The sequence below is a fragment of the Escherichia sp. XD33 genome (genome assembly GCF_019375075.1).
Lineage (GTDB): Bacteria > Pseudomonadota > Gammaproteobacteria > Enterobacterales > Enterobacteriaceae > Enterobacter > Enterobacter flexneri_A.
The window spans coordinates 1-57671 of sequence record NZ_JAENDM010000025.1 but is presented as its reverse complement, the minus strand read 5'-3'; the positions used below and the strand labels follow the sequence as shown (position 1 = coordinate 57671).

Here is a 57671-nt window from a genome sequence, read left to right as displayed (position 1 = left end):
CAAAGTATTTTAGAGAAAAACAGAGAGAACTACTCCATAAGTGAGACCGATAATCCACTATCTAAAGATCTGTATGCTGCTTTTCAGGTTATGTGCCATTTATACAATGGTTTTGATAACAGACTCGTCAGCCTGAAAACCTGGGGAGATATGAACAGGGAACCAACAGCAAAATTTGTCGGCCAAAATAGTGGTGGCTGGAAAACACCTGAGATGGAAGAATTCGTCAGAAACGATTTGTTCAATATTCTGACAGATTGTAAAGCTCATTGCTCACCACTTCCCGCTCTGGTTCGACAAGGATATTGCCATCAGGATCTTTCTGTTGCGCACTCATGTACTAAAGAATTACTGGAACAACTGAACCGATACCATCAAATTGATGAATCAGCGATACTTGCCAGAACCCTTGGTTTGGCTATTAACAACTGCTATCACTCAGAAACAGAGATTCCTGAATGGCTTTCTCCTTTTGAAAATGAATACAAAAGTCCCTGGAATTGTGAGAAACCAGATACTAACGATGTGAGTAAACTTAGAAAACAATTGCTAACAATCGGGCGTACAGAATTCGTGGACAAAATGTTTTCGCTAGCCAACAAAAATGCAACAAAGATAATATATGATGGATACGTTAAACTTTATGCTCTGGAAATATATGAATGGTTAAATAAATTAGTGCAATATTTTAAAGGAAATGATTTTATTCGTTACACCTGGAAGTTCACAACAATTATTTCCGATGAAAGTGACACGATTGAAAACACCACCGCATGGGAAAAAGACTATTGTCAAATCACTATACAGCGTGATGAACTTCTGAAACTGATTTATACCAATACCCTGCAGGATGCAGCAATGAATCTTGCTGATTGCCTGCAACAGGCATACACAGAACCGTTAAAAATGGAAATAAATTATCCAGGAATAAACATTGATGCAAAAGAGCGTAAAATTAGAAAATCTATTGAATTCAGGAGCGAACTGAATAACTTCACAAACATCATGAAACAACTGGAAATATTTGAAAAATGGTATAACGCCAATAAAATTCTGTTGGTAAGTAACAAAAAGATACGTACAGAAAAGATTGACGTGAATATTCGTCTTGCAGGACTAAAAGGCTATGATCTGAATGAAGGTATACCTGATGGTCAGGGACGCAGAATTAAAGATGGTGTGAATGAACTTGTCAAGGCAGATGGCAGTCTACAACTTCCACAAGATATCAGTGACACTTCGCTTAACCGTTACCGTCAAGCAGTTCAACACATTATTAAGGATGAGATCGACACGTTGCTGATAGCACAGAGGGAAAAAAATAAAATAAATCCATATAGCGAAGATAGATACTCGATACGACCTTTATGGGGAAAATGTCTGGTCGAACAGTAACTCACTGAGAAAGGGGATAGCAGTTCGCTATCCCCAAAGGAGACTTTCCAGCAAGATCTCAAAAAATGAGACACTCAGCAAATTATGCGGCTTTACCATTAACAGATTCAGCCACAAGAACGACAGCGTGTCTGTTTCGCTCAGGATGTTCACTCCAGATTTCTGATTCCGGGATGCTTTTCCCGTCATAACTGATCCGTTCGCCATCAAACGGGTAATACCGTGCGGAATCAGTATCTAAAATAAACACCTTCAGATTCGTTGAACGACGCGCAATATGCTGCCAGAGAGCTTTACCTCCTTCATATTGCTCGTTATCACTTAATAGTACAACGCCCGCTTTTGTGACTATCGTTTCATAAACAAACGTTGCAAGACCAACATCACGTACAGCGCCATCGACAACAATCCCTTCAATCTGAGCAACATCCTGTTCTTCCCAGAATTTCTGGACAAACACGCCTTCAAGCCGGGGACGACGCTGAAGCTCCAGAGTGGCAACAACCTTATGGCGAACATCACCATCAATAACAGAAGGTGCAGCTTCGATTACCGCAGCAAACGGAGTCTTTGGATCCCAGATGATCTGGTAAAGCACGCCCTGAATAGTTACTCCATCCAGTATCGAAAAACGACGAGCTACAGTAGCAGGGGAGTAAGACATTGGAATTACAGCCATTTTTGAATCCCCTCTGAGTAATACCGGCACGAAAATTTACCTCAATAATTATAGTAAACAATACAAGAACCAAGTGCATCAACAATACCCATCAATTGTACACAATTCGTACAGCAACCAGGAACTCCCTCACCTTCTGCCAAACAGATTGACAACATTATTGCCTGTTTGCTGTTGATAGTTATTAACCCGGTCCTCCCAGATCTCAAGTGCTCTGCGTTTTTCTGGCAAATAATCGTATCGATCATAATGTTTTGAACTGACATCGTTCAACGCATGATTTTGAATACGATCGCGGATTTCCTTACTGATCCCAGCTTCTCCCATTAACGTTTTACAGGTCCGACGTAAGTCACGTGCTGTAAAAATTTTAAAGTCAGGATTAAAAGCCCGGAAATACATGATAGCGCGAGCCAGACTGTCCGTACGAACCGGACGCTTACCATTAGTCGAAAGTGGAAAAATGTAAGGGCTGGATTTTTCTTTTGTTAACTCCTGCACACAGGATAATTCCTGTAATGCTGATTCAGTCAACGGTATCAAATGCTCTCGTTTATTTTTAGAGACATCAGCAGTCACCAGCAGCGTTTTTTGTTGAAAATCAACATCACACCACTGACTGGCGATCATTTCGAAAGGACGTTGCCCTCCGGTATAGATACAGAATCGGATCAAATGTTGCATCAATAATCCAACGTTGGTTGCTTCAGCAAAATGTTCCATTAGAAAACGCAACTCTTCAAGTGTCAGCCAGGTATCACCGACTTTTTCAGCAGATGACTGTTTCGGTATCACTGACACCGGATTTGCCTCCAGCCCAAAAGTAATCCCTACACTTGTGTTCATCGGATCGTTATCTGCTTTCAGTCCATAGTTAAATGCAGCCATCAGGTAAGAACGGATCCGGTTAGAGTGAACCACAGCACCGCGCTGAATGATCCCGGCCAGGATATGTTTAATCTGTCCGGAAGTCACATCTTTAGCTTTAGTTTCACGGGGGATCACTGTATAGCATTCATTTTCAAGGCGTTTCAGAACATCCTGCCATGTCCTCTTATTATCAATTTTCATTTTGTTAACATAACCATGAATCAATGCTTCAAATGAGCCCTGTGATTGATGGAGTTGTATCCGCTGCTGTTCTGCAAACTGTTGTCGTTCCAGTTCTGCCTGGGGATCCTTTCCTTCAATGAGCCAGGCACCATACTTTTTTGCCAGTTCATTCGCTGTGGCCAGTTTCATCTCAGGCCATATACCCAATTGAATGAATCTTTCTTTTTTCCCTTTTTCCACGTAATAGCGGAAATAGAAAATCTTGCTGCCAGAAGGCTGAACTTTGACACCAAGTCGTCCAGTGCCACGTTGAGAGCTGTTGCTCCAGACATAGAACGATGTCTTTTTTGCTTTCAATGCTCGGATGGCTGTTTCAGTAAGATTGACGGCCATAGAACCTCTTTTCTAAACCAGTAACAATCAGAATAACTCGTGATTTTGGGTCAGGTAATGGGTCAGGTAACGATCGTACAATGAAGAAAAAACGGAACCAAGCGGAGACAGGGAAAATCACATAATCTATTGATTACAAACAACTAATAAAGCAATCACGAACAAACAAAAACAATATAGAACGAACTTGCCTCATGACTCATAATCGCTTGGTCGCTGGTTCAAGTCCAGCAGGGGCCACCAGATATAGCAAAGGCTGACGAGAAATCGTCAGCCTTTTTCTTTTTATATATCAGTTACTTTGCGTGCCAGTAAGCCGCTGCACGTACCCGCTGTGGGTCATACTGTTCCGCTTCAAAGCGGCGGCTTAAATTCTTAACGACTTTACCTTCGCCGGTTATCCAGATGAAGTAATCATCGGCAGGGATTTGCATCTGCGCCAGACGCGCATCTACCGCCTGCTCATCATGTGCCAGCCATTCGATATTAAAACCATCAAGGTGCGCGAGATAATCCTGACAGGCGTTATCCCGCACGCTAACCAGCGCACTAACTTGCGGTTTAACGGCAAGTTTGCTCAACGTTTCCAGGCGGCGGCGCAATGCGGGCATTCCGGATTCATCGCAGACATACAGCTGATACGCGTAATCTTCCGGCACCACCAGCGAACCGCGCGGACCTGCCACCGTAAGTTTATCGCCCGGTTGCGCCTGCATCGCCCAGCCGCTGGCGACCCCACCGTCGTGAATAAAGAAATCAATCGCCAGTTCATGGCGTAGTTCGTCATACAGCGGCGTATAGTCACGCGACGGTGGGCGTGGTCCTTCCGGCCAGACGATGCCCTCTTCCGTTACCGTTGGCGGCACAAAGTGAGCGTCAGGTTGAGGAAAGAAGAGTTTGCTGTGATCGTCAAAGCCACGCGATGTAAAACCGTCCAGCGCCTCGCCGCCGAGGACAATGCGCTGAAAACCGGCGCTGATGCGCTCAACGCGTAACACAGTCAGTTCACGGAAGCGCAGATCATTGCGAACGCGCTGCGGGTAGCGGGGGGTGTTATTCATTGTTATCGCCTTCGTGATGATAATCAGATATATCTAAATAAAACTCGCAAATGATAATGATTGTTAATCATGATAAATGCAAGCGATTTGTAGAACTGATATGTCTATAGTCTGATAAGACGAACCGCCTCTTCTCAGGCATCATTACTCAACGCCGGATGCGGCGTGAACGCCTTATCCGGCCTACGTGTGAGATGAGTCCACGTTTAAAAATCATTTTTACACTTGCAAGAACGCTCATATCAGATATAAATTAGATATATCTAATTAAGCAAAAGGAGGCTGATATGAGCCATCATCACGAAGGGTGTTGTAAACATGAAGGCCAGCCACGCCATGAGGGCTGCTGCAAAGGTGAGAAGTCAGAACACGAGCACTGCGGACACGGTCACCAGCATGAACACGGTCAATGCTGCGGTGGTCGCCACGGTCGCGGCGGCGGTCGTCGGCAACGTTTCTTTGGTCACGGTGAATTACGTCTGGTGATTCTGGATATTCTCTCGCGCGATGACAGCCACGGTTACGAATTGATTAAAGCGATTGAGAATCTAACCCAGGGGAATTACACCCCAAGCCCGGGCGTCATCTACCCAACGCTGGATTTTCTGCAGGAGCAGTCGCTGATTACCATCCGCGAAGAGGAAGGAGGTAAGAAGCAGATTGCGCTGACCGAACAAGGAGCGCAGTGGCTGGAAGAAAACCGCGAACAGGTGGAGATGATTGAAGAACGCATCAAAGCGCGTTGCGTTGGCGCGGCGCTGCGCCAGAACCCGCAAATGAAGCGGGCGCTGGATAATTTTAAAGCGGTGCTGGATTTACGCGTCAACCAGAGCGATATCAGTGATGCACAAATAAAAAAGATCATTGCGGTGATCGACCGCGCCGCTTTTGATATTACGCAACTGGATTAATCGCCGCATCCGCCAGTGGCGCGGTGCAATTGCCGGATGCGACGCTTGACGCGCCTTATCCGGCCTACACCCGCTACACACCCCGCAGGCCTGATAAGATGCGCCAGCATCGCATCAGGCATTGTGCTCCAACCGCCGGATCCGGCATACCGATTAATGCAGCACCGTCACCGCGTCTTCCAGTCGGCTGGCGCGGTGTTTCACCATCGCCGACACCTGCGCACTCTCTTCCACCAGCTCGGCATTTTTCTGGGTGATCAGGTTAAGCTCATCCACTGCACGGGTCAGGCTGGAAAGCCCATCGGCCTGTTCCAGCGTTGAATGGCTAATCTGGGCGATCAACTGGGTGACGTTTTTCACCTGTGCCACAATATCTTCCATCGTCCGTCCGGCGGCGTGTACCTGCTGCGAACCGGATTGCACCTTATCAGCACTGGCATCAATCAGCTTGCGAATATCGTTGGCAGCATTAGCGCTGCGGCTGGCTAAATGACGCACTTCCCCTGCCACCACTGCAAAACCTTTGCCCTGTTCGCCGGCACGCGCCGCTTCCACCGCCGCATTCAGGGCCAGAATATTGGTCTGAAACGCAATATCGTTAATCAGCGAAGTAATGGTGCCAATGCTCTGGGTACTGTCGGCGATATCGTCCATTGTCTTGATCACCGTGGTCATCGCCTCCCCACCCTGCACTGCCGCATTACTGGCGGTGATAGAAAGTTTATCGGCAGCCGACGCCGTGGCAGAGTTCTGTTTCACCGACGCCGCCATTTGGTTCATGGTCGCCACCGTTTGCTGAACGTTATCAACTGTCTGCTGGGTATGTTCGTTCAGTTCATCGGTGCCTTTCGCCAGCGTCTCACTGCCATTTCTGACACTGGACACCTGGCTTGAGACATCGTTAATTAGCCAACGGCACATCAGGCCAAGCTGCCCTACCGCGCGTAATGTCAGCCCCAGCTCATCGCTGCGATTCAGGTGCTCAACACTATTACGCTCTCCGGTCGCCACCTTCAGTGCCTGACGGGCGACATTTTCTATCGGGCGCACAATCTGCCATTCAAAACAAGCGCTTGCCAACAATACCACTAACACACAGAGGAAATACGTCACCACCGGGGCAGCAACAAACCAAAGCATGGCCGCCAGCAAGATAAACATCAGGGTCATCACGCCACGCGCCCGCCAGCGAAGCGGTAATGAAGGCAGTTTACCCAGCCAGCCTTTACGCACCACCAGGCCTTTATGAATACGCTTACTGGTACGTCCGGAGTTCAACGCTTTGTACAGCGGCTCCACCGCCGCGATCTCTTCATCCGTCGCCCGGGTACGAATCGACATATAGCCACTGATTTTTCCCTCGCGCACCATCGGTACCGCATTGGCCCGCACCCAATAATGGTCGCCATTTTTGCGGCGATTTTTCACGATGCCGCTCCAGGGCTCCCCTTTTTTCAGGGTGAACCACATATCCGCAAACGCCGCTTTTGGCATATCCGGGTGACGCACCATGTTGTGCGGCTGCCCTTGTAACTCTTGCAAGGTAAAGCCGCTCACCTGCACAAAAGTGTCATTAGCATGAGTGATATAGCTTTGCAGATCGGTAGTGGACATCAGAGTGGTATCGTCTGCCAGCGGGGTATTTTGCTGGGTGACATACGGATGAGAAGACATGTTCGCGTCCTGTGCAGGTTATATGGTTGTTAACTTCTTGTCAGAGTTTATGTCGGCCCCGCTGCGGTTATCTTTAACCGATTAATTTGATTTAGATCGCAATTTGCGATTAAAGCACAAATCTAATTCGTTGATTTAAAATACTTTCACTCTGTTACTATACGAAAACGTTAATTATCTTGCCCAAAAATCAGGCAGTTAATGCCCTGAAAGCGTGCATTTGCGCAGCAATCATCAAATCCATACCCGACAAAAACCGTGCAAAATAACAACAAATGTTAACATATAGCATTAAATATTGCTCAAATGATAACCGCATTTGTGTTTATCCCGATTTTCGCGATCGCAGCCGGAGTGGCGCAATCCCTGCAATACTTAAATCGGTATCATGTGATACGCGAGCCTCCGGAGCATATTTTGAACAGGTTACCTTCGAGCGCATCGGCTTTAGCGTGCAGCGCCCACGCCCTGAATCTCATTGAAAAGCGAACGCTGGATCATGAGGAGATGAAAGCACTTAACCGAGAGGTGATTGAATACTTCAAAGAGCATGTCAATCCGGGGTTTTTAGAGTATCGCAAATCTGTTACCGCCGGCGGGGATTACGGAGCCGTAGAGTGGCAAGCGGGAGGTTTAAATACGCTTGTCGACACCCAGGGAGAGGAGTTTATCGACTGCCTGGGAGGTTTTGGAATTTTCAACGTGGGGCACCGTAATCCAGTTGTGGTTTCCGCCGTACAGAATCAACTTGCGAAACAACCGCTGCACAGCCAGGAGCTGCTCGATCCGTTACGGGCGATGCTGGCGAAAACCCTTGCTGCGCTAACGCCCGGTAAACTGAAATACAGCTTCTTCTGTAATAGCGGCACCGAGTCCGTTGAAGCGGCGCTGAAGCTGGCGAAGGCTTATCAGTCGCCGCGCGGCAAATTTACTTTTATTGCCACCAGCGGCGCGTTCCACGGTAAATCACTTGGCGCGCTGTCGGCAACGGCGAAATCGACCTTCCGCAAACCGTTTATGCCACTGCTGCCAGGGTTCCGTCATGTGCCGTTTGGCAATATCGAAGCCATGCGCACGGCTCTTAACGAGTGCAAAAAAACCGGTGATGATGTGGCTGCGGTGATCCTCGAACCGATTCAGGGTGAAGGTGGCGTAATTCTGCCGCCGCCGGGCTATCTCACCGCCGTACGTAAGCTATGCGATGAGTTCGGCGCACTGATGATCCTCGATGAAGTACAAACGGGCATGGGGCGCACGGGCAAGATGTTCGCCTGCGAGCATGAGAACGTACAGCCGGATATCCTCTGCCTTGCCAAAGCGCTCGGCGGCGGCGTGATGCCGATTGGCGCGACCATCGCCACTGAAGAGGTGTTTTCAGTTCTGTTCGACAACCCATTCCTGCATACCACCACCTTTGGCGGCAACCCGCTGGCCTGTGCGGCGGCGCTGGCGACCATCAATGTGTTGCTGGAGCAGAACTTACCGGCTCAGGCTGAGCAAAAAGGCGATATGTTGCTGGACGGTTTCCGTCAACTGGCGCGGGAATATCCCGATCTGGTACAGGAAGCGCGTGGTAAAGGGATGTTGATGGCGATTGAGTTTGTTGATAACGAAATCGGCTATAACTTTGCCAGCGAGATGTTCCGCCAGCGCGTACTGGTGGCCGGAACGCTCAATAACGCCAAAACGATCCGCATTGAACCGCCACTGACACTGACCATTGAACAGTGTGAACTGGTGATCAAAGCGGCGCGTAAGGCGCTGGCGGCCATGCGAGTAAGTGTCGAAGAAGCGTAATATCAAATCGGATGGCGATACGACGTCGCCATCCGATCTTTTTATACGACGCGTACGCCCGCAGGCATCATCCGCTCCGGCGTTAACAGCACGCTTTCACTGCCGTCATCGGTTTCCGCACACAACAGCATGCATTCCGACGTTTCACCACGCATTTTCGCTTTTTGCAGATTGCATAAGACCACCACCGTTTTCCCCATCAGCTCTTCTTCGCTGTAGTACGGCACCAGGCTGGTCACGGTTTGCAGCGTTTTTTGCCCCACATCAACCTGTACGATGTACAGCTTGTCGGCGTTTTCATGGCGTTTCACTTCCACAATCTTTCCGACGCGCATTTCCAGACGTGCAAAATCAGCGTAAGCCACGGTTTCCATTGCTTCCTCCCTTAGGGTAAAATTTTACTAAACTATAGCAAAAGTTTTTCTCAATCCTGTAGGCTAAAAATGGAGAATGCAGGCGTGATCACATTCGTGAGCCGCTGTGTTACCGTTACAGCGTCAAAGAAACGCGCTTTATTTACTGAAAACAGGTGACCCGATAAGCACTTCCTCTACAATGGGGGCGCACATCAGGGAAAGTAAAAAAGGTAAACATGGCAACACTAAAAGACATCGCAATCGAAGCTGGCGTATCCCTGGCGACAGTATCCAGGGTCTTAAATGACGATCCGACATTGAATGTGAAAGAAGAGACGAAACATCGCATTCTCGAGATCGCCGAAAAGCTGGAGTACAAGACCAGTAGTGCCCGTAAACTCCAGACAGGTGCAGTCAACCAACACCATATTCTGGCTATCTACAGCTACCAGCAGGAGCTGGAGATCAACGATCCTTACTATCTGGCGATCCGCCACGGCATTGAAACCCAGTGCGAAAAACTGGGCATCGAGCTCACCAACTGTTATGAACACAGCGGCTTACCAGACATTAAAAACGTCACCGGTATTTTAATTGTCGGCAAACCCACGGCCGCCCTGCGCGCCGCTGCCAGCGCGTTGACCGACAATATCTGTTTTATCGACTTTCACGAACCCGGCAGCGGTTACGATGCGGTGGATATCGATCTGGCACGCATCAGTAAAGAAATCATCGACTTCTATATCAACCAGGGCGTTAATCGTATTGGTTTTATTGGCGGTGAAGATGAGCCTGGCAAGGCGGATATTCGTGAGGTCGCCTTTGCGGAATATGGCCGACTGAAACAAGTGGTACGCGAAGAGGATATCTGGCGCGGCGGTTTTTCCAGTTCGTCGGGTTATGAACTGGCAAAACAAATGCTGGCGCGGGAAGACTATCCGAAGGCACTGTTTGTTGCTTCCGATTCCATTGCTATCGGCGTACTGCGGGCAATTCATGAACGAGGCCTGAACATCCCACAGGATATTTCGCTTATCAGCGTTAACGATATCCCCACCGCGCGATTTACCTTTCCGCCGCTCTCCACCGTGCGCATCCATTCCGAGATGATGGGAAGTCAGGGCGTTAACCTGGTGTATGAAAAAGCCCGCGATGGTCGCGCGCTGCCGCTGTTAGTCTTCGTTCCCAGCAAATTAAAACTGCGCGGCACGACCCGTTAAATCCCCTTACACACTGTCCGGCAATCGTTTTTGCCGGACAGTGCTGCCGTTTATTTTCGTGATCCAGTTAAAGTAAATGCATTTACCTGCTACTTTTTAGTAAAAATTTTACTAAACTCCCCAGCAATTACACAAACTACCATCACCATGAATGGTTCCGATTTCTCTCTACCGGGAGGCCCTATGAATCGCTGGGAAAACATTCAGCTCACCCACGAAAACCGACTTGCGCCGCGTGCGTACTTTTTTTCATATGATTCTGTTGCGCAAGCGCGTACCTTTGCCCGCGAAACCAGCAGCCTGTTTCTGCCCTTAAGCGGTCAGTGGAATTTCCACTTTTTTGACCATCCGCTGCAAGTACCAGAAGCCTTCACCTCTGAGTTAATGGCTGACTGGGGGCATATTACCGTCCCCGCCATGTGGCAAATGGAAGGTCACGGCAAACTGCAATATACCGACGAAGGTTTTCCGTTCCCCATCGATGTGCCGTTTGTCCCCAGCGATAACCCAACCGGTGCCTATCAACGTATTTTCACCCTCAGCGACGGCTGGCAGGGTAAACAGACGCTGATTAAATTTGACGGCGTCGAAACCTATTTTGAAGTCTATGTTAACGGTCAGTATGTGGGTTTCAGCAAGGGCAGTCGCCTGACCGCAGAGTTTGACATCAGCGCGATGGTTAAAACCGGCGACAACCTGTTGTGTGTGCGCGTGATGCAGTGGGCGGACTCTACCTACGTGGAAGACCAGGATATGTGGTGGTCAGCGGGGATCTTCCGCGATGTTTATCTGGTCGGAAAACACCTAACGCATATTAACGATTTCACTGTGCGTACCGACTTTGACGAAGCCTATTGCGATGCCACGCTTTCCTGCGAAGTGGTGCTGGAAAATCTCGCCGCCTCCCCTGTCGTCACGACGCTGGAATATACCCTGTTTGATGGCGAACGCGTGGTGCACAGCAGCGCCATTGATCATTTGGCAATTGAAAAACTGACCAGCGCCAGCTTTGCTTTTACTGTCGAACAGCCGCAGCAATGGTCAGCAGAATCCCCTTATCTTTACCATCTGGTCATGACGCTGAAAGACGCCAACGGCAACGTTCTGGAAGTGGTGCCACAACGCGTTGGCTTCCGTGATATCAAAGTGCGCGACGGTCTGTTCTGGATCAATAACCGTTATGTGATGCTGCACGGCGTCAACCGTCACGACAACGATCATCGCAAAGGCCGCGCCGTTGGAATGGATCGCGTCGAGAAAGATCTCCAGTTGATGAAGCAGCACAACATCAACTCCGTGCGTACCGCTCACTACCCGAACGATCCGCGTTTTTACGAACTGTGTGATATCTACGGCTTGTTTGTGATGGCGGAAACCGACGTCGAATCGCACGGCTTTGCTAATGTCGGCGATATCAGCCGTATTACCGACGATCCGCAGTGGGAAAAAGTCTACGTCGAGCGCATTGTTCGCCATATCCACGCGCAGAAAAACCATCCGTCGATCATCATCTGGTCGCTGGGCAATGAATCCGGCTATGGCTGTAACATCCGCGCGATGTACCATGCGGCGAAAGCGCTGGATGACACGCGACTGGTGCATTACGAAGAAGATCGCGATGCTGAAGTGGTCGATATTATTTCCACCATGTACACCCGCGTGCCGCTGATGAATGAGTTTGGTGAATACCCGCATCCGAAGCCGCGCATCATCTGTGAATATGCTCATGCGATGGGGAACGGACCGGGCGGGCTGACGGAGTACCAGAACGTCTTCTATAAGCACGATTGTATTCAGGGACATTATGTTTGGGAGTGGTGCGACCACGGAATCCAGGCGCAGGATGACAACGGCAATGTCTGGTATAAATTCGGCGGCGACTACGGCGACTATCCCAACAACTATAACTTCTGTCTTGATGGTTTGATCTATTCCGATCAGACGCCGGGACCAGGCCTGAAAGAGTACAAACAGGTTATCGCGCCGGTAAAAATCCACGCGCTGGATCTGACTCGCGGCGAGCTGAAAGTCGAAAATAAACTGTGGTTTACCACGCTTGATGACTACACCCTGCACGCAGAGGTGCGCGCCGAAGGTGAAACGCTCGCAACGCAGCAGATTAAACTGCGCGACGTTGCGCCGAACAGCGAAGCCCCCTTGCAGATCACGCTGCCGCAGCTGGACGCCCGCGAAGCGTTCCTCAACATTACGGTGACCAAAGATTCCCGCACCCGCTACAGCGAAGCCGGGCATTCTATCGCCACTTATCAGTTCCCGCTGAAGGAAAACACCGCGCAGCCAGTGCCTTTCGCACCAAATAATGCGCGTCCGCTGACGCTGGAAGACGATCGTTTGAGCTGCACCGTTCGCGGCTACAACTTCGCGATCACCTTCTCAAAAATGAGTGGCAAACCGACATCCTGGCAGGTAAATGGCGAGTCGCTGCTGACCCGCGAGCCAAAGATCAACTTCTTCAAGCCGATGATCGACAACCACAAGCAGGAGTACGAAGGGCTGTGGCAACCGAATCATTTGCAGATCATGCAGGAACATCTGCGCGACTTTGCCGTAGAACAGAGCGATGGTGAAGTGTTGATCATCAGCCGCACGGTTATAGCACCGCCGGTGTTTGACTTCGAGATGCGCTGCACCTACATCTGGCGCATCGCTGCAGATGGCCAGGTTAACGTGGCGCTTTCCGGCGAGCGTTACGGCGACTATCCGCACATCATTCCGTGCATCGGTTTCACCATGGGGATTAACGGCGAATACGATCAGGTGGCGTATTACGGTCGTGGACCGGGCGAAAACTACGCCGACAGCCAGCAGGCTAACATCATCGATATCTGGCGCAGCACCGTCGATGCCATGTTCGAGAACTATCCCTTCCCGCAGAACAACGGCAACCGTCAGCATGTCCGCTGGACGGCACTGACTAACCGCCACGGCAACGGTCTGCTGGTGGTTCCGCAGCGCCCAATTAACTTCAGCGCCTGGCACTATACCCAGGAAAACATCCACGCTTCCCAGCACTGTAACGAGCTGCAGCGCAGTGATGACATCACCCTGAATCTCGACCACCAGCTGCTTGGCCTCGGCTCCAACTCCTGGGGCAGCGAGGTGCTGGACTCCTGGCGCGTCTGGTTCCGTGACTTCAGCTACGGCTTTACGTTGCTGCCGGTTTCTGGCGGAGAAGCTACCGCGCAAAGCCTGGCGTCGTATGAGTTCGGCGCAGGGTTCTTTTCCACGAATTTGCACAGCGAGAATAAGCAATGAGGATCATCGATAACTTAGAACAGTTCCGCCAGATTTACGCCTCTGGCAAGAAGTGGCAACGCTGCGTTGAAGCGATTGAAAATATCGACAACATTCAGCCTGGCGTCGCCCACTCCATCGGTGACTCATTGACTTACCGCGTGGAGACAGACTCCGCGACCGATGCGCTATTTACCGGGCATCGACGCTATTTTGAAGTGCATTACTACCTGCAAGGGCAGCAAAAAATTGAATATGCGCCGAAAGAGACATTACAGGTAGTGGAATATTATCGTGATGAAACTGACCGTGAATATTTAAAAGGCTGCGGAGAAACCGTTGAGGTCCACGAAGGGCAAATCGTTATTTGCGATATCCATGAAGCGTATCGGTTTATCTGCAATAACGCGGTCAAAAAAGTGGTTCTCAAAGTCACCATCGAAGATGGTTATTTCCATAACAAATAACAACTACGGCGGCAAAAGGAGTTTGCCGCCACCGCTACCCTACTCATTTTCGGAGATGTGTTATGTCTGATACCAAACGTAATACAATCGGCAAATTCGGCTTGCTCTCGCTGACTTTTGCCGCCGTTTACAGCTTTAACAACGTTATCAATAATAATATTGAGCTTGGACTGGCCTCGGCACCGATGTTTTTCCTCGCGACGATTTTTTATTTTATTCCCTTCTGTCTGATCATCGCAGAATTTGTTTCGTTAAATAAAAACTCAGAAGCCGGTGTCTACGCGTGGGTAAAAAGTTCGCTGGGCGGACGTTGGGCATTTATTACTGCCTATACCTACTGGTTCGTAAACCTGTTCTTTTTCACCTCACTGTTGCCGCGCGTTATTGCTTATGCTTCGTATGCCTTCCTCGGATACGAATATATTATGACGCCGGTTGCCACCACCATTATCAGTATGGTGCTGTTCGCCTTCTCCACCTGGGTTTCCACCAACGGGGCGAAAATGTTGGGGCCAATTACCTCCGTCACTTCAACGCTGATGCTGCTGTTAACGCTCTCCTACATTTTACTGGCAGGTACGGCGCTGGTTGGCGGCGTACAGCCTGCTGACGCCATCACCGTTGACGCGATGATCCCGAACTTCAACTGGGCGTTCCTCGGCGTTACCACCTGGATCTTTATGGCCGCAGGTGGCGCGGAGTCCGTCGCTGTGTACGTTAACGACGTCAAAGGCGGTTCGAAATCGTTCGTTAAAGTGATCATCCTCGCCGGGATTTTTATCGGCGTACTGTATTCCGTCTCCTCGGTGCTGATTAACGTCTTCGTCAGCAGCAAAGAGTTGAAATTTACCGGCGGATCGGTGCAGGTATTCCACGGCGTTCCGGCGCGCGCAGCGTGGATCCAGTTCCTGATCGTCATCCCGCTGATGATTATCCCGATGCTCGGTTCCAATACCGTGCAGGATCTGATGAATACTATTATTAATATGACCGCCGCAGCGTCCATGCTTCCGCCGTTATTCATCATGCTGGCTTACCTGAATTTACGCGCCAAATTAGATCACCTGCCACGCGATTTCCGTATGGGCTCCCGCCGCACCGGTATTATCGTTGTTTCAATGCTGATTGCGATATTTGCCGTAGGGTTTGTCGCTTCGACATTCCCGACTGGCGCGAATATTCTGACCATCATTTTTTATAACGTCGGCGGTATTGTTATCTTCCTTGGCTTTGCGTGGTGGAAATACAGTAAATATATAAAGGGATTAACGGCTGAAGAGCGCCATATTGAAGCGACGCCAGCCAGCAATGTTGATTAAGCAGAATAATAAAAAATGAGCAGGCATTTTCCCTCTTCCTGGATGAGGAGAGGGAAAATAGTTTCTGCCTTTATATTTTTATAATTACAACGATAAAAGGCTGTACTTTTTCTTTAGCTCATGGATTAACACAATGAAATTAATCACTGCACCATGCAGAGCATTACTTGCTCTGCCGTTTTGCTACGCCTTTTCTGCGGCAGGAGAAGAAGCACGTCCGGCAGAACATGACGACACAAAAACACCCGCAATTACCTCGACATCTTCTCCTTCATTTCGTTTTTACGGCGAATTAGGGGTTGGTGGATATATGGATTTAGAGGGTGAGAATAAACATAAATACAGCGACGGTACCTATATTGAAGGTGGCCTGGAGATGAAGTACGGCTCCTGGTTCGGCCTGATTTACGGCGAAGGCTGGACCGTGCAGGCCGACCACGACGGCAATGCCTGGGTGCCAGACCATAGCTGGGGTGGTTTCGAGGGCGGAATTAACCGTTTCTATGGCGGTTATCGTACCAATGATGGCACCGAAATCATGCTCAGTCTGCGTCAGGATTCCTCGCTGGATGACCTGCAATGGTGGGGCGATTTCACCCCCGATCTGGGCTACGTCATTCCCAATACCCGCGACATTATGACTGCGCTGAAGGTACAGAACTTAAGCGGCAACTTTCGTTATAGCGTCACCGCGACTCCTGCCGGACATCATGATGAAAGCAAAGCCTGGCTACATTTTGGCAAATACGATCGCTATGACGACAAATACACCTATCCGGCAATGATGAACGGTTACATCCAGTATGACCTTGCCGAAGGCATCACCTGGATGAACGGTCTGGAAATCACCGACGGCACAGGACAGCTCTATCTCACGGGCCTGCTAACTCCTAACTTTGCCGCTCGCGCCTGGCACCATACCGGACGCGCCGACGGGCTGGACGTACCGGGAAGTGAAAGTGGGATGATGGTGAGCGCCATGTATGAAGCGTTAAAGGGCGTTTATCTCTCCACCGCTTACACCTACGCCAAACATCGCCCTGACCACGCTGACGATGAAACCACCTCTTTCATGCAGTTTGGTATCTGGTACGAATACGGCGGCGGACGTTTCGCCACGGCTTTTGATAGCCGCTTCTACATGAAAAATGCCTCTCACGATCCCAGCGACCAAATCTTCCTGATGCAATATTTCTACTGGTAATAAGGACTGTAATTTCATGAAAATAAAAACTATTTTAACGCCAGTAACCTGCGCTCTGCTGATAAGTTTTTCCGCCCATGCCGCTAACGCCGACAATTATAAAAACGTGATTAACCGTACTGGCGCGCCGCAGTACATGAAGGATTACGATTACGACGATCACCAGCGTTTTAATCCGTTTTTCGATCTCGGAGCCTGGCATGGTCATCTGTTGCCAGACGGCCCTAACACCATGGGCGGCTTTCCGGGCGTTGCGCTGCTGACGGAAGAGTACATCAACTTTATGGCCAGCAATTTCGACCGCCTGACCGTCTGGCAGGACGGCAAGAAAGTCGACTTTACGCTGGAGGCATACAGTATTCCCGGTGCGCTGGTGCAAAAACTGACAGCAAAAGATGTGCAAGTCGAAATGACTCTGCGCTTCGCCACGCCGCGCACGTCACTACTGGAAACCAAAATCACCAGCAATAAACCGCTGGATCTGGTGTGGGACGGCGAACTGCTGGAAAAACTGGAAGCGAAAGAAGGGAAACCGCTTTCCGATAAAACCATTGCTGGCGAATACCCTGACTATCAGCGCAAAATCAGCGCCACCCGTGATGGCCTGAAAGTCACCTTTGGCAAAGTGCGCGCCACCTGGGATCTGCTGACCTCCGGCGAATCGGAATATCAGGTGCATAAATCCCTGCCGGTGCAGACTGAAATCAACGGTAATCGCTTTACCAGTAAGGCGCATATCAACGGTTCGACCACGCTCTACACCACCTATTCCCATCTGCTGACCGCTCAGGAAGTTAGCAAAGAGCAAATGCAGATCCGCGATATTCTGGCGCGTCCGGCGTTTTATCTCACCGCCTCGCAGCAACGCTGGGAAGAATACCTGAAGAAAGGGTTAACCAATCCGGATGCGACGCCGGAACAGACGCGCGTCGCGGTGAAAGCGATCGAAACGCTCAACGGTAACTGGCGCTCACCGGGCGGTGCGGTGAAATTTAACACCGTTACACCGTCGGTGACCGGGCGCTGGTTCTCCGGCAATCAGACCTGGCCGTGGGATACCTGGAAGCAGGCGTTTGCGATGGCGCATTTCAATCCGGACATCGCCAAAGAGAATATCCGCGCGGTCTTCTCCTGGCAGATCCAGCCTGGCGATAGCGTGCGTCCGCAGGATGTGGGCTTTGTCCCCGACCTGATAGCGTGGAACCTTAGCCCCGAGCGTGGTGGCGATGGCGGCAACTGGAACGAACGTAATACCAAACCCAGCCTTGCCGCCTGGTCGGTGATGGAAGTGTATAACGTCACCCAAGATAAAACCTGGGTGGCAGAGATGTACCCGAAACTGGTGGCCTATCACGACTGGTGGTTACGTAACCGCGATCACAACGGCAACGGCGTGCCGGAATATGGCGCGACCCGCGACAAAGCCCACAACACTGAGAGCGGCGAGATGCTGTTTACGGTGAAGAAAGGCAACAAAGAAGAGACGCAGTCTGGGCTGAACAACTACGCCCGCGTGGTGGAGAAAGGCCAGTACGACAGTCTGGAAATTCCGGCACAGGTTGCTGCGTCGTGGGAATCGGGGCGTGATGATGCCGCCGTCTTTGGGTTTATCGACAAAGAACAGTTGGATAAATATGTCGCTAATGGCGGCAAACGTAGCGACTGGACGGTGAAATTCGCCGAAAACCGCAGTCAGGACGGAACGTTGCTGGGCTACTCGCTATTGCAGGAGTCGGTGGATCAGGCCAGCTATATGTACAGCGATAACCATTATCTGGCGGAGATGGCAACCATCCTCGGTAAGCCAGAAGAGGCCAAACGCTATCGCCAGTTGGCACAGCAGCTCGCGGACTACATCAACACCTGTATGTTCGACCCGACTACCCAGTTCTACTATGACGTGCGTATTGAAGATAAACCGCTGGCGAACGGCTGCGCGGGCAAACCGATTGTTGAGCGCGGTAAAGGGCCGGAAGGCTGGTCGCCGCTGTTTAACGGTGCGGCAACGCAGGCCAATGCCGACGCGGTGGTGAAGGTGATGCTCGATCCTAAAGAGTTCAACACCTTTGTCCCGCTGGGAACGGCGGCGTTAACCAACCCGGCTTTTGGCGCGGATATCTACTGGCGCGGGCGCGTATGGGTGGATCAGTTCTGGTTTGGTCTGAAAGGGATGGAGCGTTACGGTTATCGCGATGATGCCCTGAAGCTGGCGGATACGTTCTTCCGGCACGCCAAAGGGTTAACCGCCGATGGACCAATTCAGGAGAATTACAACCCGCTCACTGGCGCGCAGCAAGGGGCACCGAATTTCTCCTGGAGTGCCGCGCATTTGTTTATGTTGTATAACGATTTTTTCCGTAAGCAATAATTTGCAACTGCTGGCGGATGCGGCGTAAACGCCTTATCCGCCCTACATGTGCAATCCTCCTGGCCGGATAAAACGCGGCAAGCGTTGCATCCGGCAACTGCACCGCGCCACTGGCGGATGCGGCGTGAACGCCTTATCCGCCCTACATGTGCGTTCCCGTAGGTCGGATAAGACGCGACAAGCGTCGCATCCGGCATCTGCACCGCGCCACTGGCGGATGCGGCGTGAACGCCTTATCCGCCCTACATGTGCAATCCCCCAGGCCGGATAAAACACGGCAAGCGTCGCATCCGGCGTTACCACCGGGCGTATTCTTTTTGAATCCCATCACAAACCCCGCACTTCCCTTTTCCCTTTTCTCCGGCGACGGCTAAATTAGAACTCATCCGACCACATAACAATTATTTTACATACTGGACAATTTTATGAGCTACCCGTCGCTGTTCGCCCCGCTGGATTTAGGTTTTACCACGTTAAAAAACCGCGTGTTGATGGGCTCAATGCACACCGGGCTGGAGGAATACCCGGACGGTGCCGAGCGGCTGGCAGCGTTTTATGCCGAACGCGCCCGTCACGGCGTGGCGTTGATTGTCAGCGGCGGCATTGCACCAGATTTAACAGGCGTTGGCATGGAAGGCGGTGCAATGCTCAATGACGCCAGCCAGATCCCACACCATCGCACCATTACCGAAGCCGTACATCAGGAAGGCGGCAAAATAGCCCTGCAAATTTTGCATACCGGGCGCTACAGCTACCAACCGCATCTGGTCGCCCCGTCCGCATTGCAGGCCCCCATCAACCGTTTCGTGCCCCATGAGTTAAGCCATGAAGAGATCCTGCAACTGATCGACAATTTCGCCCGCTGCGCGCAACTGGCGCGGGAGGCAGGATACGACGGTGTAGAGGTGATGGGTTCCGAAGGGTATTTGATCAACGAATTTCTGACGCTGCGCACCAATCAGCGTAGTGACCAGTGGGGCGGCGATTACCGCAACCGGATGCGATTTGCCGTAGAAGTAGTGCGTGCGGTGCGCGAACGCGTCGGCAACGACTTCATTATTATCTACCGACTGTCGATGCTCGACCTGGTCGAAGACGGCGGGACTTTTGCCGAAACGGTAGAGCTGGCGCAGGCCATTGAAGCGGCGGGCGCGACCATTATCAACACCGGCATTGGCTGGCATGAAGCACGTATTCCGACCATTGCCACGCCCGTGCCGCGCGGCGCATTTAGCTGGGTCACGCGCAAACTGAAAGGCCACGTCTCGCTGCCGCTGGTAACCACCAACCGGATTAACGATCCGCAGGTTGCCGACGATATTCTCTCGCGCGGCGATGCCGATATGGTATCGATGGCGCGACCGTTTCTTGCTGATGCGGAGCTGCTGTCAAAAGCGCAATCGGGACGAGCCGATGAGATCAACACTTGTATTGGCTGCAATCAGGCCTGTCTCGATCAAATCTTCGTTGGCAAAGTCACCTCGTGCCTGGTGAATCCTCGCGCCTGCCACGAAACCAAAATGCCAATCCTTCCCGCCGTGCAGAAAAAAAATCTGGCGGTGGTCGGTGCGGGACCTGCTGGGCTGGCGTTTGCCATTAACGCGGCGGCGCGTGGGCATCAGGTAACATTGTTTGACGCTCATAGCGAGATTGGCGGGCAGTTTAATATCGCCAAACAGATCCCCGGCAAAGAGGAGTTTTACGAAACGCTGCGCTATTACCGCCGGATGATCGAAGTGACGGGCGTGACGCTAAAACTCAATCACACCGTGACGGCGGATCAGTTACAGGCTTTCGATGAAACGATCCTCGCCAGTGGGATCGTGCCGCGCACTCCGCCCATCGACGGGATCGATCATCCGAAGGTATTGAGTTATCTCGATGTACTGCGCGACAAAGCGCCGGTTGGCAACAAAGTTGCCATCATCGGTTGTGGCGGGATTGGTTTTGATACGGCGATGTATTTAAGTCAGCCGGGCGAATCCACCAGCCAGAATATCGCCGGGTTCTGTAATGAATGGGGGATCGACAGTAGCCTACAACAGGCTGGTGGCTTAAGCCCGCAGGGAATGCAGATCCCCCGTAGCCCACGGCAGATTGTGATGCTCCAGCGCAAAGCCAGCAAACCAGGACAGGGGTTAGGCAAAACCACCGGCTGGATCCATCGCACCACCCTGCTCTCGCGGGGTGTGAAAATGATCCCAGGCGTAAGTTATCAGAAGATTGACGATGACGGGCTGCATGTGGTGATCAACGGCGAAACGCAGGTATTAGTAGTGGACAATGTGGTGATCTGCGCAGGGCAAGAGCCAAACCGCGCGCTGGCGCAACCGCTGATTGATAGCGGGAAAACGGTGCATTTAATTGGCGGCTGCGATGTGGCTATGGAGCTGGACGCACGACGGGCAATTGCCCAGGGAACACGGCTGGCGCTGGAGATTTAAATCGTTATTTGAAGCGCCGGATGCAACGCATCCGGCACGTCGCGTTAATCAATAAACAAGGCGGGAGAAATGCCGAATCGCGTTGCCAATTTTTTAGCGTGTTCCAGCGTTAATTTCCTCTTCCCGCTCAAAACGCGTGACACCATAGATTTACTGCCAATTTCCGGCAGATCGGAAAGGGTTAAACCATATTGATCCATAAGGGTACGAATCACGGCTATACCGCCAGGCATGGCTTGAGCCATGGCATTAAATTCCGCAAATTCGGGCGCTGATTCTTCCCACGCGGTTATTTTGGCACACACCAGATCCAGCAAGGGGTTTTCAGGATCGTTGAGCAGCAGATGATCTACCAGTTCCAGCGCCTGGGTGTATTGTTCCTCGTTCTGAATACCCGCCAGAAAAGGTGCCACAGCAGTTAGCTTTTCTCCTGCTTGCAAGATGTCGGCAATCGCAATCATTTTTTCCCCTTAGTACGATGAACAGCGGTAAAGAAATCGTATTCTTTATGCGTCATAACTTCACGTATGTAGCACTTTTGCGATTCAAAAAAGACCATTGCTACAACACGTAATTCATTGCCCCCAACATTGAAAACATAATGCTTATCCAGATATTTGAAGTTATCCAGAGATGGGAATACTGCTTTTAATGACTCAGGTTTTTTGAAATATCCCTTAGCAATCGTGTTCCCCAGAGCCACCAACTCCGTTTTATGTTGCGGGTATTTTTCCGCAGCATCTTTCAATGCTTTTTGAGTTATCAGGTGCATTCTTCATCACGTCCGTTGACAAATTGGCAATATGATAACATCCGTTGCCAGATTGGCAACGGATGAATTTATCTGTGTGACGGAAGAATAAACGTAGAAAAACGCTAAACAAGAGAATGTAGACGATGGTGACAGGGATTTTTTGTTTTATGGAAGCGCGATTCCAGAACTGGGCAGACATTGCCGGATGCGACGCTTGCCGCGTCTTATCCGGCCTGGAGTAACGTGCTGAACGTAGGCCGGATAAGGCGTTTACGCCGCATCCGGCAGGTAACTCCCAATCTTACCGACGACGTCCCAGCTTCACCGCTTTCAGTACCACAAATTTATTATTCGTCGCAATAGTGGTGCAGTTGCCGAAAATCTTCTTCAGTTTATGGAAGTAATCCAGGTGACGGTTGGCAACGATATACAGCTCGCCGTTGATTTTCAGGCAGCGGCGGGCGTGGTGGAACATCTCCCAGGCGACGTTATCGGTCAGCGCATGTTGTTGGTGAAACGGCGGGTTGCAGAGCACAGCATTAAAGCGGAAAGGCTCCACGCCGGAGAGCGCGTTGTTGATCATAAACTCGCAGCGATCCAACGCCTCTGGCATGTTGGTTTCAACGTTCAAACGGCTGGAAGCAACCGCCATCGGCGATTCATCGACAAACACCACTTTCGCCTGCGGGTTTTTATCAAGCAGCGTCAGACCAATAACGCCATTACCGCAACCGAGATCGACAATCTCCCCTTCGAGATTCTCTGGCAGATGTTGCATAAAGAAGCGCGCGCCGATATCAAGCCCGGTGCGGGAGAAGACATTCGCATGGTTGTGGATAGTCCAGTCAGTACCTTCCAGCTTCCAGCTAACGGTCTGCGGCGCATCGGCCAGCTGCGGTTCATTGAAAGTGCAATTAATCAGGCGCGCTTTTTTCCATGCCAGCGTGGTGGTGGTTGGGCCGAGCACTTTTTCGAACAGTTCCAGCGTGGAAGTGTGAATGTCACGGGCCTTGGCACCGGCAATAATACGTGTATCCGACGTGACCACTTTGCGCAGCGCACGCAGTTGCTGTTCCAGCAATGCCAGTGTTTTCGGCACTTTGATCAGCACCACACCCGGCTGTTGCGGGTAGTCGGCGGTGCTGTCGAGAAACTTCACGCTCGACTCATCAATCCCGTTGAGGCGTAAATTCTCGCGCGTCGCCAGTTCACTGATGTATGAGTCGCCAATGCTGTACGGCTTATGTTCCGCCAGCGCGCAGCTTAACGCACCAAAGGCATCATTCAGGATCAACACCGGGCCGCGGATTTCTGTGTCGTCCAACTGTTGCAGCAAATATTCATCCGCCGCTTCCCACGCCTGTAGCGGGTTAACGTCATCCGTCGCCGGAAAACGTTGTAGTGTCAGTGAACGGAAACCGTTGTCTAAGTGGCTCATCGGCCCTCCTGAATGATAAAATTTCGACATTGCCCCTGAAAAGGGTGCGTGAGTATACCCTTTTTCTCTTTTTCGTGGGCGGTTATGAGCAATCTTACTTATCTTCAGGGTTATCCCGAGCAGCTACTTTCCCAGGTGCGAACACTGATTAACGAACAGCGTCTGGGCGATGTGCTGGCAAAACGCTATCCGGGAACACACGACTACGCCACCGATAAAGCCCTCTGGCAATATACTCAGGATCTGAAAAATCAGTTTCTGCGTAATGCCCCGCCGATCAATAAAGTGATGTATGACAATAAGATCCATGTGCTAAAAAACGCGCTCGGGTTACATACCGCTGTTTCTCGTGTGCAGGGCGGCAAGCTGAAAGCAAAGGTGGAGATCCGCGTCGCTACCGTGTTTCGCAACGCGCCGGAACCGTTTTTGCGCATGATCGTGGTGCACGAGCTGGCGCACCTGAAGGAGAAAGAGCATAACAAAGCGTTTTACCAGTTGTGTTGTCATATGGAACCCCAGTACCACCAGCTTGAGTTCGACACCCGACTGTGGCTAACGCAGTTGTCGCTTGGGCAGGACAAAATCTGAAAATGATGTCAGGCGTTATCTTTTCTTTCTTTAGCGCCTAAAATCGACCTCCCCCCTTTCGTTAAGGATAACGACCATGCTGCGCGCATTTGCCCGCCTTCTTCTCCGTATTTGTTTTTCTCGCCGGACTCTAAAGATTGCCTGCTTACTGTTACTTGTGGCAGGAGCGACCATCCTTATCGCCGATCGCGTAATGGTCAACGCCAGCAAACAGCTGACCTGGAGCGATGTCAACGCCGTTCCGGCGCGTAACGTGGGTTTATTGCTGGGGGCGAGGCCGGGTAATCGCTACTTTACCCGACGTATTGATACCGCAGCAGCGTTGTACCACGCCGGAAAAGTGAAATGGCTGCTGGTAAGTGGCGATAACGGACGTAAAAATTACGATGAAGCATCAGGTATGCAGCAGGCTTTGATCGCTAAAGGCGTACCAGCAAAAGTGATCTTCTGCGACTATGCCGGATTCTCAACGCTGGATTCGGTAGTGCGTGCCAAAAAGGTTTTTGGTGAAAACCATATCACCATTATCTCGCAAGAATTTCATAATCAACGCGCCATCTGGCTGGCAAAACAGTACGGCATCGACGCTATCGGTTTTAACGCGCCAGACCTCAATATGAAGCACGGTTTTTATACTCAACTGCGGGAGAAACTCGCTCGTGTCAGCGCCGTGATTGACGCCAAAATCCTCCATCGCCAGCCGAAATATCTCGGGCCTTCGGTCATGATTGGGCCGTTTAGTGAGCATGGCTGTCCGGCGCAGAAATAATGCGTATCTGCGCACGTCGAAGATGAAAAAGGCGTGCTACATTGACGACAGAATCCCTTTATGGAGTATCCACGCGTTATGATACGTTTCGCTGTGATTGGTACGAACTGGATCACTCGCCAGTTCGTCGAGGCCGCCCATGAGAGCGGTAAATACAAGTTAACCGCCGTATATTCCCGCAGCCTTGAACAGGCCCAGCACTTCGCCAATGATTTTTCTGTCGAGCATCTGTTTACCTCGCTGGAAGCGATGGCGGAAAGCGATGCCATTGACGCGGTGTATATTGCCAGCCCGAATTCCCTGCATTTTTCCCAGACACAACTTTTCCTTAGCCATAAAATTAATGTGATTTGCGAGAAACCGCTGGCGTCGAATCTGGCGGAAGTGGATGCCGCCATTGCCTGTGCGCGGGAAAATCAGGTGGTGCTGTTTGAGGCATTTAAAACCGCCTGCCTGCCGAACTTTCATTTGTTGCGCCAGGCGCTGCCGAAAGTCGGCAAACTGCGGAAAGTCTTTTTCAACTATTGCCAGTATTCCTCGCGGTATCAACGTTACCTGGATGGTGAGAATCCCAACACCTTTAATCCGGCATTCTCTAACGGTTCAATTATGGATATCGGTTTTTACTGTCTGGCGTCGGCGGTGGCGTTATTTGGTGAGCCGAAAAGCGTGCAGGCAACCGCCAGTTTGCTGGCAAGCGGCGTTGACGCCCAGGGCGTGGTGGTGATGGATTACGGTGATTTCAGCGTCACCTTGCAGCACTCAAAAGTCAGTGATTCTGTCCTGGCGAGCGAGATTCAGGGCGAAGCAGGATCGCTGGTGATTGAAAAACTGTCTGAATGCCAGAAAGTGTGCTTCGTGCCGCGTGGCAGCCAAATGCAGGATCTCACCCAGCCGCAGCATATTAATACCATGCTCTACGAAGCAGAGCTGTTCGCTACCCTGGTGGATGAGCATCTGGTGGATCATCCAGGGCTGGCGGTCAGTCGCATCACCGCCAAACTGCTGACCGAGATCCGCCGCCAGACTGGGGTGATTTTTCCGGCAGATAGCGTAAAACTATAATTGCCAAAGTAAAACAGTGTAAAAGGTATGTAACAGACCATTGACTGGCTGAATGGTCTGTCATACTTTGTTACCTGCAAAGGGGAGTAACTTCATTGCCGGTCGATCGTCATTACGATGTGTGAAAAACCACATCCGGTCACCGGGCAACCCGAAAGGAATACGCAGACGTATTCCTTTTTTGTTGTAAGTGAGACCTTGCCGGAAGGCGAGGTCTATGCATAAAAAGCAGCGGCTGACGTCTTCCGACGTTGGCCGTTTTTTTATGTGTAAGGAACTTCTATGAATACTGTCGGCACGCCGTTGCTATGGGGCGGATTCGCTGTTGTTGTCGCCATTATGCTGGCTATCGACCTGTTGTTGCAGGGGCGTCGTGGGGCACATGCCATGACCATGAAACAGGCTGCGGCCTGGTCGCTGGTCTGGGTGACGCTGTCGTTACTGTTTAACGCCGCTTTCTGGTGGTATCTGGTGCAAACCGAAGGTCGCGCCGTTGCCGATCCACAGGCACTGGCCTTTCTCACAGGTTATCTGATTGAGAAATCGCTGGCGGTCGATAACGTCTTTGTCTGGCTGATGTTGTTCAGCTATTTCTCTGTTCCGGCGGCATTACAACGCCGCGTGCTGGTGTATGGCGTGCTCGGGGCGATTGTTCTGCGTACCATCATGATCTTCACTGGCAGCTGGCTAATTTCGCAGTTCGACTGGATCCTGTATATCTTCGGTGCCTTCCTGCTGTTTACCGGCGTGAAGATGGCGCTCGCCCATGAAGATGAATCAGGCATTGGCGACAAGCCGCTGGTGCGCTGGCTACGCGGTCATTTGCGCATGACCGACACCATCGACAACGAGCATTTCTTTGTGCGTAAGAATGGATTGCTGTACGCCACACCGCTGATGCTGGTACTGATTCTGGTGGAATTGAGCGACGTGATTTTCGCCGTGGATAGCATTCCGGCTATCTTCGCCGTGACCACTGACCCGTTCATTGTGCTGACCTCAAACCTGTTTGCGATCCTCGGCCTGCGTGCGATGTATTTCCTGCTGGCGGGCGTAGCAGAGCGTTTCTCGATGCTCAAATATGGCCTGGCGGTGATTCTGGTGTTTATCGGTATCAAGATGCTGATTGTCGACTTCTACCATATTCCAATCGCCGTCTCGCTGGGCGTGGTGTTTGGCATTCTGGTGATGACGTTTATTATCAACGCCTGGGTGAATTATCGGCATGATAAGCAGCGGGGAGAATGATTCGCTGTATATTAAGCCATTCCTAGAGATAACTCATTCCAGACAAAGGTGAGCTATTAATTATGTAATCGGCTTGTAGCTCTTTACAAAAAGACCGCACGGGTGTTGGTGGCGTCAAAATCGCCGAAGCGTTCCCTGGAGGCCGGGGCGACGCGCATGGATGCGCGGCGAGGGCGCATCTTACAGGGACGTTCCCTTGCGCCCGACCCGGTAGCCGCAAGGGATAAGCTGAGGGAATCGCGCAGCGGCGATTTTTTTCGCCAGGGCCTGGGGGTGCAGGGGGCGGCGGCGATTGGCCGCCCCCTGCGCGCTCCCTGCGCCAGTGACTTTATATGGCATAGCACATTAAAGGAGCGCAACCGTTCTCATATTCCAAATAGTTTTGCCCATATGTTATCTAATCAGCCTTAGTAGCCAGTCCTTCCCTCTGTTTATGTCAAACAAATGTAACAATTAAGTTGCAAAACATGACCTCTCTTTAAAATCCAGCATTTTTCGCTTCCCGAAGCTGTAACTTTCCTTATACTCGACCTTGCAAACACTTTGTTACATCCTGAAAGATGCGTCGACAGAACGCACCAGGGATGTGCGACAACACAATGAAAGGATCGAAAAATGACTACGCAACGTTCACCGGGGCTATTCCGGCGTCTGGCTCATGGCAGCCTGGTAAAACAAATCCTGGTCGGCCTTGTTCTGGGGATTCTTCTGGCATGGATCTCAAAACCCGCGGCGGAAGCTGTTGGTCTGTTAGGTACTTTGTTCGTCGGCGCACTGAAAGCCGTTGCCCCCATCCTGGTGTTGATGCTGGTGATGGCATCTATTGCTAACCACCAGCACGGGCAGAAAACCAATATCCGCCCTATTTTGTTCCTCTATCTACTGGGCACCTTCTCTGCTGCTCTGGCCGCAGTAGTCTTCAGCTTTGCCTTCCCTTCTACCCTGCATTTATCCAGTAGCGCGGGTGATATTTCGCCGCCGTCAGGCATTGTCGAAGTGATGCGCGGGCTGGTAATGAGCATGGTTTCCAACCCCATCGACGCGCTGCTGAAAGGTAACTACATCGGGATTCTGGTGTGGGCAATTGGCCTCGGCTTCGCACTGCGTCACGGTAACGAGACCACCAAAAACCTGGTCAACGATATGTCGAATGCCGTCACCTTTATGGTGAAACTGGTCATTCGCTTCGCACCGATCGGTATTTTTGGGCTGGTTTCTTCTACCCTGGCAACCACCGGTTTCTCCACACTGTGGGGCTACGCGCAACTGCTGGTCGTGCTGGTTGGCTGTATGTTACTGGTGGCGCTGGTGGTTAACCCATTGCTGGTGTGGTGGAAAATTCGTCGTAACCCGTTCCCGCTGGTGCTGCTGTGCCTGCGCGAAAGCGGCGTGTATGCCTTCTTCACCCGCAGCTCTGCAGCTAACATTCCGGTGAATATGGCGCTGTGTGAAAAGCTGAATCTGGATCGCGATACCTATTCCGTTTCTATTCCGCTGGGTGCCACCATCAATATGGCGGGCGCAGCAATCACCATTACCGTGTTGACGCTGGCTGCGGTTAATACGCTGGGTATTCCGGTCGATCTGCCCACAGCGCTGCTGTTGAGCGTAGTGGCTTCTCTGTGTGCCTGTGGCGCATCCGGCGTGGCAGGGGGGTCTCTGCTGCTGATCCCACTGGCCTGTAATATGTTCGGTATTTCGAACGATATCGCCATGCAGGTGGTCGCCGTCGGCTTTATCATCGGCGTATTGCAGGACTCTTGCGAAACCGCGCTGAACTCTTCAACTGACGTGCTGTTCACTGCGGCAGCTTGCCAGGCAGAAGACGGTCGTCTGGCAAATAGCGCCCTGCGTAATTAATTGCTTAACCCCTTTCGTCTATGGCGGGAGGGGTTTTCTCTACTTTAAACGGATCAATTCCCCTTTTCTGCATCCGCCAGAAACGGATGATATTCAGGCCATTCATAAGCAGAAAACTACCCTCAATCATCGTGCCGCCTATCGACCCCGCCCAGAAGTTGTGAATCACCCAGCAACACGTTGAAAACCACATTACGCAGCGCATGGTCAGCCCTTTACAGCGGAACAGCGCCCAGGTACTGACAATCGTGCCGATAACCGGCAATAGTTCGACAGGATGATGGAACTTCGCGAGACCAATTCCGCCAGTCAGCACAATAAAAATCGCCATTACCCATAAGCTGCGCGTGCGTAAGGTAATCAATGTACGAATGGCATTAAGGATGGCACTGGCACCAGCGGGATAGGTGCCCAGAAGAAAAAAATGTACGCCAATAACGGCGCTATAGACCGAAAGCTGCTTTTTGAAGCGACGTTCGTCACGATTGAAAAATGTTGTGATACCAATCAGAAAGGCGATGACACCCACGCCCTGGGCCAGCCAATACGCGGTCATGATAAATCCTTATCAGGTATGGAAAAGCAAACGGCGCTTCACATTATGAAACGCCGTTTTTTATTAACAACTCATTTCGACTTTATAGCGTTACGCCGCTTTTGAAGATCGCCAGTTCGCGGAAGTCGTTACGCTCGTTGCAGGTTTGTTTACCGTTGGCAAACTCAACGATGGTGTCGATAAATTCTTCCAGCAACTGCGGCATCGCTTTGCCGTGGATCAGCTGACCCGCGTCAAAGTCGATCCAGTGTTTTTTCTTCGCCGCCAGTTCACTGTTGGTAGCGATTTTCACCGTCGGTACAAAGCCGCCGTATGGCGTGCCACGACCAGTACTGAACAGCACCATATGGCAGCCCGCACCCGCCAGGGCGCTGGTCGCTACGGCATCGTTACCCGGCGCACTTAACAAGTTCAGCCCTGGCGTTTTCAGACGCTCGCCGTAACGCAGCACGTCAACCACGACGCTGGAACCCGCTTTCTGGGTACAGCCAAGTGATTTGTCTTCCAGCGTGGTGATACCGCCCGCTTTGTTCCCCGGCGATGGGTTTTCATAGATCGGCTGATCATGGGCAATAAAGTACTGTTTGAAGTCGTTGACCATGGTGACCAGTTTTTCAAACGTTGCTTCGTCGCGGCAATGGTCCATCAGCAACTGCTCTGCGCCAAACATCTCCGGCACTTCGGTCAGTACGGTAGTACCGCCGTTAGCAATCACGTAGTCAGAGAAACGCCCCAGCATCGGGTTAGCAGTAATACCAGAAAGACCGTCAGAACCACCGCACTCCAGACCAAACTTCAGTTCGCTGAGTTTGCCTGGCTCGCGTTTATCATTGCGCATCACGTTATACAGCTGATGCAAATGCTCGATTCCGGCTTCGATCTCATCATCCTGCTGTTGGCAGATCATGAAATGAACGCGTTCAGGATCGATATCGCCAAGCGTTTCACGGAATGCGGCAACCTGGTTGTTTTCACAGCCCAGACCAATCACCAGCACTGCGCCCGCGTTCGGGTGGCGCACCATGTTTTGCAGCATGGTGCGGGTATTGATGTGATCGTCGCCCAGCTGTGAGCAGCCGTAGGTGTGGCTGAAGAGGAACACGCCGTCAGTACCTTCGGCGTTGTTGGTCTCTTTCAGGAAACGATTTTGGATCTGCCGCGCGATGCCGTTGACACAGCCCACGGTTGGCAGGATCCACAGCTCATTACGCACTCCGACATCGCCGTTAGCGCGACGATAGATCTGCACTTCACGATCTGCCGCTTGCGCAGGCAGATCCTGAAAATCAGGTTGATAGCGATACTGATCCAGATCGCTCAGATTCGTGCGCGTATTGTGGGCGTGAACGTGTTCCCCCGCCGCAATATCCGCCAATGCATAACCAATCGGCAGGCCATATTTGATGACGTTGGCCCCTTTTGCGATATTCGTTAACGCAAATTTATGTCCACGAGCAACATCCTGGCGCAGCCTAACAGTTTGGTTATCGACACTGACTTCTGTGCCTTCAGCCAAATCCGCTAAAGCGACCGCGACGTTATCCAGCGCATGGATCTTGATGTATTGCATATCAACCCCAGACCTTAGTTCAGTTCAATGGCGAAGTAGTCACGCGCATTGTTAAAGCAAATATTTTTCACCATCTCGCCCAGCAGGTTGATGTCCGCCGGTGCTTCGCCCGCTTCCACCCAGCGACCGATCATCTGGCACAGAATGCGGCGGAAGTATTCGTGACGGGTGTATGACAGGAAGCTACGGCTGTCAGTCAGCATACCGACAAAGCGGCTCAGCAAACCGAGCTGCGCCAGTTGGGTCATCTGACGTTCCATACCGTCTTTCTGATCGTTAAACCACCAGCCGGAACCGAACTGCATTTTGCCCGGCATACCTTCGCCCTGGAAGTTACCGATCATGGTGCCCAGCACTTCGTTATCGCGCGGGTTCAGGCAGTACAGAATGGTTTTCGGCAGCAGGTTTTCTTCGTTCTGCTTGCTCAGCAGCTTAGACAACTCTTCTGCCATCGGACGGTCGTTGATGGAGTCAAAGCCTACATCCGGCCCCAGCAGTTTGAACTGACGCAGGTTGTTATTACGCAGCGCGCCAATGTGGTACTGCTGTACCCAGCCGCGACGTGCATATTCGGCACCAAGGAACACCAGTACCGCAGTTTTGAACTGTGCCACTTCGTGCTCGCTCAGGGTTTCGCCAGCCAGACGGCGCGCCAGAATGCTGTCCAGTTCCGCTTCGTTCGCTTCAGCAAACATCACCACGTCCAGCGCATGGTCAGACACTTTACAGCCGTGAGCGGCGAAGTGATCCAGACGTTTGGTCAAGGCAGTTTGCAGGTCAGCAAAGCGGCGAATGTCGGTATCGGAAACTTCGCCCAGCTTCGCCATGTAGTCGTTAAAGGTCGCCTGTTCGATGTTGAAGGCTTTGTCCGGACGCCAGCTCGGCAGCACTTTGATGGTGAAAGAGCCGTCTTTGGCGATCTCTGCGTGATGCTCCAGAGAATCGATCGGGTCATCGGTGGTGCCGACCATTTTCACGTTCATCTGCTGCATGATGCCGCGCGCGGAGAAGTTATCCTGCGCCAGCAGTTCGTTACATTCGTTCCAGATTTCATCGGCAGTTGACGGAGAAAGCAATTTGCCAGTGATACCAAACGGACGACGCAGTTCGAGGTGCGTCCAGTGGTATAACGGGTTGCCGATAGTGTGCGGAACAGTCGCCGCCCAGGCGTCAAATTTTTCACGGTCAGACGCATCACCGGTACACAGACGCTCGGCCACACCGTTGGTACGCATAGCGCGCCATTTGTAGTGATCGCCTTTCAGCCAGATGTCATATAGGTTTTTAAAACGATAGTCTTCCGCAATCTGCTGCGGCGGCAAATGGCAATGGTAATCGAAAATCGGCTGGTCTTTTGCGTAGTCGTGATACAGACGGCGGGCAAATTCGGTATCTAACAGGAAATCTTCAGTCATAAACGGAGTCATTTTCGTCTTCCTCTCAACGAGTGAGCTAGCTTGCTTATGGTGCGATGCTGACAAAGTTATCACACCAATTTCCAGAGTCCGAAGATATTTTCGTGAGTTAGATCAATAAACGTAGTTAAAAAAATTACTCTCAAAGTGGTAAATCTCGCTGCAGGCCGCGCCAGTACTGGCCTTGCTGTCGTCAGGTAATGTCCCTACAAATATTCCCACATTTGTGATGGCTCTCACCTTTTAAAGTTGTATGACAAGTTATCTTTCTGCCGTCGCAAATCATAAGTCGACGGAATGCAAATTGCCGATTCATTCATTTGTTAGATGAATCGGGTTAACCGGTACGGAAGCCGAATTAGCACGAAACTTTCATGGCAACGTTCGGGGCGTGCCGGTTTTTTTTCGGTTACCCGGTCGTAACTAACATCTTCAGCCTCTGGCGGGATGATGGCCGCGCTTCCTGCGGATATAACAAAACGATGAGGTTTTACATGCGTAAAATTAAAGGGTTACGTTGGTATATGATCGCACTGGTGACGCTCGGCACCGTGCTTGGTTACCTGACGCGTAACACTGTGGCGGCAGCTGCGCCAACTCTGATGGAAGAGTTAAACATCTCCACCCAACAGTATTCCTATATCATCGCAGCCTATTCTGCTGCTTATACGGTCATGCAACCGGTAGCAGGTTATGTACTGGATGTGCTGGGTACGAAAATCGGTTATGCAATGTTTGCTGTGCTGTGGGCCGTGTTCTGTGGTGCAACCGCGCTGGCAGGTAGCTGGGGTGGCCTGGCTGTTGCTCGTGGTGCGGTCGGTGCCGCGGAAGCAGCGATGATCCCGGCGGGTCTGAAAGCCAGCTCCGAATGGTTCCCGGCGAAAGAGCGTTCCATCGCAGTAGGCTACTTTAACGTAGGTTCTTCGATTGGTGCGATGATTGCGCCGCCGCTGGTGGTATGGGCAATCGTAATGCACAGCTGGCAGATGGCATTTATCATCTCCGGTGCATTGAGCTTTATCTGGGCGATGGCATGGCTGATTTTCTATAAACATCCGCGCGACCAGAAGCATCTGACCGATGAAGAACGCGACTATATTATTAATGGTCAGGAAGCCCAGCACCAGGTGAGCACGGCGAAGAAAATGTCCGTTGGTCAGATCCTGCGTAACCGTCAGTTCTGGGGTATCGCGCTGCCGCGTTTCCTGGCAGAACCGGCCTGGGGTACTTTTAACGCGTGGATCCCGCTGTTCATGTTTAAAGTTTACGGCTTTAACCTGAAAGAGATCGCGATGTTCGCCTGGATGCCGATGCTGTTTGCTGACCTCGGTTGTATCCTCGGTGGTTACCTGCCGCCGCTGTTCCAGCGTTGGTTTGGTGTGAACCTGATCGTTTCCCGTAAGATGGTCGTAACGCTGGGTGCTGTGCTGATGATTGGCCCGGGTATGATCGGTCTGTTCACCAACCCGTATGTCGCAATTATGCTGCTGTGTATCGGTGGTTTTGCCCACCAGGCACTGTCTGGCGCGCTGATTACGCTCTCTTCTGACGTGTTTGGTCGTAACGAAGTGGCAACGGCAAACGGTTTAACCGGGATGTCCGCATGGCTGGCAAGTACGCTGTTTGCGCTGGTTGTCGGTGCACTGGCTGACACCATCGGCTTCAGCCCGCTGTTCGCAGTTCTGGCAGTGTTCGACCTGTTAGGTGCGCTGGTTATCTGGACCGTGTTGCAGAACAAACCGGCGATTGAGGTGGCGCAGGAAACACATAACGATCCCGCACCGCAACATTAACGTTTCGTGTAAGTTTTAGTTTCCCTTCAAAGCCGCCTTCTCAGGCGGCTTTTTCATCACTGCGAGTAGAGCTAAACTCGCAAAAGTGGTATAACAAATATAGTCTGCCGTATCATGCCTGGAGCGCATATGGAAATCACTGAACCACGCCGTTTGTATCAACAACTTGCCGCTGACCTGAAAGAGCGCATCGAACAGGGCGTCTATCTGGTGGGTGATAAACTGCCTGCAGAACGCTTTATTGCCGATGAAAAGAACGTCAGCCGTACGGTAGTTCGTGAAGCCATCATCATGCTGGAAGTTGAAGGCTATGTCGAAGTGCGTAAAGGTTCAGGTATTCATGTAGTTTCCAACCAGCCGCGCCATCAGCAGGCGGCTGACACTAATATGGAATTCGCTAATTACGGTCCGTTTGAGTTACTTCAGGCTCGCCAGCTCATCGAAAGTAATATTGCCGAGTTCGCAGCAACTCAGGTAACGAAACAGGACATCATGAAACTGATGGCCATTCAGGAACAGGCGCGCGGCGAACAATGCTTCCGTGATTCCGAGTGGGATTTGCAGTTCCACATTCAGGTCGCTCTGGCGACGCAGAACTCCGCCCTGGCGGCTATCGTGGAAAAAATGTGGACCCAGCGTAGTCATAACCCGTACTGGAAAAAACTGCACGAACACATTGATTCCCGTACCGTCGATAACTGGTGTGATGACCACGATCAAATCCTCAAGGCGCTGATTCGCAAAGATCCTCATGCTGCTAAGCTGGCAATGTGGCAGCATCTGGAAAACACCAAGATCATGTTATTTAACGAAACCAGCGACGACTTCGAGTTCAATGCCGACCGCTATCTATTCGCCGAAAACCCGGTGGTGCATCTCGATACAGCCACCAGCGGCAGTAAATGAAATTCCTGTCCGACAGGCGCTGCAATGCGCCTGTTTGTCTCGTCGGTAAGCGAAAAGTATAAAGTGTCAGCCTGTGTAAATCCTCTCGCCACCCTCCCCTGCATTCAGCAAAATCAGACTCCACGGACATGTAATTTTGATAACGAACAACGTTGACCTTTGTTACAATTAGATTCAATTTGAATTTATGTTTTTGAATGCTTTCTTATCTCACGATTTAACAGGGAATAGTTCAGGCTGTGTTGATGTATCAAACCCGCAGAACATACCAAAACAGCAATAACATTGCGGTAGTGCATCTTTTAAAACCAGCGTGGCGTTAACCGATTCACCAGGAATAATGAATGGAACTTTTGACCCAATTGCTGCAAGCCCTGTGGGCGCAGGATTTTGAAACCCTGGCCAATCCATCGATGATTGGCATGTTGTATTTTGTCTTGTTTGTAATTTTGTTCCTTGAAAACGGCTTGCTTCCGGCGGCCTTTTTACCGGGCGACAGTTTACTGGTATTGGTCGGCGTGTTGATTGCGAAAGGCGCGATGGGCTATCCGCAAACGATTCTGCTGCTGACCGTTGCCGCCAGCCTCGGCTGCTGGGTCAGCTATATTCAGGGGCGATGGCTGGGCAATACCCGCACCGTACAAAACTGGCTATCTCATTTACCCGCGCATTATCATCAACGCGCACACCATCTTTTTCATAAACACGGTTTATCGGCGCTGTTAATTGGTCGCTTTATTGCGTTTGTCAGAACACTGCTGCCGACGATTGCCGGGTTATCAGGGCTGAATAACGCGCGCTTTCAGTTTTTCAACTGGATGAGCGGTCTGCTGTGGGTATTGATCCTGACAACTCTGGGTTACATGCTCGGCAAAACGCCGGTATTTTTAAAGTACGAGGACCAGCTGATGTCATGCCTGATGCTGCTCCCGGTGGTGCTGCTGGTGTTTGGCCTGGCAGGTTCTCTGGTCGTGTTATGGAAAAAGAAATATGGAAATCGGGGGTAAGGGATGCAAATACCTCGCATGTCGCTTCGCCAGCTAGCCTGGTCCGGCGCTGTTTTACTTCTGGTCGGCACGCTGTTGCTGGCCTGGTCCGCGGTTCGCCAGCAAGAGTCTACGCTGGCGATTCGTGCCGTTCATCAAGGCACAACGATGCCAGACGGTTTTTCAATCTGGCATCACCTTGACGCTCATGGCATTCCTTTCAAAAGTATCACCCCCAAAAACGACACTCTGTTAATTACCTTTGACTCCAGCGACCAGAGCGCCGCTGCAAAAGCGGTCCTCGACAGAACATTGCCCCAAGGCTACATCATTGCGCAGCAGGACAATAACAGTCAGGCTATGCAGTGGCTGACCCGGCTACGGGATAACTCTCATCGCTTCGGATAACTTCCTGTTATCCGAAACAGATCACTCACTTTGGTGATTTCACCGTAACTGTCTATGATTAATGAGGCGGTGGTTAACACTACCGCTTCGTTGTCTGGACAATCGTTCCTTTGTAATAGGTCCGAATCACAATGGAAGGTTCAAGAATGAAATACCGCATCGCTTTAGCTGTTTCTCTTTTTGCTCTTAGTGCTGGTAGTTATGCCACTACCCTGTGTCAGGAAAAGGAGCAAAATATCCTTAAGGAGATCAGCTATGCCGAAAAACACCAAAACCAGAATCGTATTGACGGTCTGAATAAAGCCCTGAGTGAAGTCCGGGCCAACTGTTCAGATAGCCAGCTGCGTGCCGATCATCAGAAGAAAATCGCAAAGCAGAAAGATGAGGTGGCGGAACGCCAGCAAGATTTAGCCGAGGCGAAGCAAAAAGGCGATGCCGATAAGATTGCCAAACGCGAACGGAAACTGGCAGAAGCGCAGGAAGAGCTGAAAAAGCTGGAAGCGCGCGACTACTAACTCACAATAGTCACTACTTACTCACCTGGAGAAAACTATGTCGAAAGAACACACTACGGAACATCTGCGTGCTGAGTTGAAATCCCTTTCCGATACGCTGGAAGAGGTGCTTAGCTCATCTGGCGAGAAGTCGAAAGAAGAGTTGAGTAAGATTCGTAGCAAAGCGGAGCAGGCACTGAAACAGAGCCGTTATCGCCTGGGTGAAACCGGTGATGCCATCGCCAAACAAACCCGTGTCGCGGCGGCGCGTGCCGATGAGTATGTGCGTGAAAATCCATGGACGGGCGTGGGCATTGGCGCTGCAATCGGTGTAGTGCTCGGCGTTCTGCTGTCGCGTCGTTAATTATGGCGGACACTCATCACGCGCAAGGGCCCGGTAAAAGCGTTCTGGGCATCGGGCAGCGAATTGTTTCCATCATGGTTGAAATGGTGGAAACACGTCTGCGGCTGGCGGTGGTTGAGCTGGAAGAGGAAAAAGCTAATCTCTTTCAACTTTTACTGATGCTGGGCCTGACGATGCTTTTCGCTGCATTTGGTCTTATGAGCCTGATGGTGCTAATTATTTGGGCGGTTGATCCACAATATCGCCTGAATGCGATGATTGCCACCACCGTGGTGTTGCTGCTACTGGCACTGATTGGCGGTATCTGGACGTTACGTAAATCGCGTAAATCCACCTTGCTGCGCCATACACGCCATGAGCTGGCAAACGATCGGCAGCTGCTCGAGGAGGAGTCCCGTGAGCAGTAAAGTCGAACGTGAACGACGTAAGGCGCAACTGCTTAGCCAGATCCAGCAACAACGGCTGGATCTTTCTGCCAGTCGTCGTGAATGGCTGGAGGCAACAGGCGCTTACGATCGTCGCTGGAATATGCTGCTAAGTCTGCGCTCCTGGGCGCTGGTTGGCAGTAGCGTGATGGCGATCTGGACGATTCGCCATCCTAATATGCTGGTCCGCTGGGCCAGACGCGGTTTTGGCGTATGGAGCGCCTGGCGTCTGGTTAAAACGACCCTCAAGCAGCAACAGCTTCGCGGTTAACTTCCCTCTGGCCGGAGCCATTCCGGCCTTATCCCTCAAATTTTTTGAAGATTTTTGACAGTTTTCCTTGCTAACAATCATCATTCACCACGTTTATGATTCTCTCCATCGACAGCAACGACGCTAATACCGCGCCATTGCACAAAAAAACAATCAGCAGCCTGAGTGGCGCAGTGGAGAGTATGATGAAAAAATTAGAAGATGTTGGTGTACTGGTAGCGCGCATTTTAATGCCGATTCTGTTTATTACCGCTGGCTGGGGAAAAATTACTGGCTACGCGGGTACCCAACAATATATGGAAGCAATGGGCGTCCCGGGTTTTATGCTGCCGCTGGTGATTCTGCTTGAGTTTGGTGGTGGTCTGGCAATCCTGTTCGGTTTCCTGACTCGCACCACAGCCCTGTTTACTGCGGGCTTTACGCTGCTGACGGCATTTTTATTTCACAGCAACTTTGCTGAAGGCGTCAACTCGCTGATGTTCATGAAAAACCTGACAATTTCTGGCGGATTCCTGCTGCTGGCAATTACCGGTCCGGGCGCGTATAGCATCGACCGCCTGCTGAATAAAAAGTGGTAAGCACGCGCTATACTTAACGATAAAAAACGAGGAGGAAGCTCCTCGTTTTTGCTATTGGAGGAGAGAAAAATGGGTCAACTGATTGACGGCGTCTGGCATGACACCTGGTACGATACCAAATCTACCGGCGGTAAATTTCAACGTTCAGCTTCCGCATTTCGTAACTGGCTCACTGCCGATGGCGCTCCTGGCCCCACTGGCACAGGCGGTTTTATCGCAGAGAAAGATCGTTATCATCTCTATGTTTCACTCGCCTGCCCGTGGGCGCACCGCACGCTGATCATGCGCAAACTCAAAGGACTGGAACCGTTTATTTCCGTTTCCGTAGTGAACCCGCTGATGCTGGAAAACGGTTGGACCTTTGATGACAGTTTTCCGGGAGCAACCGGAGACACGCTCTATCAAAATGAATTTCTGTATCAGCTTTATCTCCACGCCGATCCACACTACAGCGGACGAGTTACTGTTCCCGTGCTGTGGGACAAAAAGAACCACACCATCGTCAGCAACGAATCAGCAGAAATCATCCGCATGTTCAATACCGCGTTTGATGCGCTGGGCGCGAAAGCGGGTGATTACTACCCTCCAGCCCTGCAAACAAAAATTGACGAACTTAACGGCTGGATTTATGACACCGTTAACAACGGCGTGTATAAAGCTGGTTTTGCCACCAGCCAGGAAGCTTACGACGAGGCGGTGGCGAAAGTGTTTGAATCGCTGGCACGACTGGAGCAGATTTTAGGCCAGCATCGTTACCTGACCGGCAACCAGCTAACCGAAGCCGATATTCGCCTGTGGACTACGCTGGTGCGTTTTGATCCGGTGTATGTGACCCACTTCAAGTGTGATAAGCACCGCATCAGCGATTACCTGAATCTGTACGGTTTTCTGCGCGATATCTACCAGATGCCGGGGATCGCCGAAACAGTCAATTTCGATCATATCCGTAATCATTACTTCCGCAGCCATAAGACCATCAACCCTACGGGGATTATTTCAATTGGTCCGTGGCAGGATCTCGATGAACCGCATGGACGAGATGTTCGCTTCGGTTAAAAAAAGGCACCTTACGAGGTGCCTCTGATAATTAGCTAAGTGCATGTTGTTCATGTCGGATGTGGCATGAACGCCTTATCTGACATACAAAACATTGTACATTCAATAGATTGCATAACCCGCGCAGACCAGATAAGCGTAGCGCATCTGGCGATTTTGCGCTTGTCATCAGTCTTAGCGCGCCTTCACGGCACTTTATTAATTCCTTGAACGAATATTTACTGCCATTTCATTCACGTCTATTCTTAATTTGCTGCTTTAAAAACAAGTGATTGAGCAAAATTGAGGCAAAAATGGACTGGTATCTGAAAGTACTAAAAAATTATGTCGGTTTCCGGGGTCGTGCGCGGCGCAAAGAGTACTGGATGTTTATTCTGGTCAACATCATCTTTACGTTCGTGCTGGGGCTGCTGGATAAAATGTTAGGCTGGCAACGCGCTGGTGGCGAAGGCATCCTGACGACAATCTACGGTATTCTGGTGTTTTTACCGTGGTGGGCGGTTCAGTTCCGCCGCCTGCACGACACCGACCGCTCGGCGTGGTGGGCACTGCTATTCTTAATCCCGTTTATCGGCTGGCTTATTATCATCGTCTTTAACTGCCAGGCGGGTACGCCAGGCGAAAACCGCTTTGGACCAGATCCAAAACTGGAACCTTAAAACAAATCTGCTCGCCGGATGTCTGACTCATCCGGCTTTTATCATTATGTTGATGAATGAATAATTTACTAATGTTTATTTAAAATATTTCAATGTCGTTATATAAATTACCTATAAAAAATAACCATGTATTTATCTTAAATATCAAAACCTTTATAACATCCGAAAAAGAAAGATACGAATAGCATTTACACAATACCCGGAATAGACTTTCGTCACTTTTAATTAAAGGGATGTTTTTATGCAGTGGTATTTGTCCGTATTAAAAAATTATGTTGGTTTCTCTGGTCGCGCACGTCGTAAAGAGTACTGGATGTTTACTCTGATTAACGCCATCGTCGGCGCTATTATCAATGTCATTCAATTGATTTTAGGTCTGGAGCTTCCATATCTGTCTATGCTTTATTTGCTGGCAACCTTCCTTCCCGTCCTTGCGCTTGCTATCCGTCGCTTACACGATACCGACCGTTCAGGTGCCTGGGCCTTGCTCTTTTTTGTTCCGTTTATTGGCTGGCTCGTGCTTCTGGTTTTTTTCTGCACAGAAGGTACTTCTGGCAGCAATCGTTACGGAAACGATCCGAAGTTTGGTTCAAATTAATCTTAGAATTGGGGCGATATTTCGCCCCTTTTTATTAACAATAATAAATATTATTTTCCGTTAAAAAGTTTGGGAATTTCCCGCAGACACCAGGATTTCGCTTCCCCCATACTGTCACGACGCCAGGCCATAATAATATCGATCTCGCTGGTCGATTCCGGGCTGACGACACGCAACCGCCCTTCCGCAATATCTTTTTCGACCATAGGATACGGCATCGTCGCCACGCCAAGCCCCGCCAGTAATGCCTGACGTTTATCTTCAATCGTGCTCACCGTTAAGCGCGGCTGTTTGTCCAGCAGCTGTACGGTCAACACCGGGCGCTCACGAGCGGTATCCGCCACCGCAATTCCACGATATTTCACACGCGTCACTTCAGATAACGGTTCCGGCTCCTGATGAATCGGGTGATCAGGCGCGGCAACGTAGACGTTCATTAACGTATAGAGCTTGCGCGAGTTGATCTCCGACGAGGAACGAAAATGCATATCCGGCGCGATAACAATATCCGCCCGCCCCTGCTCCAGCCGTTCCCACGCCCCCGCCAGCACTTCTGTGATGATTGCCAGTTGGGTATTGGCTTTTGCCGCCAGTTTGTCGATTAACGGGAAAAAGGCAGGTGTCGGTACCAGCGCTTCGGTCACAATGGTGAGATGCGTTTCCCAACCGCGCGCGAGAGCTTCCGCATCAGTAGTCAGTTTATCTGCGGCTTCCAGCAAAACGCGCCCTCGCTCCAACAACATCCTCCCGACATTGGTGAATTTGGTACGATGGCCCGAGCGGTCAAACAGCACCACATCCAGCTCTTCTTCCAGTTTTTGCATGGTGTAGCTAAGTGCGGAAGGCACGCGTCCCAGCTCATCCGCCGCCGCCGCAAAACTGCCCCGGCGATCGATCGCATCCATAACCCGTAGTGCTTCCAGCGTTAATGCCCTTTCTTTGGCCATTTCGTTCTCATTCAGGAAATTTGAACATACCGGGCAGAATATCTGGCTAACAATGTAGCGTCCAGCCCCTTACCATAAAAGGAAGTAAAGAGAGGTCAAGAATTATGATTACTACCCGAACTGCCAGGCAGTGTGGACAAGCAGACTACGGATGGTTGCAGGCCCGGTATACTTTTTCCTTTGGACACTACTTCGACCCGAAATTGTTAGGCTATGCCTCCCTGCGTGTGCTTAACCAGGAAGTGCTGGCCCCAGGTGCCGCCTTTCAGCCGCGAACCTATCCCAAAGTCGATATTTTAAATGTGATTCTGGATGGAGAAGCAGAGTATCGCGATAGCGAAGGCAATCATGTTCAGGCCAGCGCCGGAGAGGCGTTGCTGCTCTCTACCCAGCCGGGTGTCAGCTATAGCGAACACAATCTCAGCAAAGACAAACCGTTAACGCGAATGCAGCTTTGGCTGGACGCCTGCCCGCAGCAAGAGAATCCGCTGATTCAAAAGCTGGCGCTTAATATGGGCAAGCAGCAATTAATCGCCTCGCCAGAGGGTGCGATGGGAAGCCTGCAATTACGCCAGCAAGTGTGGCTGCACCATATCGTGCTCGACAAAGGCGAAAGTGCGAATTTCCAGTTGCATGGGCCACGCGCGTATTTGCAATCGATTCACGGGAAATTTCATGCGCTTACGCATCATGAAGAGAAAGCGGCGCTGACCTGCGGTGATGGGGCGTTTATTCGTGACGAGGCTAACATTACGCTGGTTGCCGATTCCCCACTGCGCGCTTTGCTGATAGATTTGCCTGTCTAGTTGTTTTTACAGGGAGATGATGATGAGTAAAAAATTGGCCAAAAAGCGCCAGCCGGTGAAGCCCGTGGTGGCGAAAGAACCTGCTCGCACCGCCAAAAATTTTGGCTATGAAGAGATGTTGAGCGAGCTGGAAGCTATCGTCGCGGATGCTGAAACGCGTTTAGCCGAGGATGAAGCTACCGCGTAAAGACAGGTTGCCGGATGCGGCGAAAACGCCTTATCCGGCCTACAAAATCCAACAACATTAACGAATTAAACAACCCGTAGGCCGGACAAGATGCGCCAGCATCGCATCCGGCACGATCCCCAAAACCTGGCGTTTATCTGGCCTTGCTCGCCATAATCTCGATAATCTGCCGATCCGTTTGCTGCATCGAATGGCTTGCTAACGCACACAGGTTGGCAATCGACTGCTCAACATCATGCGCCACAATCCCTTCATTGCCGGTCACGGCGGTATCATCCAGCGCCATTAACACCGCTTTCCACGCAGCCGAAGCACTGGTCGAAACCTTCATCGCGCAGCTGTTCGACGCACCATCGCAAATCATGCCGCTGACATCGCCGATCATACTGCTGATCGCCATCGAGATGGTTTCATAACGCCCATCCACCAGCCATGCCATCCCGGCGGCGGCCCCCATTGCTGCGGTCGTTGCGGCACACAGCGCAGACAAACGCGGTAACTGGTTATGGATGTAAATTGCGCTCAAATGCGAAAGCATCAGCGCACGCGCCAGCCGTTCATCATCCGCTCCGAAGTGTTCTGCTACCACCACCACAGGCATTGTTGCGGTAATCCCCTGGTTACCCGAGCCGGAGTTACTCATAGCCGGAAGCGTAGCGCCGCCCATACGCGCATCGGATGCCGCGCTGGTACGAATCACAATGGATGAAGAGAGATCTTTCGCCAGCAAACCGCGCTCGCACTGTTTTTCCAGCGTCGCGCCAATATGCAGCCCCCACTTACCGCTCAAACCTTCCTGCGATAACGCACAATTTAGCTTCGCGGAATCGAGAATAAAGCGGATCGCCGCAAACGGGACTTCATTGACGAACTTCAGGATCTCAGCCAGCGTCGTTCTGGAAAGCACCGTCAGCGGAGACTCTTGCTCGCCCTCTGCCACACACGCCTGCTGGGTAAACACCACACCATCGTGCGTCTCGATATGCACAATGTTGGTATGCCCGCCGACGATGGTGACACACGCCCACTTCTCACCGTTCCAGACTTTGGCGCGTGAGAAGAGGATTTCATCGCAAGGTTCCTGGATCTTAACGGAGACTTTCCCCGCCGCCAGCAGTGCTTTGGCATCGGCAATTGCCTGCGCTGTTGCGTCTTTCAGCACTTCCAGCCCGGCGTTGGCATTTCCACCTAACGCCCCCAGCGCCGCCGCAATCGGCAGCCCCACCATTCCCGTGCCGGGAACGGTGACGCCCAGACCGTTCTTCATCAGATTTGGCGAAACCCAGGCTTCTACACGTTCAACCGGACCTTCCAGTTCTGCCGCAGCAACCGCCGCCGCCAGCGCCAGTGAAATCGGTTCAGTACATCCCAGCGCCGGTTTTACTTCCTCCTGAACGGCGAGGATGTAACGCTGCCATAACGGATTTAAAGTCGAATCAAACATATTAAAAACCTTAAAATTTCAGGTAAATCAAGAAAATGCCAGGAACGGAGAAACACACAGCAACAAACCAGTGACGATAATCAGGTACAGAGACATCCCTTTGTATTTGTGCAATGCTGGTACTTTGTAAACCAGCCACGCCGGGATCAGGCACCCTACCATGCCGAAAATCGGGCTACAGATAGAGGTGAAGCTCAACACCGGTGCGTTCAGTACGATGGCGCTCCAGGCCAGCAAAATGGCGAAAATCATGATGCCGCGCTGAACGAGATTTTCGTTAATCTTCTCGGCAGGCATCTTGCGACGCAGGATGTTCATTACGATCCCTTGCGTTGCTTCGCGAAAGCCTAAATAGACGCCAAAGAATGCAGTCATGACAGCAAAGATATTGAGAATGACGCTGACCACTTTCACCCACGCTGCGCCGTCACCGCTAATAAACTGTGCGGCAATCGCCAGCGCGGAAATATTCTGCTCATAGGCTTTTACCGCTTCGTCATGTCCCATCGCCAGCGTGAACGACACGGCGTAGAAAAAGACGGTGACAAACAAAATGCCAAACGCGATATTCATTGCCCGCAATGCTTTATGCCGCGCCACTTCAATTGATTTTTCCCGCGAGCGATAAGAGATCACCATCGGACTTAACGTCTGGATAAACAGAATCGACGTCAGGGTAAACGGCAGCGTAATAATGGCGTTTTTCACCAGCAGCCCCAGCGGCGGTAGCGAACCGACGTTATACAGATGCCACATTCCCACCATCGACACGCCCAGCGCCGCGACCACCAGCAGCTTGGTCAGCACCATGCCGGTCGAAATTTTGAATAACAATTTCTCGCCGCGTGAGGAGATCGCCACCAGAATGCAAATCAGTACCAGACCATAAAAGGGACTGTCTGACAGCAACCCTTCCGTCACGCCGAAGGTATGCAGGTAGGAAGCACTATCGTTGGTGATGGCGGTGGAATAGACGAACATCCAAATCACCAGCATTACGAAATAGAGCGCACCTAACAGGATGCCCCAGTTTTTACCTAAATAACCGCTAATGACGCTCGGGTAATCTCTACATTCTGGTGATTCTGCCAGCGTATTAATAAACAATCGCTGAAACAGATACATTGCCGGGTAACCAATCACCGATGAGAGCAAAAATACCCACAATCCCATCAAACCGACCTGCACCGGGAGAAAAACAATCCCCGCGCCAATCGCCATCCCGATACTCATAATCACCCAGCCGGTGTCAGTACTGTCGAATTTGATCGCTTCTCGCCACTCGCTCTCACTCATTCCAGCACGACCCGCCGGGGTCGAAGCGTCTGCAATGACGCCTTTATTCGATGCAATTTCCATAATTTCTCGCTCAATATTTTGTAGGGCTTATTATTTTTTTCCGAGCCGCATCAAGGCGATATGCGGTCTACGTTTTTGCAGGCGAGTTATTAGAATAAAGAAATGATACGCGCGAGGTCAGAGAAAATCTTCACAATCAAGACTTTGAAATAACGGAGATGGATAAGAATTTTCTACTAAATTAATCGCAGGAGAATATTCATTCTCTATTTGCGGCAGATCACAAAAAAAAGGTGCACATTTGTGCACCCAAGGATGAAAGCTGACAGCAATGTCAGCCGCAGACCACTTTAATGGCCAGTCCTCCGCGTGATGTTTCGCGGTATTTATCGTTCATATCTTTGCCGGTTTCATACATCGTCTCGATCACTTTATCGAGTGAAACACGCGGTGCCGAGGTGCGGCGCATCGCCATCCGCGCGGCGTTTACTGCTTTCACGGCATTAATGGCATTACGTTCAATGCACGGGATTTGTACCTGTCCGGCAACCGGATCGCAGGTCAGCCCAAGGTTATGCTCCATCGCGATTTCCGCCGCATTGCATACCTGCGCCGGACTGCCGCCCAGTAGTTCAGTTAACCCTGCCGCCGCCATTGAACAGGCCACGCCAATCTCCCCCTGACAGCCGACTTCCGCGCCAGAGATGGAGGCGTTCATTTTATACAGCGCGCCAATAGCCCCCGCGGCCAGAAAATAGCGGGCAATTGACCGCTCGTTTACCGGACGACGGAACTTATCGTAATAAGCCAGTACTGCCGGAATAATGCCGCACGCACCGTTAGTCGGTGCCGTTACCACGCGCCCGCCAGCTGCGTTTTCTTCACTAACCGCCAGCGCGTACATGTTGATCCAGTCGATGACATTCATCGGATCGTTAGAGATGTTATCGCTGGAAACCAGCTGACGACGCAGCGCTACGGCACGGCGCGGCACATTGAGCGGACCAGGCAGCACGCCTTCAGTGTTCATCCCACGTTCAATACCGTCATGCATCACTTGCCAGATACGGGCAAAACCGGCGTCAATTTCCGCTTTGCTGCGCAGCGCTAGCTCGTTGTGCATCATCAGACCAGATATAGACAGGCCGTTGTAATCACACATTTTCAGCAGTTCACCTGCTGAGTGGAAATCGTAAGGTACGGACGTTTCGACATCGTGCGACAGGCCGAAGTGTTCTTCTTCGACAATAAACCCGCCGCCGACAGAGTAATAGGTTTTACTTAATAGCTCTTCCTGTCCCTTCCAGGCAGTGATCCGCATTCCGTTCTCATGGCGAGGCAACATTTCGGGATGGAAGATAATGTTCTTTGCTACAGGAAAATCAACAATATGCGCACCAGATGCCACTGGCAGCCGCCCGCTGCGCGTTACTAACTCTATAAATGCAGGGATCTCATCAATGACAACATCCTGCGGACTGTTTCCTGCCAGTCCCATGATGATGGCGACATCCGTGGCATGGCCTTTGCCCGTCAGTGACAACGACCCGTACAGATCGACCACAATATGGCTCGTCGCGGTTAATAAGCCGCTACTTTCCAGCCGATCAATAAAACTTTTTCCGGCATTCATTGGCCCCACGGTATGCGAACTGGAGGGACCAATCCCAATTTTGAAAATATCGAATGCACTAATCATATCCACACCCTCGGATTGCCGTTCAGTGAAGTGGAGCGGAACGACCTTACGACCGTCCCGCTCACGAGGCTTTACGCACTACGTACTGCGATGGCTTCAATTTCCAGCTTCACATCTTTCGGCAAACGCGCGACCTGCACACAGCTCCGGGTCGGATAGGTCGCCTGATGCTCATCGAAGAACTGCTTATAGACTTCGTTGATGGTGGCAAAATCATTCAGATCGGTGATAAACACGGTCATCTTGATGATATCGCCCACGCTCAGCCCGGCAGCAACCACGATCGCTTTGACGTTTTCGAGGCTTAAACGCGCCTGATCTTGCACATCAGCCGGGATCTCACCGGTCTGTGGGCAAACCGGTATTTGCCCGGAGGTGAAGACCATGCTGCCTAAATCAACGCCCTGAACATAAGGGCCGATTGCGCCTGGGGCACGTTGCGTTTCGATAATCTTTTTCATACATCCTCCGGCGTCAGAGCGCCTGGGTAAAGGTACGTGAAATAACATCCTGTTGCTGTTCACGGGTCAGTGCGTTGAAGCGCACGGCGTAGCCAGAGACACGGATTGTCAGGTTAGGATATTTTTCCGGGTGCTCGATGGCATCCAGCAGCATTTCCCGATTCATTACGTTGACGTTGAGGTGTTGACCGCCTTCGACATCCGCTTCGTGGTGGAAATACCCATCCAGCAGGCCGACAAGGTTGGTTTTACGTACTGGATCTTCTTTGCCCAGCGCCGCAGGAACGATTGAGAAGGTGTACGAGATCCCATCTTTGGCGTAGGTGAACGGCAGTTTCGCCACCGACGTCAATGAGGCCACGGCACCTTTGCGGTCACGACCATGCATCGGGTTAGCGCCCGGCGCGAACGGTGTTCCGGCGCGACGACCGTCCGGCGTATTACCGGTTTTCTGGCCGTACACCACGTTAGAAGTGATAGTCAGAATCGACTGGGTAGGGACGGCGTTGCGATAGGTTGGCAGCGCTTTAATTTTCTTCATAAAGCGTTCAACCAGGTCGCAGGCAATGCTGTCTACGCGCTCGTCGTTGTTGCCGTACTGCGGATATTCACCGTCGATTTCAAAGTCCACCGCCAGGCCGTTTTCGTCACGGATTGGTTTCACGCGGGCATATTTGATGGCAGACAGGGAGTCCGTCGCCACCGACAGGCCCGCGATGCCGCATGCCATAGTGCGATAGACATCACGATCGTGCAGCGCCATCAGCGAAGCTTCGTAGCTGTACTTGTCGTGCATGTAGTGAATGATATTCAGCGCGCTGATGTACTGCACCGCCAGCCAGTCCATGAAGTGATCGAGGCTGTCCATCACTTTGTCGTAATCCAGCACGTCGTCCATCAGCGGTGCTGTTTTCGGCCCGACCTGAATCTTCAGCTTCTCGTCCACCCCGCCGTTAATTGCGTAGAGCAGCGTTTTCGCCAGGTTAGCGCGTGCACCAAAGAACTGCATTTGCTTACCAATCACCATTGGGCTGACGCAGCAGGCAATCGCGTAATCGTCGCTGTTGAAGTCAGTACGCATCAGATCGTCATTTTCATACTGCAAGGAAGAGGTGACGATCGACACCTGCGCGGCATATTTTTTGAAGGCAATCGGTAATTCTTCCGACCAAAGAATGGTCAGGTTAGGTTCCGGTGCCGGCCCCATAGTGTGCAGGGTGTGCAAATAGCGGAAGGAGTTTTTGGTCACCAGCGTACGACCGTCCAGCCCCATCCCGCCGATCACTTCCGTCGCCCAGATTGGGTCGCCGGAGAACAGCGAATCAAATTCCGGTGTACGCAGGAAGCGTACCATACGGATCTTCATGATGAAGTGATCGATCAGTTCCTGTGCCTGCTGCTCATTGAGTACGCCAGCTTTAAAGTCGCGCTCAATGTAGATATCGAGGAACGATGCCGTGCGGCCCAGCGACATCGCGCCGCCATTTTGCGATTTCACTGCCGCCAGATAAGCGAAGTAGAGCCACTGCACCGCTTCCTGCGCATTCTGCGCCGGGCGAGAGATATCAAAGCCATATTTCGCCGCCATTTCCTGAATCTGCAACAGCGCATGACGATGCTCTGCCAGCTCCTCACGCAGACGGATGGTGGCTTCCAGATCCTCGCCTTTTTCCAGACGAGACTGGAGATCGGCAAATTGCAGTTCGCGTTCACGTACCAGATAACTGATGCCATACAGCGCTACGCGGCGATAGTCACCGATAATGCGCCCACGGCCATAGCCATCTGGTAAACCGGTCAGCACGCCAGATTTACGGCAGCGCAGCATATCCGGTGAGTAAACATCAAATACGCCCTGGTTATGGGTTTTACGCAGATCGGTAAACAGATATTCAAATTCACTGTCCATTTCTCGGCCATAGGCGTGGAATGAACTTTTAATCATATTAATGCCACCGAACGGGTGTAGCGCACGTTTCAACGGCGCATCCGTTTGCAGGCCAACAATTTTTTCCAGCGGCTGGTTAATATATCCCGCATCATGAGCGGTAATTGTGGTGGCAATATTGGTATCGAAATCAACCGGCGCGTGGGTTGCATTTTCGATACGGATGCCTTCCATTACTTTTTCCCACAATTCCGTGGTGGCAGGCGTCGCTTCGGCGAGGAAAGATTCATCGCCTTCATACGGTGTATAGTTATGTTGAATAAAATCGCGGACATTAATTTCGTTTTTCCAGTCCGTACCTTTAAAGCCAAGCCATGCGTCGGCGTACAGCTTATCGCTGGTATCAATATCTACCTTCATGAAAAATAATCTCTCTACAATACTTCAACTAAATTATGCAAATTCTGCGGGCGCGTTAACTTTGCCTAAATGAATGGCATCCAAAGCAATCATTTTTTCTTCGTTAGTCGGAATAACGGCACAAATGACACGCGCATTTTCACTGGAAACAATTCGCTCACCACAGGAGTTAGAGCGATTATTCATTTCTGTATCAATCTCTAAGCCTAATACAGCCAAATGTTCCATGACCAGACGACGAATTAAGCTTGAATTCTCTCCTATTCCGCCGGTGAATATAATTCCATCCAGGCGACGTAATGAAGCTGCGTGTCCGGCAATATGACGGGCAATTCGGTGAACAAAGGTTTTAATTGCCAGTTGCGCGCGTTCGTGACCTTCATGCCAGGCTTTTTCCAGAACACGTAAATCCGAAGAAAGACCGGAAATACCTAATAATCCCGACTCTTTATTCACTACGCGTTCCAGGTCACCCAGGCTCTGGTTGGTTTGGCTGGCGACCCAGGACATCGCACCAAAGTCGACATCGCCACTGCGGGTACCCATCATCAAGCCTTCCAGCGGCGTCATTCCCATTGAGGTATCAACACTCTGACCGTTGCGAACCGCGCAGATTGACGCGCCATTGCCAAGATGCGCCACAACCAGGCCGGAGTCATCTTCCGCCAGATTCAGCAGCGAATGTGCGCGCTGGGAAACATAGCGGTGCGACGTGCCGTGGAAACCATAACGGCGTACACCTAACTCTTCATAATATTTCCACGGCAGGCCGTATAAATAAGCTTCCGGAGCCATCGTCTGGTGGAAACTGGTATCAAATACCGCCACCTGAGTTACGCCCGGAAATAATTGCTGCGCCGATTCAATACCACTTAAATTGGCGTAATTATGCAGGGGTGCCAGTGGAGAAACGCGACGGATATTATCAATGACTTCATCGGTAATAATGGCGGACTCGGTAAAAATACTGCCGCCGTGAGCGATGCGGTGGCCAATTAAGGCCACACTGTCATTTAAATTCCGTTTTTCCAGTTCAAATGCAATTGCCTTCAATGCACCTTCGTAGCTGTGGTGAGCCAGCGGTGCTGGCTCTCCCCCATTTACGGATAAGAATGCATTTTCCGAGTTAATACCGTCGGCAATACCTGACATTAATACTTCACAGTCGCTGGCATCGAGCACGGAAAACTTAATCGAAGACGAACCACAGTTAATAACCAAAACAACCGGAAATTCATTCATCTCTTTTCTCATCCTGAGTTACGGATTAAAACAGTTTGTATACGATGTTCAGGATGGTCAGCAGACCAATCACGGTAACAAACACGTTATCCAGACGACCACGGTATTTCGCCAGAGACGGCGCTTTACGGATGGCATACATCGGCAACAGGCACAGCAGGGATGCGATAATCGGTGCGCCCATGGCTTCAATCAGGTCAAGGATGTTCGGGTTGGCGTAGGCAACAACCCAGGTGGAGCCCATGATGAAGATCATGCTGATAGTGTTCAGTTTACCCAGCGACACTTTAGTTTTGTCGCCTTTATAACCAAACTTCAGGACCAGGCCATTCAGACCTTCCAGCGTTCCCAGATAGTGACCGAAGAAAGATTTGAAGATAGCCACGAGTGCGATGATGGAAGCCGCATATTCCAGTGTAATCGCGAACGTTGTTTTGGTACCGGTCATGGACGCAAAGTGGTTAGCCAGATAAGAAAGCACTGGAATATTCTGCGCTTTGGCTTCCGCCATGTTGGCCGGAGACAGAGTAAACAGGCAGCTAAAGGCAAAGAACATCACCACTGCAACCATCAGCATGCTGGCACGAGAAATGATTTGGGAACATTTACGTTCGGTGAAGTCGCGACCGAAGTCTTTCTCATACTCTTCACGCTTAGAAACCACGAAAGAAGAGACGATTGGCGAGAAGTTAAAGGAGAAAACCATGATGGAAATCCCCAGCCAGACAGTGATCAGGATACCGTCATGACCGGTTAACGACAGCGAACCGAGGTCAACCTGGTCGATAACTGCAGAGTTCCAGTAAGGGATCAGCGACAAAGAAATCAGCACCAGGCTGGCGATAAACGGCCATACCAGGTAGCTCATCACTTTAACCATCAGATCCTTACCAAACCAGATGACGAAAGCCATCAGCAGCAACAGGAACAGCGCCACAAAGCCGCGATTCAGCGGTGCAAAGCCGAGCTGGTTTTCCCAGAACGTCATAAAGGTATTGGTAATAGTAACGCCATAAATCCACAGCAGTGGGCAAATCGCGAAGAAGTACAGGAACGTGATAACCACGCCGCCAGTTTTACCAAAATGCTCTTCCACCGTTTCCGTAATGTTGCCGGAAGGGTTAGAGCCAGAAAGACACAGACGCGCCAGCGCCCGGTGGCAATAAAACGCGATGGGGTATGCCAATACCAACATCAGAAGAATCGGGATCAGTCCGCCAAAACCTGCGCGGATAGGGAAGAACAGCACCCCGGCGCCGATTGCCGTACCAAACAAGCCTAACGTCCATGTGGTATCTGATTTACGCCAGGACGATTGTTTTGTCTGGCTGGATACAATGCTATCTGAAGTACTCATATCCTATCCTCAACGAATTAATTAAGCGTCAACGAAACCGGTGATTTGAGAGACGCGAGAAAGATCGATATTGCCGCCGGAAATAATACTGACGGTTTTTCTGTTTTGAATATATTGGTCTAATTTACCGCTTAATAATGCAGCACATGCCAGAGCGCCTGCGCCTTCGGTGACGACTTTATTGCGCTGAATTAAGGCAATCATACTGTTTCTGATTTCGTCTTCGCTGACCAGCACGATGTCATCGACTAATTCACGAACGATTTCGTAAGTTAAATTACCCGGGCGGGAGACATCACAACCATCCGCCAGGGTGCCGGTAGTTCGGTGCGTGGTTATTTCTCCGGAGTGGAAAGAAGCCGCCATGCCGTGAACGTTTTCAGACTGTACGCCAATAACACGAATGGTCGGGTTAATAGATTTAATTGCCACCGCAATACCAGCAATTAAACCGCCACCACCAATTGGCACAATCACGTTATCGACATCATAGAGATCTTCCATAATTTCCAGACCAATCGTTCCCTGGCCAGCAATCACTTTCGGATCATCGTAAGGTGGGATAAAAATACGGCCTTCCATTTCGACAATTTCGCTCACTTTAGCGATAGTGTCGTTGAAGTTATCACCATGCAGAACGACTTCTGCGGAGTAGTCGCACGTTGCCGCTACTTTGGATTTTGGCGCACCTTTTGGCATCACCACTTTACCGTCGATACCCAGCATCGCGCAGGAGAGGGAAACCCCTTGCGCATGGTTGCCCGCAGAACAGGCCACCACGCCTTTGCGTTTTTCCGCATCGGTCAGTGAACTTAATTTATTAAATGCGCCACGAATTTTAAATGAACCCGTACGCTGCATATTTTCAAACTTCAGGAATATTTCACCTTTGCAACGTTCACTAAAATAGTTGGAGCGAGGCATGCCTGTTTTATAAATTCGCCCAGCCAGTCGTTGTTTCGCTTCAATAATGTCATCAATAGCAACCGGCAGATCGTATGTAATATGCATTATAAAACCTCTTCGCCTGAATTAAATATGTAGGTAACCGTAACCGACACCTGCAAGACAGACAGGTGGATTATTTATGTTTAAATAAAAACAAATAACTAACCAACTTCTATTAATTGCCTTCGTCTACACCCATTATAAGATGAATACTCTTTGGCTAATTCCACCAAAACCGATGCTGCTTTTTTAATACGATAATTTTTCGACCATACCGCGGCATATTGTGCCACAGGTAATGTTTCTTCAACCGGAATAGTAATAAATTGATTAGAACCAAAAGGTGACGTCATATCACAAGGAATTACAGTTAAGAAATCAGCATTGAGAACAAGATTATAAATTGTCACGACTGAGTCGGTTTTAACGATGTTTTCAATACTGATGCCATTTCTTTGTAACGTAGTAAGCAGTTCGCTGTAGTACCCCATATTAGTTTGTGGCAACACCCACTGTTCGTTCTTCAACGACTCCAGCGTGGTGGTGCCGGTGCATGTTCGGGACTTACTGGCTACCAGCACAAACTCGGACTCGAACAGCGGCTCAACATGTAAATCCTGAAGCTTCATTTCTGCACTTAACGTACCAATCGCAAAATCCAGTCGACCGTCGCGGATTGCCGGTAAGAACGAAGACAGTTGCGCTTCATACATAGAAACCTGCGCTTTCGGGAACACCTCTTTGAACTTGTTGATCATCCCTGACATAAAAGTAAAACCAATCAATGAAGGAAAACCAAATGAGACTTCCACCACCGCCTCAGAAGACATACCGCTTATCTCATTAACCATATTTTTCATTTCACGGGTAATGGATTCGGAACGGGAGAGTAACAATTGACCGGCAGGTGTTAATGTTACACCGGTATTTTTCCGCACCACTAATTCCACACCAAAATAATCTTCAATATCGTTAATGATTTTACTGACGGCCGGTTGAGTTAACCCTAATTCTTTTGCAGCCGAGCCGATAGAACCACTTCTAATGACTTCCTGAAAGACTACCAGGTGCTGCGTTTTCGGAAGAAGAATAGTGCTCATAACGACCTACGTTAATTACCTCATTGACGGCATGAAGTGTATCAAAATGAAATGAACAGGATATGTGCGACCACTCACAAATTAACTTTCAATACTTTCCAGAGTATCGTTATTACAATTAAATACCTTTAAATATCAACAAGTTAAAGTATAAAAATCAGCATAAACCCTGATTTTTGTCAAAAAAAATGACGGGGATAACCATATTTTATGGCGATAACATCATTCGTTATGTGGTTAATACAAAAAAGGGGCTGAGACCATATTTCAAGCAATTACCGGATAATTACCAGGCAAAATTTGAGTTAAATTTAATGAGCAAGTTCTCAAATTTTATTATAAATAAACCATTTTCAGTGATAAATAATGCGGCATGTCACATTTTTTCACGCTATTTGTTGGAGAACAAACATTTATTTTATCAATATTTTAAAATTTCGAATACATATATTGATCATCTCGAACAATTGATTAACGTCAACTTTTTCTCTTCTGACAGGACGTCATTTTGTGAATGCAATCGTTTTCCATAAATTCTTCTCCCCTCATAGGCGACGAATAGCATTTTGTGTTGAGGATCACAAAACGAATAATTGCTGATCGCCGCGATAAGGTCAGACAAAGACAACAAGGGAAATTTTCACAGAGCTTTTGATCGGCGTAGGCCACAGAATGTTGCTTCGTTTACTGTAACGCCGGGTAAATGAGCGTTTTTTGATAGTGCGAAAGAACCCTGCGAGGAAAATAAGCATCTATTATTGTTTGTCATGATGACAAGGCAGGCATCAATGAAAGGCTTCCCAATTGCGCATATTTTTCACCCTTCAATCCCGCCAATGCACGCAGTGGTTAACAATCACAATAGAAATATTGATTATTGGACGGTAAAAAGAAAGTTTGCAGAAATTGTCTCCACCAATGACGTTAATAAAATTTACAGTATAAGTAATGAACTGCGGAGAGTATTATCTGCAATAACTGCATTGAATTTCTATCATGGCGATGTTCCTTCTGTCATGATCCGAATCCAACCGGAAAATATGAGTCCATTCATTATAGATATTTCTACAGGAGAACATGATGATTATATCATACAAACATTAGATGTAGGCACTTTTGCACCTTTTGGTGAACAATGTACTTGCTCAGCCGTCAATAAAAAAGAGCTGGAATGTATTAAGGAGACGATTTCTAAGTATTGTGCAAAATTCACCCGAAAAGAAGCCATCTTAACCCCCCTTGTGCACTTTAATAAAACCAGCATTACTTCAGATTGTTGGCAAATTCTCTTTTTTTCACCCGATCATTTTAATAATGATTTTTATTGATTATTTATAAAGGATAAAATAATGTTCCCTGTTTCATCAATTGGTAATGATATTAGTAGTGATTTAGTCCGTCGAAAAATGAATGACCTTCCTGAAAGCCCAACAGGAAATAACCTCGAAGCACTAGCACCAGGTATAGAAAAACTAAAACAGACCTCTATTGAAATGGTCACTTTACTTAACACGTTACAACCTGGTGGAAAATGCATTATCACTGGTGATTTTCAAAAAGAATTAGCGTACTTACAAAATGTAATTCTTTATAATGTCTCGTCTCTTCGTCTGGATTTTTTAGGTTATAACGCCCAAATTATTCAACGATCGGACAATACTTGTGAACTTACCATTAATGAACCGTTAAAAAACCAGGAAATATCCACAGGTAATATCAATATTAATTGCCCATTAAAAGATATTTACAATGAAATCAGGAGGTTAAACGTAATTTTTAGTTGTGGGACTGGAGATATCGTTGATCTATCCTCTCTGGACTTACGTAATGTCGATTTAGATTATTATGATTTCACAGATAAACATATGGCTAATACTATTTTAAATCCTTTTAAATTGAATTCAACAAATTTTACTAATGCCAACATGTTTCAGGTTAATTTTGTTAGTTCAACACAAAACGCCACAATCTCCTGGGATTATTTACTAAAAATAACGCCTGTTTTAATAAGCATTAGCGATATGTATTCTGAAGAAAAAATCAAGTTTGTCGAAAGTTGTTTAAATGAGCCTGGAGACATTACCGAAGAACAATTAAAAATTATGAGATTTGCAATTATAAAATCTATACCAAGGGCAACTCTTACAGATAAATTAGAAAATGAATTAACAAAAGAAATATATAAAAGCTCATCGAAAATCATCAATTGCTTGAACAGAATTAAATTACCAGAGATGAAAGAATTCTCATCAGAGGTAATGCTGCCAACTTACTGATTTAGTGTATGATGGTGATTTTAAGGTGCTTGCGTGGCTTCCATTTCCATCAGATGTCCTTCCTGCTCCGCTACTGAAGGCGTGGTGCGTAACGGCAAAAGCACTGCCGGACATCAGCGCTATCTCTGCTCTCATTGCCGTAAAACATGGCAACTACAGTTCACTTACACCGCCTCTCAGCCCGGTACGCACCAGAAAAT

General features: G+C 50.2%; 54 protein-coding genes and 1 pseudogene (1 of these 55 running past the window's edge). 34 read left to right on the top strand and 21 right to left on the bottom strand.

What is annotated here, in order from left to right; translation table 11 throughout:
• Positions 1–1395, top strand: partial view of a hypothetical protein gene (locus K0778_RS15555; protein WP_000256688.1) — the 3' portion only. The gene continues 210 nt to the left of window position 1, outside the view; only the last 1395 of its 1605 coding nucleotides appear in the window; its start codon lies beyond the left edge, outside the window; its stop codon occupies positions 1393–1395.
• 82 nt (positions 1396–1477) lie between these two features.
• Here K0778_RS15555 and K0778_RS15550 read toward each other — a convergent pair whose 3' ends face one another.
• The 3 genes from K0778_RS15550 to nfeF form a co-directional block, all read right to left on the bottom strand.
• Entirely contained in the window at positions 1478–2074 is a 597-nt protein-coding gene (locus tag K0778_RS15550) for a hypothetical protein (RefSeq protein ID WP_000268404.1), read from the bottom strand.
• 129 nt (positions 2075–2203) lie between these two features.
• A complete protein-coding gene (locus K0778_RS15545) occupies positions 2204–3520 on the bottom strand; it encodes an integrase arm-type DNA-binding domain-containing protein (protein ID WP_000290290.1) in 1317 nt (438 codons plus the stop codon).
• Positions 3521–3816: 296 nt separating this feature from the next.
• Positions 3817–4581 carry an NADPH-dependent ferric chelate reductase NfeF gene (nfeF, locus tag K0778_RS15540; RefSeq protein ID WP_001066494.1) on the bottom strand — a complete coding sequence of 255 codons (765 nt, stop codon included), beginning with the start codon at positions 4579–4581 and terminating at the stop codon, positions 3817–3819.
• A gap of 287 nt (positions 4582–4868) precedes the next feature.
• Between nfeF and nfeR the strand changes: the two genes are divergently transcribed.
• A complete protein-coding gene (gene nfeR, locus K0778_RS15535; RefSeq protein WP_000018003.1) occupies positions 4869–5492 on the top strand; it encodes a DNA-binding transcriptional regulator NfeR in 624 nt (207 codons plus the stop codon).
• 153 nt (positions 5493–5645) lie between these two features.
• Here nfeR and aer read toward each other — a convergent pair whose 3' ends face one another.
• The gene (gene aer, locus K0778_RS15530; protein ID WP_063084603.1) at positions 5646–7166 is read right to left on the bottom strand and encodes an aerotaxis sensor receptor Aer; all 1521 of its coding nucleotides are present in this window, start codon (positions 7164–7166) and stop codon (positions 5646–5648) included.
• A 417-nt stretch (positions 7167–7583) separates the two neighbouring features.
• On the opposite strand from aer, the gene ygjG reads away from it, so the two are divergent.
• Positions 7584–8963 (top strand): putrescine aminotransferase, encoded by a 1380-nt coding sequence (gene ygjG / locus K0778_RS15525; protein ID WP_032152130.1) that lies wholly within the window; start codon positions 7584–7586, stop codon positions 8961–8963.
• Positions 8964–9004: 41 nt separating this feature from the next.
• Here ygjG and K0778_RS15520 read toward each other — a convergent pair whose 3' ends face one another.
• Positions 9005–9337, bottom strand: a complete 333-nt coding sequence (locus K0778_RS15520) for a tRNA-binding protein (protein WP_000450594.1) — start codon at positions 9335–9337, stop codon at positions 9005–9007.
• Between the two features lie 218 nt (positions 9338–9555).
• Here K0778_RS15520 and ebgR point away from each other — a divergent pair, with 218 nt between their 5' ends.
• From ebgR to fadH, 7 genes are all read left to right on the top strand, one after another.
• Entirely contained in the window at positions 9556–10539 is a 984-nt protein-coding gene (gene ebgR, locus K0778_RS15515) for a transcriptional regulator EbgR (protein ID WP_063084604.1), read from the top strand.
• Positions 10540–10722: 183 nt separating this feature from the next.
• A complete protein-coding gene (ebgA, locus tag K0778_RS15510; RefSeq protein WP_063084605.1) occupies positions 10723–13815 on the top strand; it encodes a beta-galactosidase subunit alpha in 3093 nt (1030 codons plus the stop codon).
• Complete coding sequence (locus K0778_RS15505; protein ID WP_001219954.1) at positions 13812–14261, top strand: beta-galactosidase subunit beta; 450 nt, start codon at positions 13812–13814, stop codon at positions 14259–14261. The genes ebgA and K0778_RS15505 overlap by 4 nt, the downstream gene beginning before the upstream one ends.
• Positions 14262–14323: 62 nt before the next feature.
• On the top strand, positions 14324–15580 hold the full coding sequence (locus K0778_RS15500) for an amino acid permease (RefSeq protein ID WP_063084606.1): 1257 nt from the start codon (positions 14324–14326) through the stop codon (positions 15578–15580).
• Positions 15581–15713: 133 nt separating this feature from the next.
• Positions 15714–16784: a protein YgjJ gene (gene ygjJ, locus K0778_RS15495; RefSeq protein WP_000767652.1), complete on the top strand. Its 1071-nt coding sequence runs from the start codon at positions 15714–15716 to the stop codon at positions 16782–16784.
• A 16-nt stretch (positions 16785–16800) separates the two neighbouring features.
• The gene (gene ygjK / locus K0778_RS15490; RefSeq protein WP_000695489.1) at positions 16801–19152 is read left to right on the top strand and encodes an alpha-glucosidase; all 2352 of its coding nucleotides are present in this window, start codon (positions 16801–16803) and stop codon (positions 19150–19152) included.
• Positions 19153–19577: 425 nt separating this feature from the next.
• Positions 19578–21596 carry an NADPH-dependent 2,4-dienoyl-CoA reductase gene (gene fadH, locus K0778_RS15485; RefSeq protein WP_063084607.1) on the top strand — a complete coding sequence of 673 codons (2019 nt, stop codon included), beginning with the start codon at positions 19578–19580 and terminating at the stop codon, positions 21594–21596.
• 44 nt (positions 21597–21640) lie between these two features.
• Here fadH and higA read toward each other — a convergent pair whose 3' ends face one another.
• The 3 genes from higA to rlmG all read right to left on the bottom strand — a co-directional run bounded on the left by higA (position 21641) and on the right by rlmG (position 23788).
• Positions 21641–22057 carry a type II toxin-antitoxin system antitoxin HigA gene (higA, locus tag K0778_RS15480; RefSeq protein WP_000560266.1) on the bottom strand — a complete coding sequence of 139 codons (417 nt, stop codon included), beginning with the start codon at positions 22055–22057 and terminating at the stop codon, positions 21641–21643.
• Positions 22054–22368 (bottom strand): type II toxin-antitoxin system toxin HigB, encoded by a 315-nt coding sequence (higB, locus tag K0778_RS15475; RefSeq protein WP_000550189.1) that lies wholly within the window; start codon positions 22366–22368, stop codon positions 22054–22056. Before higB ends, higA begins: the two co-directional genes overlap by 4 nt.
• Before the next feature lie 283 nt (positions 22369–22651).
• Positions 22652–23788, bottom strand: a complete 1137-nt coding sequence (gene rlmG, locus K0778_RS15470; RefSeq protein ID WP_000018695.1) for a 23S rRNA (guanine(1835)-N(2))-methyltransferase RlmG — start codon at positions 23786–23788, stop codon at positions 22652–22654.
• Positions 23789–23872: 84 nt separating this feature from the next.
• On the opposite strand from rlmG, the gene K0778_RS15465 reads away from it, so the two are divergent.
• The 5 genes from K0778_RS15465 (at position 23873) to sstT (ending at position 29318) form a co-directional block, all read left to right on the top strand.
• Complete coding sequence (locus K0778_RS15465) at positions 23873–24376, top strand: M48 family metallopeptidase (RefSeq protein WP_001300832.1); 504 nt, start codon at positions 23873–23875, stop codon at positions 24374–24376.
• Positions 24377–24452: 76 nt separating this feature from the next.
• Complete coding sequence (locus K0778_RS15460; protein WP_000942548.1) at positions 24453–25145, top strand: vancomycin high temperature exclusion protein; 693 nt, start codon at positions 24453–24455, stop codon at positions 25143–25145.
• Positions 25146–25223: 78 nt separating this feature from the next.
• The gene (locus K0778_RS15455) at positions 25224–26210 is read left to right on the top strand and encodes a Gfo/Idh/MocA family protein (protein WP_000617698.1); all 987 of its coding nucleotides are present in this window, start codon (positions 25224–25226) and stop codon (positions 26208–26210) included.
• A gap of 282 nt (positions 26211–26492) precedes the next feature.
• Positions 26493–27458 carry a TerC family membrane protein Alx gene (gene alx, locus K0778_RS15450; RefSeq protein WP_001098805.1) on the top strand — a complete coding sequence of 322 codons (966 nt, stop codon included), beginning with the start codon at positions 26493–26495 and terminating at the stop codon, positions 27456–27458.
• A gap of 615 nt (positions 27459–28073) precedes the next feature.
• Positions 28074–29318: a serine/threonine transporter SstT gene (gene sstT / locus K0778_RS15445; RefSeq protein WP_000211656.1), complete on the top strand. Its 1245-nt coding sequence runs from the start codon at positions 28074–28076 to the stop codon at positions 29316–29318.
• Positions 29319–29322: 4 nt separating this feature from the next.
• Here the strand turns inward: sstT and K0778_RS15440 are convergent, their stop codons facing one another.
• From K0778_RS15440 to uxaC, 3 genes are all read right to left on the bottom strand, one after another.
• Entirely contained in the window at positions 29323–29874 is a 552-nt protein-coding gene (locus tag K0778_RS15440) for a YgjV family protein (protein ID WP_000128136.1), read from the bottom strand.
• Positions 29875–29956: 82 nt separating this feature from the next.
• Positions 29957–31444 (bottom strand): altronate dehydratase, encoded by a 1488-nt coding sequence (gene uxaA, locus K0778_RS15435; protein WP_001199352.1) that lies wholly within the window; start codon positions 31442–31444, stop codon positions 29957–29959.
• A gap of 14 nt (positions 31445–31458) precedes the next feature.
• Positions 31459–32871, bottom strand: a complete 1413-nt coding sequence (gene uxaC / locus K0778_RS15430; protein ID WP_000187442.1) for a glucuronate isomerase — start codon at positions 32869–32871, stop codon at positions 31459–31461.
• A 482-nt stretch (positions 32872–33353) separates the two neighbouring features.
• On the opposite strand from uxaC, the gene exuT reads away from it, so the two are divergent.
• From exuT to K0778_RS15365, 13 genes are all read left to right on the top strand, one after another.
• A complete protein-coding gene (gene exuT, locus K0778_RS15425; RefSeq protein WP_001226465.1) occupies positions 33354–34652 on the top strand; it encodes a hexuronate transporter ExuT in 1299 nt (432 codons plus the stop codon).
• 129 nt (positions 34653–34781) lie between these two features.
• Entirely contained in the window at positions 34782–35558 is a 777-nt protein-coding gene (exuR, locus tag K0778_RS15420; protein ID WP_000406493.1) for a transcriptional regulator ExuR, read from the top strand.
• A 239-nt stretch (positions 35559–35797) separates the two neighbouring features.
• Positions 35798–35881, top strand: a complete 84-nt coding sequence (gene yqiM / locus K0778_RS15415; protein ID WP_211180508.1) for a protein YqiM — start codon at positions 35798–35800, stop codon at positions 35879–35881.
• Between the two features lie 21 nt (positions 35882–35902).
• On the top strand, positions 35903–36565 hold the full coding sequence (yqjA, locus tag K0778_RS15410) for a DedA family general envelope maintenance protein YqjA (RefSeq protein ID WP_000422149.1): 663 nt from the start codon (positions 35903–35905) through the stop codon (positions 36563–36565).
• A gap of 3 nt (positions 36566–36568) precedes the next feature.
• Positions 36569–36952, top strand: a complete 384-nt coding sequence (gene mzrA, locus K0778_RS15405; RefSeq protein ID WP_001166761.1) for an EnvZ/OmpR regulon moderator MzrA — start codon at positions 36569–36571, stop codon at positions 36950–36952.
• 146 nt (positions 36953–37098) lie between these two features.
• Entirely contained in the window at positions 37099–37467 is a 369-nt protein-coding gene (yqjC, locus tag K0778_RS15400; RefSeq protein WP_001295543.1) for a DUF1090 family protein YqjC, read from the top strand.
• Positions 37468–37504: 37 nt separating this feature from the next.
• The gene (locus tag K0778_RS15395; protein ID WP_000031415.1) at positions 37505–37810 is read left to right on the top strand and encodes a YqjD family protein; all 306 of its coding nucleotides are present in this window, start codon (positions 37505–37507) and stop codon (positions 37808–37810) included.
• Positions 37811–37812: 2 nt separating this feature from the next.
• Positions 37813–38217, top strand: coding sequence for a phage holin family protein (locus tag K0778_RS15390; RefSeq protein ID WP_000785722.1), 405 nt, complete (start codon positions 37813–37815; stop codon positions 38215–38217).
• Positions 38207–38506, top strand: a complete 300-nt coding sequence (locus K0778_RS15385) for a YqjK-like family protein (RefSeq protein WP_000096086.1) — start codon at positions 38207–38209, stop codon at positions 38504–38506. Before K0778_RS15390 ends, K0778_RS15385 begins: the two co-directional genes overlap by 11 nt.
• A 185-nt stretch (positions 38507–38691) precedes the next feature.
• Positions 38692–39084, top strand: coding sequence for a DoxX family protein (locus K0778_RS15380; RefSeq protein WP_000732240.1), 393 nt, complete (start codon positions 38692–38694; stop codon positions 39082–39084).
• A gap of 69 nt (positions 39085–39153) precedes the next feature.
• Positions 39154–40140: a glutathionyl-hydroquinone reductase YqjG gene (yqjG, locus tag K0778_RS15375; protein WP_000531213.1), complete on the top strand. Its 987-nt coding sequence runs from the start codon at positions 39154–39156 to the stop codon at positions 40138–40140.
• A 293-nt stretch (positions 40141–40433) separates the two neighbouring features.
• The gene (locus K0778_RS15370; RefSeq protein WP_000384145.1) at positions 40434–40799 is read left to right on the top strand and encodes a DUF805 domain-containing protein; all 366 of its coding nucleotides are present in this window, start codon (positions 40434–40436) and stop codon (positions 40797–40799) included.
• A 241-nt stretch (positions 40800–41040) separates the two neighbouring features.
• Entirely contained in the window at positions 41041–41397 is a 357-nt protein-coding gene (locus K0778_RS15365; RefSeq protein WP_001198807.1) for a DUF805 domain-containing protein, read from the top strand.
• A gap of 50 nt (positions 41398–41447) precedes the next feature.
• Here K0778_RS15365 and yhaJ read toward each other — a convergent pair whose 3' ends face one another.
• Complete coding sequence (yhaJ, locus tag K0778_RS15360; RefSeq protein WP_001041009.1) at positions 41448–42344, bottom strand: DNA-binding transcriptional regulator YhaJ; 897 nt, start codon at positions 42342–42344, stop codon at positions 41448–41450.
• Positions 42345–42448: 104 nt separating this feature from the next.
• On the opposite strand from yhaJ, the gene K0778_RS15355 reads away from it, so the two are divergent.
• Both K0778_RS15355 and yhaL read left to right on the top strand, forming a co-directional pair.
• Positions 42449–43150 carry a pirin family protein gene (locus K0778_RS15355; protein ID WP_063084608.1) on the top strand — a complete coding sequence of 234 codons (702 nt, stop codon included), beginning with the start codon at positions 42449–42451 and terminating at the stop codon, positions 43148–43150.
• A gap of 22 nt (positions 43151–43172) precedes the next feature.
• Entirely contained in the window at positions 43173–43337 is a 165-nt protein-coding gene (gene yhaL, locus K0778_RS15350; protein WP_001345966.1) for a protein YhaL, read from the top strand.
• Between the two features lie 133 nt (positions 43338–43470).
• Here the strand turns inward: yhaL and cyuA are convergent, their stop codons facing one another.
• The 9 genes from cyuA to tdcA all read right to left on the bottom strand — a co-directional run bounded on the left by cyuA (position 43471) and on the right by tdcA (position 55195).
• Entirely contained in the window at positions 43471–44781 is a 1311-nt protein-coding gene (gene cyuA, locus K0778_RS15345; protein ID WP_000460499.1) for a cysteine desulfidase, read from the bottom strand.
• 27 nt (positions 44782–44808) lie between these two features.
• Complete coding sequence (locus K0778_RS15340) at positions 44809–46140, bottom strand: amino acid permease (protein ID WP_063084609.1); 1332 nt, start codon at positions 46138–46140, stop codon at positions 44809–44811.
• A gap of 274 nt (positions 46141–46414) precedes the next feature.
• A complete protein-coding gene (gene tdcG / locus K0778_RS15335) occupies positions 46415–47779 on the bottom strand; it encodes an L-serine ammonia-lyase (protein WP_000622126.1) in 1365 nt (454 codons plus the stop codon).
• Positions 47780–47850: 71 nt separating this feature from the next.
• Positions 47851–48240 (bottom strand): enamine/imine deaminase, encoded by a 390-nt coding sequence (locus K0778_RS15330; protein WP_000719990.1) that lies wholly within the window; start codon positions 48238–48240, stop codon positions 47851–47853.
• A gap of 13 nt (positions 48241–48253) precedes the next feature.
• On the bottom strand, positions 48254–50548 hold the full coding sequence (gene tdcE / locus K0778_RS15325; RefSeq protein ID WP_000861734.1) for a 2-ketobutyrate formate-lyase/pyruvate formate-lyase: 2295 nt from the start codon (positions 50546–50548) through the stop codon (positions 48254–48256).
• Positions 50549–50581: 33 nt separating this feature from the next.
• A complete protein-coding gene (tdcD, locus tag K0778_RS15320) occupies positions 50582–51790 on the bottom strand; it encodes a propionate kinase (protein ID WP_001295545.1) in 1209 nt (402 codons plus the stop codon).
• 25 nt (positions 51791–51815) lie between these two features.
• Entirely contained in the window at positions 51816–53147 is a 1332-nt protein-coding gene (tdcC, locus tag K0778_RS15315) for a threonine/serine transporter TdcC (RefSeq protein ID WP_000107723.1), read from the bottom strand.
• Positions 53148–53168: 21 nt separating this feature from the next.
• On the bottom strand, positions 53169–54158 hold the full coding sequence (gene tdcB / locus K0778_RS15310) for a bifunctional threonine ammonia-lyase/L-serine ammonia-lyase TdcB (protein WP_000548347.1): 990 nt from the start codon (positions 54156–54158) through the stop codon (positions 53169–53171).
• 98 nt (positions 54159–54256) lie between these two features.
• Positions 54257–55195 (bottom strand): transcriptional regulator TdcA, encoded by a 939-nt coding sequence (gene tdcA / locus K0778_RS15305; RefSeq protein WP_000104211.1) that lies wholly within the window; start codon positions 55193–55195, stop codon positions 54257–54259.
• Positions 55196–55509: 314 nt separating this feature from the next.
• Between tdcA and tdcR the strand changes: the two genes are divergently transcribed.
• The 4 genes and pseudogenes from tdcR to K0778_RS15285 form a co-directional block, all read left to right on the top strand.
• Complete coding sequence (gene tdcR, locus K0778_RS15300) at positions 55510–55728, top strand: transcriptional activator TdcR (protein ID WP_213059370.1); 219 nt, start codon at positions 55510–55512, stop codon at positions 55726–55728.
• 255 nt (positions 55729–55983) lie between these two features.
• Positions 55984–56523 carry a protein YhaB gene (gene yhaB, locus K0778_RS15295; protein ID WP_000675733.1) on the top strand — a complete coding sequence of 180 codons (540 nt, stop codon included), beginning with the start codon at positions 55984–55986 and terminating at the stop codon, positions 56521–56523.
• A 21-nt stretch (positions 56524–56544) separates the two neighbouring features.
• Positions 56545–57450, top strand: a pseudogene (locus tag K0778_RS15290) (hypothetical protein); the annotation flags it as partial.
• Positions 57451–57504: 54 nt separating this feature from the next.
• On the top strand, positions 57505–57671 hold a 167-nt coding region (locus K0778_RS15285), incomplete at its 3' end, for an IS1 family transposase (protein WP_047664789.1).

What these genes read in the sequence shown, in the direction of transcription:
- yhaL (WP_001345966.1), top strand. Translation starts at nt 43,173, where the DNA reads ATGAGTAAAAAATTGGCCAAAAAGCGCCAGCCGGTGAAGCCCGTGGTG.
- tdcG (WP_000622126.1), bottom strand. Translation starts at nt 47,779, where the DNA reads ATGATTAGTGCATTCGATATTTTCAAAATTGGGATTGGTCCCTCCAGT.
- K0778_RS15455 (WP_000617698.1), top strand. Translation starts at nt 25,224, where the DNA reads ATGATACGTTTCGCTGTGATTGGTACGAACTGGATCACTCGCCAGTTC.
- K0778_RS15440 (WP_000128136.1), bottom strand. Translation starts at nt 29,874, where the DNA reads ATGACCGCGTATTGGCTGGCCCAGGGCGTGGGTGTCATCGCCTTTCTG.
- tdcR (WP_213059370.1), top strand. Translation starts at nt 55,510, where the DNA reads ATGAGCAAGTTCTCAAATTTTATTATAAATAAACCATTTTCAGTGATA.
- higB (WP_000550189.1), bottom strand. Translation starts at nt 22,368, where the DNA reads ATGCACCTGATAACTCAAAAAGCATTGAAAGATGCTGCGGAAAAATAC.
- sstT (WP_000211656.1), top strand. Translation starts at nt 28,074, where the DNA reads ATGACTACGCAACGTTCACCGGGGCTATTCCGGCGTCTGGCTCATGGC.
- ebgA (WP_063084605.1), top strand. Translation starts at nt 10,723, where the DNA reads ATGAATCGCTGGGAAAACATTCAGCTCACCCACGAAAACCGACTTGCG.
- yqjC (WP_001295543.1), top strand. Translation starts at nt 37,099, where the DNA reads ATGAAATACCGCATCGCTTTAGCTGTTTCTCTTTTTGCTCTTAGTGCT.
- uxaC (WP_000187442.1), bottom strand. Translation starts at nt 32,871, where the DNA reads ATGACTCCGTTTATGACTGAAGATTTCCTGTTAGATACCGAATTTGCC.
- K0778_RS15460 (WP_000942548.1), top strand. Translation starts at nt 24,453, where the DNA reads ATGCTGCGCGCATTTGCCCGCCTTCTTCTCCGTATTTGTTTTTCTCGC.
- ygjJ (WP_000767652.1), top strand. Translation starts at nt 15,714, where the DNA reads ATGAAATTAATCACTGCACCATGCAGAGCATTACTTGCTCTGCCGTTT.
- tdcB (WP_000548347.1), bottom strand. Translation starts at nt 54,158, where the DNA reads ATGCATATTACATACGATCTGCCGGTTGCTATTGATGACATTATTGAA.
- K0778_RS15550 (WP_000268404.1), bottom strand. Translation starts at nt 2,074, where the DNA reads ATGGCTGTAATTCCAATGTCTTACTCCCCTGCTACTGTAGCTCGTCGT.
- K0778_RS15365 (WP_001198807.1), top strand. Translation starts at nt 41,041, where the DNA reads ATGCAGTGGTATTTGTCCGTATTAAAAAATTATGTTGGTTTCTCTGGT.
- K0778_RS15505 (WP_001219954.1), top strand. Translation starts at nt 13,812, where the DNA reads ATGAGGATCATCGATAACTTAGAACAGTTCCGCCAGATTTACGCCTCT.
- cyuA (WP_000460499.1), bottom strand. Translation starts at nt 44,781, where the DNA reads ATGTTTGATTCGACTTTAAATCCGTTATGGCAGCGTTACATCCTCGCC.
- K0778_RS15390 (WP_000785722.1), top strand. Translation starts at nt 37,813, where the DNA reads ATGGCGGACACTCATCACGCGCAAGGGCCCGGTAAAAGCGTTCTGGGC.
- alx (WP_001098805.1), top strand. Translation starts at nt 26,493, where the DNA reads ATGAATACTGTCGGCACGCCGTTGCTATGGGGCGGATTCGCTGTTGTT.
- fadH (WP_063084607.1), top strand. Translation starts at nt 19,578, where the DNA reads ATGAGCTACCCGTCGCTGTTCGCCCCGCTGGATTTAGGTTTTACCACG.
- nfeR (WP_000018003.1), top strand. Translation starts at nt 4,869, where the DNA reads ATGAGCCATCATCACGAAGGGTGTTGTAAACATGAAGGCCAGCCACGC.
- yqjA (WP_000422149.1), top strand. Translation starts at nt 35,903, where the DNA reads ATGGAACTTTTGACCCAATTGCTGCAAGCCCTGTGGGCGCAGGATTTT.
- K0778_RS15370 (WP_000384145.1), top strand. Translation starts at nt 40,434, where the DNA reads ATGGACTGGTATCTGAAAGTACTAAAAAATTATGTCGGTTTCCGGGGT.
- K0778_RS15545 (WP_000290290.1), bottom strand. Translation starts at nt 3,520, where the DNA reads ATGGCCGTCAATCTTACTGAAACAGCCATCCGAGCATTGAAAGCAAAA.
- nfeF (WP_001066494.1), bottom strand. Translation starts at nt 4,581, where the DNA reads ATGAATAACACCCCCCGCTACCCGCAGCGCGTTCGCAATGATCTGCGC.
- ygjK (WP_000695489.1), top strand. Translation starts at nt 16,801, where the DNA reads ATGAAAATAAAAACTATTTTAACGCCAGTAACCTGCGCTCTGCTGATA.
- ebgR (WP_063084604.1), top strand. Translation starts at nt 9,556, where the DNA reads ATGGCAACACTAAAAGACATCGCAATCGAAGCTGGCGTATCCCTGGCG.
- exuR (WP_000406493.1), top strand. Translation starts at nt 34,782, where the DNA reads ATGGAAATCACTGAACCACGCCGTTTGTATCAACAACTTGCCGCTGAC.
- exuT (WP_001226465.1), top strand. Translation starts at nt 33,354, where the DNA reads ATGCGTAAAATTAAAGGGTTACGTTGGTATATGATCGCACTGGTGACG.
- K0778_RS15465 (WP_001300832.1), top strand. Translation starts at nt 23,873, where the DNA reads ATGAGCAATCTTACTTATCTTCAGGGTTATCCCGAGCAGCTACTTTCC.
- yqjG (WP_000531213.1), top strand. Translation starts at nt 39,154, where the DNA reads ATGGGTCAACTGATTGACGGCGTCTGGCATGACACCTGGTACGATACC.
- tdcD (WP_001295545.1), bottom strand. Translation starts at nt 51,790, where the DNA reads ATGAATGAATTTCCGGTTGTTTTGGTTATTAACTGTGGTTCGTCTTCG.
- tdcC (WP_000107723.1), bottom strand. Translation starts at nt 53,147, where the DNA reads ATGAGTACTTCAGATAGCATTGTATCCAGCCAGACAAAACAATCGTCC.
- uxaA (WP_001199352.1), bottom strand. Translation starts at nt 31,444, where the DNA reads ATGCAATACATCAAGATCCATGCGCTGGATAACGTCGCGGTCGCTTTA.
- higA (WP_000560266.1), bottom strand. Translation starts at nt 22,057, where the DNA reads ATGATTGCGATTGCCGACATCTTGCAAGCAGGAGAAAAGCTAACTGCT.
- K0778_RS15395 (WP_000031415.1), top strand. Translation starts at nt 37,505, where the DNA reads ATGTCGAAAGAACACACTACGGAACATCTGCGTGCTGAGTTGAAATCC.
- K0778_RS15355 (WP_063084608.1), top strand. Translation starts at nt 42,449, where the DNA reads ATGATTACTACCCGAACTGCCAGGCAGTGTGGACAAGCAGACTACGGA.
- mzrA (WP_001166761.1), top strand. Translation starts at nt 36,569, where the DNA reads ATGCAAATACCTCGCATGTCGCTTCGCCAGCTAGCCTGGTCCGGCGCT.
- K0778_RS15340 (WP_063084609.1), bottom strand. Translation starts at nt 46,140, where the DNA reads ATGGAAATTGCATCGAATAAAGGCGTCATTGCAGACGCTTCGACCCCG.
- tdcE (WP_000861734.1), bottom strand. Translation starts at nt 50,548, where the DNA reads ATGAAGGTAGATATTGATACCAGCGATAAGCTGTACGCCGACGCATGG.
- K0778_RS15500 (WP_063084606.1), top strand. Translation starts at nt 14,324, where the DNA reads ATGTCTGATACCAAACGTAATACAATCGGCAAATTCGGCTTGCTCTCG.
- K0778_RS15520 (WP_000450594.1), bottom strand. Translation starts at nt 9,337, where the DNA reads ATGGAAACCGTGGCTTACGCTGATTTTGCACGTCTGGAAATGCGCGTC.
- yhaB (WP_000675733.1), top strand. Translation starts at nt 55,984, where the DNA reads ATGAAAGGCTTCCCAATTGCGCATATTTTTCACCCTTCAATCCCGCCA.
- rlmG (WP_000018695.1), bottom strand. Translation starts at nt 23,788, where the DNA reads ATGAGCCACTTAGACAACGGTTTCCGTTCACTGACACTACAACGTTTT.
- aer (WP_063084603.1), bottom strand. Translation starts at nt 7,166, where the DNA reads ATGTCTTCTCATCCGTATGTCACCCAGCAAAATACCCCGCTGGCAGAC.
- yhaJ (WP_001041009.1), bottom strand. Translation starts at nt 42,344, where the DNA reads ATGGCCAAAGAAAGGGCATTAACGCTGGAAGCACTACGGGTTATGGAT.
- K0778_RS15380 (WP_000732240.1), top strand. Translation starts at nt 38,692, where the DNA reads ATGAAAAAATTAGAAGATGTTGGTGTACTGGTAGCGCGCATTTTAATG.
- K0778_RS15330 (WP_000719990.1), bottom strand. Translation starts at nt 48,240, where the DNA reads ATGAAAAAGATTATCGAAACGCAACGTGCCCCAGGCGCAATCGGCCCT.
- tdcA (WP_000104211.1), bottom strand. Translation starts at nt 55,195, where the DNA reads ATGAGCACTATTCTTCTTCCGAAAACGCAGCACCTGGTAGTCTTTCAG.